This is a genomic window from Paenibacillus pasadenensis DSM 19293 (genome assembly GCF_000422485.1).
In the GTDB taxonomy this organism is placed as follows: Bacteria; Bacillota; Bacilli; order Paenibacillales; family Paenibacillaceae; genus Paenibacillus_O; species Paenibacillus_O pasadenensis.
In genome coordinates, this window is record NZ_KE383847.1 from 283927 (window position 1) to 341597 (window position 57671).

The 57671-nt window shown below is 57.6% G+C and carries 57 protein-coding genes and 2 pseudogenes (2 of these 59 only partly in view); 53 read left to right on the top strand and 6 right to left on the bottom strand.

From position 1 onward, the window contains the following. Positions 1–212: the final stretch of a VirB6/TrbL-like conjugal transfer protein, CD1112 family gene (locus tag H582_RS0112005; protein WP_240479006.1), read on the top strand. It extends 706 nt beyond the left edge of the window; 212 of the gene's 918 nt are visible here — the last part of the coding sequence; the start codon falls outside the window, past its left edge; it ends in the stop codon at positions 210–212. A gap of 21 nt (positions 213–233) precedes the next feature. Here the strand turns inward: H582_RS0112005 and H582_RS0112010 are convergent, their stop codons facing one another. After that, positions 234–569: a helix-turn-helix domain-containing protein gene (locus H582_RS0112010; RefSeq protein ID WP_028598726.1), complete on the bottom strand. Its 336-nt coding sequence runs from the start codon at positions 567–569 to the stop codon at positions 234–236. Positions 570–733: 164 nt separating this feature from the next. Between H582_RS0112010 and H582_RS0112015 the strand changes: the two genes are divergently transcribed. From H582_RS0112015 to H582_RS0112030, 4 genes are read left to right on the top strand one after another with little or no spacing between them, the layout of a single operon-like run. Then, a complete protein-coding gene (locus H582_RS0112015) occupies positions 734–919 on the top strand; it encodes a hypothetical protein (protein ID WP_021877385.1) in 186 nt (61 codons plus the stop codon). A gap of 24 nt (positions 920–943) precedes the next feature. After that, positions 944–1273, top strand: coding sequence for a hypothetical protein (locus H582_RS30905; RefSeq protein ID WP_076119667.1), 330 nt, complete (start codon positions 944–946; stop codon positions 1271–1273). Between the two features lie 25 nt (positions 1274–1298). Next, positions 1299–1664 (top strand): PrgI family protein, encoded by a 366-nt coding sequence (locus H582_RS0112025; protein ID WP_028598727.1) that lies wholly within the window; start codon positions 1299–1301, stop codon positions 1662–1664. Beyond that, positions 1657–3987: a VirB4-like conjugal transfer ATPase, CD1110 family gene (locus tag H582_RS0112030; RefSeq protein WP_028598728.1), complete on the top strand. Its 2331-nt coding sequence runs from the start codon at positions 1657–1659 to the stop codon at positions 3985–3987. Before H582_RS0112025 ends, H582_RS0112030 begins: the two co-directional genes overlap by 8 nt. A 200-nt stretch (positions 3988–4187) precedes the next feature. Here H582_RS0112030 and H582_RS0112035 read toward each other — a convergent pair whose 3' ends face one another. Beyond that, positions 4188–5789: a multicopper oxidase family protein gene (locus H582_RS0112035; RefSeq protein WP_028598729.1), complete on the bottom strand. Its 1602-nt coding sequence runs from the start codon at positions 5787–5789 to the stop codon at positions 4188–4190. Between the two features lie 257 nt (positions 5790–6046). Between H582_RS0112035 and H582_RS0112040 the strand changes: the two genes are divergently transcribed. The 33 genes and pseudogenes from H582_RS0112040 (at position 6047) to cntE (ending at position 35344) form a co-directional block, all read left to right on the top strand. Then, entirely contained in the window at positions 6047–6370 is a 324-nt protein-coding gene (locus tag H582_RS0112040; RefSeq protein WP_036631816.1) for a metal-sensitive transcriptional regulator, read from the top strand. 23 nt (positions 6371–6393) lie between these two features. Then, positions 6394–6594, top strand: a complete 201-nt coding sequence (copZ, locus tag H582_RS0112045; RefSeq protein WP_028598731.1) for a copper chaperone CopZ — start codon at positions 6394–6396, stop codon at positions 6592–6594. A 79-nt stretch (positions 6595–6673) separates the two neighbouring features. Next, complete coding sequence (locus tag H582_RS0112050) at positions 6674–9103, top strand: heavy metal translocating P-type ATPase (RefSeq protein ID WP_028598732.1); 2430 nt, start codon at positions 6674–6676, stop codon at positions 9101–9103. A 17-nt stretch (positions 9104–9120) separates the two neighbouring features. Continuing rightward, positions 9121–9750, top strand: a complete 630-nt coding sequence (locus H582_RS0112055) for an NAD(P)/FAD-dependent oxidoreductase (protein WP_028598733.1) — start codon at positions 9121–9123, stop codon at positions 9748–9750. Next, entirely contained in the window at positions 9747–10379 is a 633-nt protein-coding gene (locus H582_RS0112060) for a TVP38/TMEM64 family protein (RefSeq protein ID WP_052333174.1), read from the top strand. Before H582_RS0112055 ends, H582_RS0112060 begins: the two co-directional genes overlap by 4 nt. 31 nt (positions 10380–10410) lie before the next feature. After that, positions 10411–11103: a response regulator transcription factor gene (locus tag H582_RS0112065; protein ID WP_028598735.1), complete on the top strand. Its 693-nt coding sequence runs from the start codon at positions 10411–10413 to the stop codon at positions 11101–11103. Further along, positions 11100–12182, top strand: a complete 1083-nt coding sequence (locus H582_RS0112070; protein WP_028598736.1) for a sensor histidine kinase — start codon at positions 11100–11102, stop codon at positions 12180–12182. Before H582_RS0112065 ends, H582_RS0112070 begins: the two co-directional genes overlap by 4 nt. Positions 12183–12264: 82 nt before the next feature. After that, the gene (locus H582_RS0112075; RefSeq protein ID WP_028598737.1) at positions 12265–13221 is read left to right on the top strand and encodes a F510_1955 family glycosylhydrolase; all 957 of its coding nucleotides are present in this window, start codon (positions 12265–12267) and stop codon (positions 13219–13221) included. 116 nt (positions 13222–13337) lie between these two features. Continuing rightward, positions 13338–14633: an IS110 family RNA-guided transposase gene (locus H582_RS0112080; RefSeq protein WP_028598738.1), complete on the top strand. Its 1296-nt coding sequence runs from the start codon at positions 13338–13340 to the stop codon at positions 14631–14633. Positions 14634–15029: 396 nt separating this feature from the next. Beyond that, positions 15030–15689: a YdhK family protein gene (locus H582_RS30910; protein WP_084137138.1), complete on the top strand. Its 660-nt coding sequence runs from the start codon at positions 15030–15032 to the stop codon at positions 15687–15689. Positions 15690–15753: 64 nt separating this feature from the next. Next, positions 15754–16083 (top strand): four-helix bundle copper-binding protein, encoded by a 330-nt coding sequence (locus H582_RS30915; RefSeq protein WP_084137141.1) that lies wholly within the window; start codon positions 15754–15756, stop codon positions 16081–16083. 96 nt (positions 16084–16179) lie between these two features. Further along, on the top strand, positions 16180–16401 hold the full coding sequence (locus H582_RS0112085) for an SHOCT domain-containing protein (protein WP_052333175.1): 222 nt from the start codon (positions 16180–16182) through the stop codon (positions 16399–16401). 194 nt (positions 16402–16595) lie between these two features. After that, positions 16596–16961 carry an ArsR/SmtB family transcription factor gene (locus tag H582_RS0112090; protein ID WP_028598740.1) on the top strand — a complete coding sequence of 122 codons (366 nt, stop codon included), beginning with the start codon at positions 16596–16598 and terminating at the stop codon, positions 16959–16961. Beyond that, complete coding sequence (locus H582_RS0112095; protein WP_028598741.1) at positions 16954–19065, top strand: heavy metal translocating P-type ATPase; 2112 nt, start codon at positions 16954–16956, stop codon at positions 19063–19065. Before H582_RS0112090 ends, H582_RS0112095 begins: the two co-directional genes overlap by 8 nt. 110 nt (positions 19066–19175) lie before the next feature. After that, the gene (gene merR / locus H582_RS0112100) at positions 19176–19601 is read left to right on the top strand and encodes an Hg(II)-responsive transcriptional regulator (RefSeq protein ID WP_028598742.1); all 426 of its coding nucleotides are present in this window, start codon (positions 19176–19178) and stop codon (positions 19599–19601) included. Then, the gene (locus tag H582_RS30920; protein WP_084137143.1) at positions 19598–19849 is read left to right on the top strand and encodes a hypothetical protein; all 252 of its coding nucleotides are present in this window, start codon (positions 19598–19600) and stop codon (positions 19847–19849) included. Before merR ends, H582_RS30920 begins: the two co-directional genes overlap by 4 nt. A gap of 11 nt (positions 19850–19860) precedes the next feature. After that, positions 19861–20166 carry a mercuric transport protein MerT gene (gene merT / locus H582_RS31880; protein ID WP_164820105.1) on the top strand — a complete coding sequence of 102 codons (306 nt, stop codon included), beginning with the start codon at positions 19861–19863 and terminating at the stop codon, positions 20164–20166. Positions 20167–20182: 16 nt separating this feature from the next. Next, complete coding sequence (gene merP, locus H582_RS31885) at positions 20183–20506, top strand: mercury resistance system substrate-binding protein MerP (protein WP_127464349.1); 324 nt, start codon at positions 20183–20185, stop codon at positions 20504–20506. A 3-nt stretch (positions 20507–20509) separates the two neighbouring features. Next, positions 20510–22150: a mercury(II) reductase gene (gene merA / locus H582_RS30925; protein ID WP_084137146.1), complete on the top strand. Its 1641-nt coding sequence runs from the start codon at positions 20510–20512 to the stop codon at positions 22148–22150. Between the two features lie 260 nt (positions 22151–22410). Continuing rightward, a complete protein-coding gene (locus H582_RS0112115; RefSeq protein ID WP_028598744.1) occupies positions 22411–22722 on the top strand; it encodes an ArsR/SmtB family transcription factor in 312 nt (103 codons plus the stop codon). A gap of 15 nt (positions 22723–22737) precedes the next feature. Beyond that, entirely contained in the window at positions 22738–24147 is a 1410-nt protein-coding gene (locus H582_RS27205; protein WP_043111223.1) for an arsenic transporter, read from the top strand. A gap of 30 nt (positions 24148–24177) precedes the next feature. Next, on the top strand, positions 24178–24603 hold the full coding sequence (gene arsC, locus H582_RS30930; protein WP_084137149.1) for an arsenate reductase (thioredoxin): 426 nt from the start codon (positions 24178–24180) through the stop codon (positions 24601–24603). A gap of 10 nt (positions 24604–24613) precedes the next feature. Continuing rightward, a complete protein-coding gene (locus tag H582_RS0112130) occupies positions 24614–25084 on the top strand; it encodes an ArsI/CadI family heavy metal resistance metalloenzyme (protein ID WP_028598746.1) in 471 nt (156 codons plus the stop codon). A gap of 3 nt (positions 25085–25087) precedes the next feature. Further along, positions 25088–25531: a protein-tyrosine phosphatase family protein gene (locus H582_RS0112135; protein WP_028598747.1), complete on the top strand. Its 444-nt coding sequence runs from the start codon at positions 25088–25090 to the stop codon at positions 25529–25531. Between the two features lie 443 nt (positions 25532–25974). Next, positions 25975–26856 carry a group II intron reverse transcriptase/maturase gene (ltrA, locus tag H582_RS27210; RefSeq protein ID WP_240479007.1) on the top strand — a complete coding sequence of 294 codons (882 nt, stop codon included), beginning with the start codon at positions 25975–25977 and terminating at the stop codon, positions 26854–26856. A gap of 17 nt (positions 26857–26873) precedes the next feature. Then, positions 26874–27611, top strand: coding sequence for an SAM-dependent methyltransferase (locus H582_RS27215; protein WP_240479008.1), 738 nt, complete (start codon positions 26874–26876; stop codon positions 27609–27611). Then, the gene (locus H582_RS27220; protein WP_052333177.1) at positions 27608–28975 is read left to right on the top strand and encodes an opine metallophore biosynthesis dehydrogenase; all 1368 of its coding nucleotides are present in this window, start codon (positions 27608–27610) and stop codon (positions 28973–28975) included. Before H582_RS27215 ends, H582_RS27220 begins: the two co-directional genes overlap by 4 nt. 174 nt (positions 28976–29149) lie before the next feature. Continuing rightward, positions 29150–30640 (top strand): annotated as a pseudogene (gene cntA, locus H582_RS27225) (staphylopine-dependent metal ABC transporter substrate-binding lipoprotein); the annotation flags it as partial. A gap of 12 nt (positions 30641–30652) precedes the next feature. After that, a complete protein-coding gene (opp1B, locus tag H582_RS0112160) occupies positions 30653–31585 on the top strand; it encodes a nickel/cobalt ABC transporter permease (RefSeq protein ID WP_028598748.1) in 933 nt (310 codons plus the stop codon). Position 31586: 1 nt separating this feature from the next. After that, on the top strand, positions 31587–32486 hold the full coding sequence (gene opp1C / locus H582_RS0112165; protein WP_028598749.1) for a nickel/cobalt ABC transporter permease: 900 nt from the start codon (positions 31587–31589) through the stop codon (positions 32484–32486). Beyond that, positions 32486–33307 carry an ATP-binding cassette domain-containing protein gene (locus H582_RS0112170; RefSeq protein ID WP_043111224.1) on the top strand — a complete coding sequence of 274 codons (822 nt, stop codon included), beginning with the start codon at positions 32486–32488 and terminating at the stop codon, positions 33305–33307. The genes opp1C and H582_RS0112170 overlap by 1 nt, the downstream gene beginning before the upstream one ends. Further along, positions 33294–34076 carry an ABC transporter ATP-binding protein gene (locus H582_RS27230; RefSeq protein WP_052333178.1) on the top strand — a complete coding sequence of 261 codons (783 nt, stop codon included), beginning with the start codon at positions 33294–33296 and terminating at the stop codon, positions 34074–34076. Before H582_RS0112170 ends, H582_RS27230 begins: the two co-directional genes overlap by 14 nt. A gap of 8 nt (positions 34077–34084) precedes the next feature. After that, positions 34085–35344, top strand: a complete 1260-nt coding sequence (gene cntE / locus H582_RS27235) for a staphylopine family metallophore export MFS transporter CntE (RefSeq protein ID WP_101808259.1) — start codon at positions 34085–34087, stop codon at positions 35342–35344. An 89-nt stretch (positions 35345–35433) separates the two neighbouring features. On the opposite strand, the gene H582_RS0112185 is transcribed toward cntE, so the two are convergent. Together H582_RS0112185 and H582_RS0112190 are read right to left on the bottom strand one after the other, a co-directional pair. After that, entirely contained in the window at positions 35434–37071 is a 1638-nt protein-coding gene (locus tag H582_RS0112185) for an esterase/lipase family protein (protein ID WP_028598751.1), read from the bottom strand. Between the two features lie 330 nt (positions 37072–37401). Beyond that, a complete protein-coding gene (locus H582_RS0112190; RefSeq protein WP_028598752.1) occupies positions 37402–38418 on the bottom strand; it encodes a LacI family DNA-binding transcriptional regulator in 1017 nt (338 codons plus the stop codon). Between the two features lie 290 nt (positions 38419–38708). Here H582_RS0112190 and H582_RS0112195 point away from each other — a divergent pair, with 290 nt between their 5' ends. From H582_RS0112195 to H582_RS0112215, 5 genes are read left to right on the top strand one after another with little or no spacing between them, the layout of a single operon-like run. Next, positions 38709–40043: an ABC transporter substrate-binding protein gene (locus H582_RS0112195; RefSeq protein WP_028598753.1), complete on the top strand. Its 1335-nt coding sequence runs from the start codon at positions 38709–38711 to the stop codon at positions 40041–40043. 16 nt (positions 40044–40059) lie between these two features. After that, on the top strand, positions 40060–40935 hold the full coding sequence (locus H582_RS0112200; RefSeq protein WP_028598754.1) for a carbohydrate ABC transporter permease: 876 nt from the start codon (positions 40060–40062) through the stop codon (positions 40933–40935). Then, on the top strand, positions 40922–41761 hold the full coding sequence (locus H582_RS0112205) for a carbohydrate ABC transporter permease (protein ID WP_028598755.1): 840 nt from the start codon (positions 40922–40924) through the stop codon (positions 41759–41761). Before H582_RS0112200 ends, H582_RS0112205 begins: the two co-directional genes overlap by 14 nt. Before the next feature lie 43 nt (positions 41762–41804). After that, a complete protein-coding gene (locus H582_RS0112210; protein WP_043111226.1) occupies positions 41805–42743 on the top strand; it encodes an MTP-1 family protein in 939 nt (312 codons plus the stop codon). Positions 42744–42803: 60 nt separating this feature from the next. Further along, on the top strand, positions 42804–43865 hold the full coding sequence (locus H582_RS0112215; protein WP_028598757.1) for a BtaManbiosPhlase: 1062 nt from the start codon (positions 42804–42806) through the stop codon (positions 43863–43865). A gap of 233 nt (positions 43866–44098) precedes the next feature. Here H582_RS0112215 and H582_RS0112220 read toward each other — a convergent pair whose 3' ends face one another. Further along, a complete protein-coding gene (locus tag H582_RS0112220; protein WP_028598758.1) occupies positions 44099–44977 on the bottom strand; it encodes a radical SAM/SPASM domain-containing protein in 879 nt (292 codons plus the stop codon). Between the two features lie 186 nt (positions 44978–45163). Here H582_RS0112220 and H582_RS30060 point away from each other — a divergent pair, with 186 nt between their 5' ends. Beyond that, a complete protein-coding gene (locus H582_RS30060; RefSeq protein ID WP_052333179.1) occupies positions 45164–48259 on the top strand; it encodes an S-layer homology domain-containing protein in 3096 nt (1031 codons plus the stop codon). Positions 48260–48371: 112 nt separating this feature from the next. On the opposite strand, the gene H582_RS0112230 is transcribed toward H582_RS30060, so the two are convergent. Continuing rightward, positions 48372–48806, bottom strand: coding sequence for a DUF1284 domain-containing protein (locus H582_RS0112230; protein ID WP_028598759.1), 435 nt, complete (start codon positions 48804–48806; stop codon positions 48372–48374). A gap of 371 nt (positions 48807–49177) precedes the next feature. On the opposite strand from H582_RS0112230, the gene H582_RS27245 reads away from it, so the two are divergent. From H582_RS27245 to H582_RS27255, 9 genes and pseudogenes are all read left to right on the top strand, one after another. Next, a complete protein-coding gene (locus tag H582_RS27245; RefSeq protein WP_084137153.1) occupies positions 49178–49819 on the top strand; it encodes a MarR family winged helix-turn-helix transcriptional regulator in 642 nt (213 codons plus the stop codon). A 52-nt stretch (positions 49820–49871) separates the two neighbouring features. Then, the gene (locus H582_RS0112240) at positions 49872–51332 is read left to right on the top strand and encodes an aryl-sulfate sulfotransferase (protein ID WP_028598760.1); all 1461 of its coding nucleotides are present in this window, start codon (positions 49872–49874) and stop codon (positions 51330–51332) included. After that, positions 51329–52339: an ABC transporter substrate-binding protein gene (locus tag H582_RS0112245; protein ID WP_028598761.1), complete on the top strand. Its 1011-nt coding sequence runs from the start codon at positions 51329–51331 to the stop codon at positions 52337–52339. The genes H582_RS0112240 and H582_RS0112245 overlap by 4 nt, the downstream gene beginning before the upstream one ends. Before the next feature lie 94 nt (positions 52340–52433). Continuing rightward, positions 52434–53252, top strand: coding sequence for an ABC transporter ATP-binding protein (locus H582_RS0112250; RefSeq protein ID WP_052333202.1), 819 nt, complete (start codon positions 52434–52436; stop codon positions 53250–53252). Between the two features lie 12 nt (positions 53253–53264). After that, positions 53265–54047, top strand: coding sequence for an ABC transporter permease (locus H582_RS0112255; protein ID WP_084137155.1), 783 nt, complete (start codon positions 53265–53267; stop codon positions 54045–54047). A gap of 293 nt (positions 54048–54340) precedes the next feature. Then, positions 54341–55078 (top strand): annotated as a pseudogene (locus H582_RS30940) (nucleotidyltransferase domain-containing protein); the annotation flags it as partial. A 113-nt stretch (positions 55079–55191) separates the two neighbouring features. Continuing rightward, on the top strand, positions 55192–56418 hold the full coding sequence (locus H582_RS0112265; protein WP_028598764.1) for an RtcB family protein: 1227 nt from the start codon (positions 55192–55194) through the stop codon (positions 56416–56418). Positions 56419–56499: 81 nt separating this feature from the next. Further along, the gene (locus tag H582_RS0112270; protein ID WP_043111227.1) at positions 56500–57141 is read left to right on the top strand and encodes a hypothetical protein; all 642 of its coding nucleotides are present in this window, start codon (positions 56500–56502) and stop codon (positions 57139–57141) included. Positions 57142–57427: 286 nt separating this feature from the next. Further along, positions 57428–57671, top strand: partial view of a metallophosphoesterase family protein gene (locus tag H582_RS27255; RefSeq protein ID WP_043111228.1) — the 5' end (the start) only. 707 nt of this gene lie beyond the right edge of the window; the window shows 244 of its 951 coding nt (coding positions 1–244); the start codon lies at positions 57428–57430; its stop codon lies off the right edge, out of view.

The window sequence follows — 57671 nt, forward strand, 5'->3', positions numbered from 1 at the left end:
GATACGCGGCAGCGTGTCTGGAAGGCGCGATTATTGTACTGGCGTGTATCATTTATTCCGCCTTTGCTACCGCTCCTCCAGCCATCGATTCTAGTGCGGGCGCGGTTACGATGGTGTGGACGTATATCGGGGAACTCATTTTCAACATGCTCGTTCTTGTCGGTACGGTGAAGATGGCAGATCGTATCGTGCGCGAAATGATGGGACTGTAATCACCTTGTGAATGATGGGAGTTATCGGATTGCGGTCAAAAAAAGCTTTAATAGCGCCAGAGCATCCTTGCGCTGCTTCTCAGTGCATTGATTGAGCGCAGCCATAATCAATGCCGTTTCATTGTAAGGTGTGGCGCTCTCCTCTTGACCAAGGAGCAATTCATTAGGAGAAAGCTTGAGCAAATTGCAAATACTGAACATCGTTTCAATGGACATCCCGGCTTTACCTCGTTCAATATCGGCGCAAAATCTTGGGACCCGTCCAACTCGTTCAGCCAGTTGTTCACGAGATATTTCCAAAGCCTCTCGTTGCTTCCGAATGCGTTGCCCCACCTTCTTTTTATCGTAACCAATCATCAAGCGTCACCTCTTTAAAGGGGTTGAGTTTATAACTCCCATTATGGAGGAGTACACAATTGACATAAATGAGATTAAAACTTACCATCGAAGTAGTCTTCTAACATACAACGAGTTTCATTCAAAAATGTCGGCTCTCACAATAAAAACGGGAGGATGGATAAATGAACGAATTGTTAAGAGAGCTGGAAGAGGAGCGGCGAAAGCTGAATTCGCTTGGTGAACAGTTAATAAAGCAATCCATTTCTTTATCCGGCCATCAAGCATTTCAAGAGCAAAGTCAGAAGGTCGATCAGCTAGTAGCCTGCTATCATCACATGAAAGCCAAGCAGAAGCAGCGGGTAAGGTAAAAGAGTTGTGGGGGGAAGCAGGTAATGGAAATTCCACCGTGGTTTCGAACAGCTATTCAAGGTCGATTGGACTACGTTTCTGCACGATTCGAGCATCATCCTGATCTCAAGCGTGTTCGTGCTGAAGAAAAGAAGGCTTTTCAAGTCTTGTTTGTTGGTATGGATATTGGTCGTATGCCTGAATTTGAAGCTTGGGAGGACAGACATCATTTTAAACAATCGATTATCAATGAGTGGTTATATTTGCAAGGAATGAAGGATGGCTTTCAGCTTGCTGTGGAACTATTGAGCAATCCTGTGCCATTTGATGACGACACACTGTTCAAACCTGAACGCAACGAGCCTGAGGCGTAGACTGCTCATCCGGGAGGGATAAAAAGTGGAAGTGAAAATCAACCGGGAAATCCGGGATTATACGGAAAGCTTGTTCTTCGGACTGTCCTTGCGGCAGTTCTTTTTTTCTATTCTGGCGGTCGCTGCGGCGATTGGACTGTATTTCGGGCTGCGCAGTCATTTCGGACTGGAAACGCTCAGTTGGATGTGCATATTGGGGGCAGCTCCCTGCGCCGCGCTCGGGTTTATCCGCTATCACGGTATGACGGCGGAGCAACTATTGTGGGCGTATGTGAAGTCGGAGTTTCTGATGCCAAGACGGCTTGTCTTCCGCTCGACCAACATATACTACGAAGCGCTAAAAGGAAGCCTGCACAAGCGTGAGCAAGAAAGGATGAAGCGCAATGATTAAGACGCTCAGGCGCACCATGAAGCAGGACAAGGAACGGTCAGTCATTCCCAAAAGCGTACAACAAGCGATCCCGATCCGCGCCATCTGGCCGGACGGGATTTTTGCTGTAGGTAACAAATTCTCAAAGTCGTTCCGTTTCGCGGACATAAACTACGCTGTCGCATCGAGAGAGGACAAGGAGACGATGTTCCTTTCCTACTCCGAATTGCTTAATTCGTTTGACAGCGGCGCGACGACGAAGATTACGATTCACAATCGGCGGCTTAATCAGGCAGATGTAGAACGTTCCATTCTTATTCCGCTCCAGCACGACGGGCTGGATGTGTATCGGCAGGAGTACAACGACATGTTGCTTGGTAAAGCGACCGATGGCAACACAAATGGGACGATTCAAGAGAAATACATCACCATTTCCGTAGTTAAAAAGAACGTGGATGAAGCTCGCCATTACTTCGCGCGGGTCGGCACGGAGTTGACGGCGCATTTCTCTCGTCTCGGCTCGAAATGTACTGAACTTGATGCGACTGACCGCCTGCGCATTCTGCATGACTTCTTCCGGATTGGCGAGGAAGCCGATTTTCGCTTCGACATGCAGGAGATGATGCGCAAGGGTCACGATTTCAAGGATTACATTTGCCCGGACACCTTCGAGTTTGCCAAAGATCATTTTCGGATGGGAGAATACTACGGTCGGGTCATCTTTCTGCGTGATTACGCCAGCTACATCAAGGACAGCATGGTAGCCGAACTGTGCGACTTGAACCGCAACTTGCTGCTGTCGCTCGATGTGATCCCGATTCCGACCGACGAAGCTGTCCGCGAAGTGGAGAATCGACTGCTCGGCGTGGAAACGAACATTACGAATTGGCAGCGGCGGCAAAATCGCAATAACAACTTTTCTGCTGTCATCCCTTACGACATGGAGCAGCAGCGCAAAGAAAGCAAGGAGTTTCTTAGCGACCTGACCACACGCGACCAGCGGATGATGTTCGGATTACTTACGATGGTGCATGTCGCGGACAGCAAAGAACAACTCGATAGCGATACGGAGACATTGCTCACTACGGCTCGCAAGCATTTGTGCCAGTTTTCTACGCTCTCCTATCAGCAAATGGACGGTTTGAATACGGTGCTACCGTATGGGCTGCGAAAGGTACATGCTTTGCGGACGCTCACGACTGAAAGTACGGCTGTTTTTATTCCGTTTCGAGCGCAGGAGATCGTGCATCCAGACGGCATTTATTACGGGCAAAACATCATCAGCAAAAATATGGTCGTCGCCAATCGAAAGCAACTGCTGAATGGAAACAGTTTTATCCTTGGCGTATCCGGTTCCGGTAAAAGCTTTGCCGCGAAACGGGAAATCGTCAACCAGATATTGGCGAGCGATGACGACATTATCCTGATTGACCCGGAGCGGGAGTATTCCGCTCTGGTAAATGCGCTGGGTGGCGAGACGATTCACATTTCTGCTACTTCGTCGAACCATATCAATGCGATGGATATGAACCGGGATTATGGCGACGGAGCCAATCCGATCATTCTTAAATCGGAATTCGTCCTGTCGTTGTGCGAGCAGTTGACTGGTGGACATCAGCTTGGAGCCAAGGAGAAGTCGCTCATCGATCGCTGTACCGCCGCTGTGTACCGCAAGTATTTGCGGAGCAACTATAAGGGACAGCCGCCGACATTGCAGGATTTTCGCGCAGAGCTGCTCAAGCAAGCAGAAACGGAGGCGCAGGATATCGCGCTGGCCATTGAATTATTTACTTCCGGCAGTCTGAATACGTTCGCCCAATCGACCAACGTCAACGTCCACAATCGGCTGATTTGCTACGATATTCTCGACTTGGGCAAGCAGCTTCTTCCCATCGGCATGCTGGTCGTACTCGACAATATCTTGAATCGGATTACGCAAAATCGCGCCAGAGGCAAGAATACGTTTATCTTTATTGATGAAATCTACCTATTGTTCCAGCACGAATACAGCTCCAACTTTCTGTTCACGCTCTGGAAGCGTGTCCGTAAGTATGGCGCTTTTTGCACAGGGATTACGCAAAATGTGGACGATCTGCTGCAAAGTCATACAGCCCGCACCATGCTTGCAAACAGTGAATTCATCGTCATGCTGAATCAGGCCAGCACCGACCGGATGGAGCTTGCCGAGTTGCTCAACATTTCGGACCTGCAACTGTCCTACATTACGAATGTTGACGCCGGGAATGGTCTGATGAAGGTAGGTAGTTCCCTCGTACCGTTTACCGACAAGTTCCCGCGGCACACGAAACTGTATGGCCTAATGACAACGAAGCCCGGAGAGTAATGGATAAACAGCAGTAGGCGGCTGGTCGCAAACAGGATCAGCCGCTTAAGCACTAATATACATCTCTCATGGACTCTTCACCAGTAAATCTTGGCTGTTAGGAAACTTACAATTTGATAAATGGGGAGTGGGGGCTTATCCGCTACTCCTCGATCTCAACAGCATAAAGGGGATGGTTTAGACCATCCCCATGTTTACTATTATTCCGGTTTATTCCCTGCGTTCGGATCAGCCACAAAATCACTCTTATAATCTGTATATTTCAACTCCGTTACCATGCCGGCAGAAGCGTGATGCAGGTCATGGCAGTGGAACATCCAGTCGCCGGGATTATTCGCTTCAAAGGCGACCTCGTATTCCTCTCCCGGCTTCACGTTTAATGTATCCTTGATAATGGCAGAACCCTTGAAGGGAACTCCGTTTTTACTCAATATCTGGAAAAAGTGACCGTGCAAATGCATCGGATGATCATCGGTCTTGGAGTTGTTCACGAGACGTACTTTAACGGTATCGCCCTTTTTGACCGTCAGCGCATCGGTGTCTGGAAATGTCTTGTTGTTAATGGTATAAGCCATTTTGCCGTCTTTCATTTCAGTGTTCAGGTTCATCGTATATTCTAATGAATATTTTTGATTAAGCGAAAAGGCTTTTTTACCGGCTTCGCCGTATTGGGCCAAGTCAACTGCTGAAAGTTTCTCTGAAGCGTTGGATTTGTCGGAAGACGCTGGAGCCCCGTTATAAACAATCATGGCTCTCATGCCCGATGCAGCTTTATTATTGCTATGATCTTCAATCAACCATTGGCCGGGGTTGTCGGCAATAAATTCCATATCGTAACGTTCTCCCGGAGCAATACTGAGCACACTATCTTTCAAGATACCTGGATTGGTTACCGGCTGGCCATCCGTTGCGATGACTTTAAACTCATGCCCATGCAAATGTATTTGATGAGACAAGTACCCAGCATTGATCAAACGAATACGTACTTTATCTCCTTGTTTGACCGGAAGCTGATCAAGCGATCCAGATTTCCCATTAATCGTGAAAAGATCGTACATGCTCATATCATGCGCCATAGGCATGGAATTCGTATTACTTTCCTTGGATGAGGAATCGCCGCTGTGCATATTCATGCCGCTGTGATCCATGCCAGACATATCCATCCCCGACATGGCCATGCCGGACATACCCTTTCCAGAGCTCATCCACTCATCCAGCATCAGTGTGAAGTCCCGATCTACTTTTTCATCGTTTTTTCCTTCCACCACAAAAGATCCGTATAATCCGCGATCCAACTGATTCACGCTATCCTGATGAGAGTGGTACCAATAGGTGCCCGGGACATCTGCCTTAAACTCATACGTATACGACTGGCCCGACTGCACGGCATTTTGTGTTACGCCCGGAATGCCGTCCATGGCGTTTGGTACAGGAACGCCGTGCCAGTGAATCGTGACTGGCTCCGACAGTTGGTTTCTCAGATTGATTTTTATCGTATCTCCTTGCTTTACCCGAATTTCTGGGCCTGGAACGGAATTGTTGAACGTCCATACTGGTAGAGTCTTACCGGGGGCGATTTCCTGATTGCTTTCCATCGCGGTCAAATTAATTACTTTTCCCGTCAATACCTGAGACTTTACTGCTTGAACATCTGTTGTTTTCTGAGGTTCGTTTGTTCCCTTCATATTCATTTTCGAATGATCCATTCCGCTCATTCCGCTGGGCGAACCGGCACAACCAGCCAATACAATAGAAAAAGCGCCAATGATCATGACGCTCTTGAGTTTCCAGCCAGTTTTCATTGTTTATCATCCCTTTCTGTATTTGCATCCCGATAAATCCATGATAGACGATGTATATGTAGAACTTATGTAAGAGAAAGAAGATCCACCTAAAACGACAGGGATAAGGAGAAGGCATCTGTAAGAACGTCATTGTTTAACGTGTAGCATCATTTGTTTTTGGGGAGCATCTAAATAAAACATTTGCCTTGACATACCCAATGGGGGTATTGTATATTTGGAGTGTGAGGTGATAAGTCGTGGCGAACCAAGAGGAAGTGGTAATAAACGAAACCGACGATTCCTGTTGCTCTGCGGACAGCGAAAGAAAGAGCCATCATTCGGACAAAACGAAGGGTAATTTGATCTCCCGTCTGAATCGGATCGAAGGCCAAATTCGCGGAGTAAAAGGCATGATCGAGCGGGATACTTATTGTGATGATGTACTGAACCAGATCGCTGCGATTCAGTCGGCCTTGAACAGCGTAGGCAAACTGCTGCTCGAAGGACACATGAAGAGCTGCGTGGTGGAACGTATCCAGGCCGGGGAAAGTGAAGTCATTGACGAACTCTTGATTACGGTTAATAAATTAATGAAATAATACAACTATCGGAGGAATTTTATATGCAACAAGCAACGCTAAAAGTAAACGGCATGTCCTGCCAACACTGTGTAAATTCGATTGAGAAAGCTGTCAAAGAAATCGGCGGTTCGGCTCATGTGGACCTGAAAAACAACGAAGTGACGGTCGAATACGACGAAAATAAATTGTCCTTGGATGCGGTAAAAGAAGCTATCGAAGAACAAGGGTACGACGTCGCCTAACAAGTAAACAGGCCGCCACCGGTGGCCTTTCTTTTTACAAATTTATATACCCTGTAGGGGTATGAGAAAGGTGGAAATCATGCAAAACACGACAGAACAGCAAAACAAGCAAACGACGCTGCAAATAGCGGGTATGACGTGTGCCGCTTGCGCAAACCGGATTGAGAAAGGCTTAAGCAAACTGGAAGGTGTGTCGGAAGCCAATGTGAACTTTGCTCTTGAACAGGCGTCCGTTACATACAATCCGGATAAAGTGAATATTCCCCTAATCGAAAAAAAAATTCAAGACATTGGCTATGATACCGTGAAAGAAGCGGTGGATTTTGACATTAGCGGCATGACCTGTGCTGCTTGTGCCGCTCGGATCGAGAAGGGGCTCAACAAATTGCCTGGCATATCAAAAGCGACCGTTAATCTGGCGCTGGAAACGGCTCACGTTGAATACTCGCCTACCGAAGTGTCCACTTCGGATATCGTGAAGAAAGTGGAACAGATCGGATACAAGGCAGCGCTCAAACAGGATCAGCAAGAGGCGGTAGACCATCGGAAGAAAGAAATCAAGGCGCAGCAAAAGCGGTTCCTGCTGTCCGCCATTTTGTCGCTGCCGCTGTTATGGGCCATGGTCGGTCACTTTTCGTTTACGGCTTGGATTTGGGTGCCGGATCTTTTTATGAGCCCTTGGTTTCAATTGATCTTGGCCACGCCCGTTCAATTTATCGTCGGACGCCCCTTTTATGTCGGCGCATATAAAGCGCTTCGGGGTGGCAGCGCCAATATGGATGTATTGGTGGCGCTCGGCACATCGGCCGCCTATTTCTACAGTTTGTATTTAACGGTTCAGTGGGCGAATGACGTGCATGCCCATCAGCCAGCCATGTACTACGAAACCAGCGCGGTCCTCATTACACTGATCGTGCTCGGTAAACTGTTTGAAGCGTTAGCGAAGGGGCGTTCATCGGAAGCCATTAAAACATTGATGGGCCTGCAGGCCAAAACGGCGCTGGTCGTGCGAGAAGGTCAGGAAGTGGCCATTGCAATTGAGGACGTGGCTGCAGGTGATGTTGTGATCGTGAAACCCGGTGAAAAAGTGCCGGTTGACGGCATGGTGCTGGAAGGTTCATCTTCGGTCGATGAATCGATGCTGACGGGCGAAAGCATCCCAGTCAGCAAACGGCAGGGCGACTCGGTGATCGGGGCAACGATCAATAAAAACGGTATGCTGCGCATTCAGGCCACCAAGGTTGGCAAAGAAACGGCCCTTGCGCAAATCATCAAAGTTGTGGAAGAAGCGCAAGGCTCGAAAGCCCCGATTCAACGCATAGCCGACGTGATCTCCGGCATCTTTGTTCCGATTGTCGTCGGGATTGCGGTAGTCACTTTCCTTGTCTGGTATTTCGGTGTCGCGCCCGGTGATTTCGCCGGTGCTCTCGAAAAAGCCATTGCGGTGCTTGTGATTGCCTGCCCTTGTGCACTTGGCCTGGCTACTCCTACGTCGATTATGGCCGGGTCCGGCCGGGCGGCGGAGCTCGGCATCTTGTTTAAAGGTGGCGAACACCTGGAATCGACGCACAAAATTACGACCGTTGTACTGGATAAAACCGGTACGGTGACCAAAGGAAAACCCGAACTCACCGATGTGATCGTGTCGGAATCCATGGATGAAAACCGGTTCCTTGCTATCGTGGCGGCAGCCGAGAAAAACTCCGAGCATCCGCTTGCGGAAGCCATTGTCGCTGGCGTTCGGGAGCGAAACATTGCTTTTCCGGAAGCCGAGGCGTTTGAAGCGGTACCGGGGTTTGGTCTTCGCTCGGTCGTCGATGGTAAACATGTGCTGATCGGCACACGCAAATGGATGGCGAGCAATCAGATCGATGCGCAGCCGGCTTTCCAGCAGATGAATGAACTTGAAGAATCGGGGAAAACAGCCATGCTGGTGGCCGTCGATGGTCAGTATGCGGGTATCGTCGCGGTGGCCGATACGATCAAGGAGAGTTCCAAGCAAGCCGTTGCCCGGCTCAAAGAACTGGGGCTTGATGTGGTGATGATCACAGGAGACAACGAACGGACCGCCCAGGCGATTGCCCGTCAGGTCGGGATCGACCGGGTACTCGCGGAAGTCCTGCCCGAAGGCAAAGCGGATGAAGTGAAAAAATTGCAACAATCGGGCGAGAAAGTGGCCATGGTTGGCGACGGCATTAATGATGCCCCGGCACTGGCTACCGCCGATATTGGCATGGCCATTGGCACCGGCACCGATGTGGCCATGGAAGCTGCTGATGTAACGCTGATGCGCGGCGATCTGAACAGCATTCCGGATGCCATCTTGATGAGCCGCAAAACGATGACCAATATCAAGCAAAACCTTTTTTGGGCGCTAGCCTATAATGTGATCGGCATCCCGATTGCCGCGGCAGGATTTTTAGCTCCTTGGCTGGCAGGGGCAGCGATGGCGTTCAGCTCGGTTTCGGTTGTACTCAATGCCCTCCGGCTGCAGCGGGCGAAATTGTAAGAAGGAGCGTGGGGAAATTGGCTTACAAGAAATTTGCGGTGTCGCCGGGGTTCCAGGAAGGCGGTTCTCTCTTTAAGCCGGAGCAACTGGCTATACTGGGTTCCATTGTGGGAGACGATGCCAAGATCGAACTGACCACTTTTAAACAGCTCTATGTGGAGATGCAGGACGACCGGATCGATACTGTACAAGTCCAATTGAAAGAAGCCGGTTTAGACATCCAACCTGCAGGATTTTATACGAAAAATTTGATCACCTGCAATTTTTGCAGGGGAGCCGACGATGCCGGTCTTAACGTGGCGGTACAGCTTGATCAGGCCATTGTCGGCCAAGAAGTCCCAAGTCCTTTAAAAATCGGGTATGCCGGATGTGCACTCGGCACCAGCGAGCCTTTGCTCAAAGACATCGCGGTCGTGAAGATGAATGACGTGTACGATATCTATGTCGGCGGCGAAGCCAAGGGCATCAAAGCCCGTCTCGGCCAGTTATACGCTTCAGGCATTCCGGAGGATCGGATTATCCCCCTCGTTACACGTCTAATTGCGATTTTTCAAGAGTTAGGGAAAAAGAAAGAAAAATTCTCGAGATTCGTTGAACGCCTGACGATAGCGGAACTTCAACATATGACGGCGTGCGGCAACGGATGATGAAGAAACGGCTTTTATTTCTCGGCTACGTGATCGGGGTCATCGTCATCATCCTAAACAAAGATCCGATCCTTCGGTGGTTGGATGATGATAGCGCCAATCATCTCATGCTGCTGTTTGGCGCAGCCGTGTTACTCGCCCTTATTCCTGTTGTTCCATATGGCGTGGTTGCCGGAATCATAGGGGCCAAATATGGCCCCTTTTTAGGTGGGGTATTCAATATCCTCAGCTCTACCCTTGCTGCTGGTCTGCTATTTTTGTTGGTGAGGGTCGTTTTTCAGGAGCAGGGAATGAGGCTCTTGGCCAAATTCAAACGAGTGGACCAATTTACAGCCTTAATGGAGCGCAATGCGTTTTTTGCAGTGTTACTCGCCCGACTGATTCCGTTTGTGCCTGCTGCTTTCGTCAATATCTATACAGCCATCAGTCGAATGCGGTTTGGCACCTTTATAGCCGCTACGTTGATCGGGAAAATACCGGTGATGTTTGTATTTGCCGTTATTGGCGATCAACTGCTTTCCGATCTCGGCAATGTATTGTGGACATTATTGATCTACGCTGTCTTTCTGCTGGTGGTGTTTGTTGTGTATTGGTGGCTGAGAAAGCGGGAAAGCAGCAACGCGGGGTGAGCCGTAAATCATTTTTGTTTAGGAGGACCTGATGAAGACGATTTTGGTGGTGGATGATGAAGGAAAAATTCGGGATGTCGTGGTTTCCTATCTGAAAAAAGAAGGTTTTCAGGCGGTGGAAGCCGCGACAGGGAGTGAAGCTTTGCAGGCGCTGCAAAGGGAGTCCGTCGATCTCGTGATACTCGATCTGATGCTTCCGGATATGGATGGGGAGCAGGTATGCCAAACGATACGGAAGATGAATTCGGTACCCATTCTGATGCTTACTGCAAAGGTATCTGAAAACAATCGAATCAAAGGGTTGTCCATGGGGGCGGACGATTATTTGACCAAACCGTTTGATCCGCGTGAGGTCGTGGCCCGGGTCCGGGCGATCTTGCGCCGAACGGATGACGGTCATTTGCTTGCCGACCGGTTATCCTTTAACGATGGCCATCTCGACATTGATTCGCTGAAACATACGGTGTTCTGCCATGGAGAACCGGTCAATTTAACACCGAATGAATATAAGCTGCTGCTTGCCTTGGCCAAATATCCACAGCGGCATTTTACGCGTGAGGAATTGGTCGATAAGGTACTCGGCTACGCCTTTGATGGCGATATGCGGACCATCGATCAGCACGTAAAAAACTTACGCCACAAAATTGAACCGGACCCGAAGAATCCGCAGTATATTGTGACTGTATACGGCCTAGGTTACCGGTTTGCAGGGGGCACGACATGAACAAGCGACTGCACACACGCCTGGCTTTCATCATTATCGGTACCGCGACGTGCATCCTGCTCATTTCGACCTTAAGCGTGATACTGGCCACGCATTACCATATTTCCATGTTCCATGACCAAGCGGCAGGCATGAACCATGATGTGTCGCAACTCGATTATCACTTGGAGCAGGCGCTTTTCCAATCGATTATGTTGACGTTCGCCGGTTCGATCATTCTTGCGGTTCTGATCGGTTTTTATATCGCAAAACGGATTTCCCGGCCGCTTGTGGACATGAAACAGGCTGCCGAACGGATGTCGGACGGGCAGCTCGATACGCGGGTTATGATCGGCGGCAATGACGAACTTGCAGAGCTTGGCACTTCGCTGAACGAACTGGCCGCGCAGTTGCATAAACAAGAGCAGCTTCGGATCACCATGACCGAAGACATTGCGCACGAACTTCGCACGCCGCTGGCCACGCTGAAAAGCCATATGCGAGCATTTGAAGATGGGGTTTGGGAACCAACCCCGGAGCGTATCCATGCGTGTTTCGAAGAAATTGAACGGCTCACGCAAATGGTAGCTGAACTGGAAGACTTAACGCATATGGATTCACCGGCTTTTCAATTGGAACGAAAGCGAGAACCTCTCGATGCGATACTTGCCCAAGGGGTGGATCTCGTGGCTGCGGCTTATCTGGAAAAAAACGTGGGGCTTTCGTTTCGCTGTAGCCCGAATATTCAAATTTTTGCGGACCGGAATCGTATGATCCAAATTTTCGTGAATCTGCTTAGCAATGCTCTAAAATTCACGCCGGAACATGGACAGGTGCAGATTGAGGCTGCCGAGGAAGAACAAGACGTACTGATTCGCGTGCAGGATTCGGGCAGCGGTATTGGGCAAGAGGATCTACCGTATATCTTTGAGCGATTTTACCGGGGGGACAAATCACGTAATCGGAAAACCGGCGGCAGCGGTTTGGGGTTAACCATCGTCAAAAAGCTCGTCACCGCTCATGGCGGGCAGGTGTGGGCAGAAAGTACGCATGGCACCACGTTTATGATCCGACTTCCGAAAGAAAACCGTTTATTTTAAACCAACATCTGCTCATCTACACAGGATCTTCACAAGTGATGGGTAAACTTATACTATCCTGCAAATCGTCTGATTTGCGACGATGAATATAGAGAAAATCAGTTTTAGGGGGGACGTTTTCCTGAAAAAGATCATCACACTCGTGATGGCAGTTGCCATTACCGCAGTATTCACAGCATGTTCCAAGAAAACGGGCGACGATCCGCACGGCTCCCATGATACGGGAAGCGCTGCTTTCACGCACATTCATGGTCTTGGCTACTCCAGCGACGGCAAACGTCTTTTCATCCCTGCACATAACGGGATAAAAGTCTACGCTGATGGCAAGTGGAGTGACGCCCCAGGGGAGAAGCATGATTATATGGGCTTCTCCATGACCGATAACGGCTTTTACAGCAGCGGTCATCCCGCAGTCGGTTCTAGTTACAAAAATCCCATGGGTCTGATTAAAAGTACCGATGAAGGAAAAGCGATTACTGTTTTGGCTTTGGAGGGCGAAGTTGACCTTCATGGCATGAGCGTGAGTTATCGGACACATACCCTGTATGTGATCAATCCCGAACCGAATTCGAAAATGAAGGCTGCGGGTTTGTTTTACAGCCGAGATGAGGGCAATACCTGGATAAGCAGCTCTATGTCCGGTATTTCCGGACAGATTACGGCGCTCGCGGTGCATCCGACACAGGATGCGATTGTGGCGATCGGCACCACTTCGGGGGCGTATCTTTCCAACGATAACGGGCAAACGTTTGCTGCTCTTTATACGGACCAGCCGGTTTCCGCGTTAGCTTTTACGGATCAAGGGGAACTGCTGATCGGTACCGGAAAATCTGAACTGGTCAGCATTAATCTGCAAACGAAACAACCGACCGCCATTAAAACGCCGGTGCAAAACGGTGACGGGATATCGTACCTAACGGGAAGTCCGGCGAATCCGAAAGAGCTCGCCTTGGCCACCGAAAAAAAAGATGTTTATGTGTCCACTGATTATGGGACTGATTGGAATAAAATTGCCAACCAAGGACAAGCTATCAATTGATAACAGGAGCCATTCCTGTAATGAATGAATTCGAGGTTTGAATGAAAAAAGCACCTTCTGTATACTGGGGAACGTTCCGACCAAAGAACAAATCCCAGCACAGGAGGCACTCTACAATGAAGTATAAACACGCCAGGAAGCAGAATCAACGCATTCTACAAATTACCGATACAACTCTTGTTGTCGGAGCCGACATTGCCAAGCAAAGGCACGTTGCAAGAGCCGTCGATTTCCGCGGAATCGAACTCGGCAAAGACTGTGTATTTGGCAATGACCACCAAGGGTTATCGAAGCTCGTACGGTGGATGAAAGAGCTCCAGCAGCGTCATCACAAGGCAGAAATCGTCTTGGGGATTGAGCCAACCGGACACTATTGGTTTCCATTGGCTGAATTTCTGCAACGGGAGAATGTAAAGGTCGTCGTTGTTAATCCGCATCACGTGAGCAAAAGTAAAGAACTAGAAGACAACTCTCCAACGAAGAACGATTACAAAGATGCTAAAGTCATCGCCGATCTTGTGAGAAGCGGAAAGTACAGCGAACCGAAATTGCCGGTGGGCGTCTACGCAGACCTTCGGATCCTGATGAATCTTCGGGAGAAGGTCATGGTGAACTTTGGCCAGGTCCAGCGCCGGGTACAGAACTGGTTAGACCGCTTCTTTCCGGAGTACGGTCAGGTGTTTAAGGACTGGGAAGGCAAGGCTTCGCTGATTACGCTGAGTGAATTCCCCACACCGAGCGAAATTGTGGCACTAGGTGCCAGCGCAATCGTGCGTCGCTGGAAGGAAGACGTGAAGCGCGCTGTCGGTCCTAAGCGAGCAACTCAATTAATTGAAACTGCGAGGACCTCCATCGGGCTGACGCAAGGCCTGTCAGCGGCGAAAATCGAGCTGCGAACGCTATTGGAGCAGTACGAGATGTTCGCCAAACAGCTTGAAGATATCATGACGGAAGTCGAGCGACTGCTCGCTCAAATTCCAGGAACAAAAGAAATGCTGACTATCCCTGGCGTTGCCGTCGTGACGCTCGCCGGCTTCCTAGCAGAAGTCGGAGATCTCAGCGGCTACGACCACGGTCAACAGATTATCCGACTCGCAGGGTTTAACCTGAAAGAAAACAGCTCAGGAAAGAAAAAAGGAAAATCAACGATTACAAAGCGCGGCAGATCCAGGCTCCGGGCGTTACTGTTCCGGGCGGTGATGCCGATGGTCGCCAAGAACACCGAGTTTAAGGCGATGCACCACTATTTCACGACACGAAGTCAGAACCCGCTGAAGAAGAAACAATCCCTTGTAGCACTCTGCGGTAAGCTGATTCGAGTCTTGTACACGCTAGGCACCAAACGTATTACGTACCAAGCAAGCGACGTTCTAGGGCCGGTACGTCAGGCTCAGTTACAGGTAGCAGCTTAATTCAAACCATCCTCACCCGAACTTGAAATCAACCAACGACAACTGAAGCACGGAGCAGCCGTAGGATCTAATTCCGTAAGGGCAACGACCCAGTAAAGGAGCAAGAAACGGCATCCACACCTCGAGAGATAGAACGAAGGAATGTAAGGGCATAGACCCAGCGTGACATGGGAGGGTAAGTCGTCGAGGAGCAAGAGTGGACATCCAAGGTGCGGTCATATGAATCGCCCATAGATTGGGAAATGTGTTCCAATCTCTATTCCCGTCACCGACTACTTCAGAAAATTATTCCACGTCTACATGACTTCTCCATCTCTTGAGAGAGTCGATGGTTGAAAATCTAAGAATGCGTGAGAAAAAGCGAGAAAACATTAAATTATAGTGGGAGGTTTTGACATGAAAAGAAAACTAGTTATGATCATTGCCGCTGTTATGATTGCCGTATTAACTGCATGTGGCAATAATACAGCGAATCCGAGTACACCGCCGAATACAACGCCCCCGGCTCCTACGAACAGCAATAACGGGCAGCAAAGCGATCATTCCGGTATGAATCATTCCAGCTCAGGCGAAGTGCCTGCTGGATTAAAAGAAGCCCAGAATCCAAAATTTAAAGTCGGAAGTCAAGTCATCATGCAAACGGACCACATGCCAGGGATGAAAGGTGCTACAGCAACGATTGTCGGAGCTTATGATACGACAGCCTATGCGGTATCCTACACTCCAACAAACGGTGGGGAGCCGGTGAAGAATCATAAATGGGTAATTCATGAAGAATTGAAAAATCCCGGTGCGGAAGCGTTGAAACCGGGGGCACAGGTTACCTTGGAGGCTGATCACATGCCAGGGATGAAAGGTGCGACAGCTACCATTGATTCAGCGGAGCATACGACGGTTTATATGGTCGATTACACGCCGACCACAGGTGGAGAACCGGTGAAAAATCATAAATGGGTAACCGACAGTGAACTTTCACCGGCGGGATCGGGGTCACAGCCAAATACCGGTAACAGTGGTGGCCATGATATGAGCAACATGCCGGGCATGAAACATTAATTGACGGTTTTTCTCCCGTAAGGGGTAAAAAACAATAGAAGAAACAAAAGGAGGCTAACCACCCATGTCACACGAACAATTTCAATCCTGCATTGAGGAATGTATCCGTTGTATGCAAGCGTGCAATCACTGTTATGATGCTTGTTTAAAAGAAGATCATGTCGCAGTGATGAAAGAATGTATTCGTTTGGACCGGGAATGTGCCGACATTTGTGCCTTCGCCGCGCAAGCGATGTCGATGAACAGCTCCTACGCGAAAGAGATCTGCCGGATCTGTGCCGAGGTTTGTGAAGCTTGTGGGAATGAGTGCAAAAAGCATGAACACGAGCACTGTCAGCGTTGTGCCGAAGCGTGCTTTTCCTGTGCGAAAGCTTGCCGGGCGATGGCCGCTTAATGATTGGCGCAGTCAATTATTTCGTCAACCCCCTAGAGCATTAGGGGGTTTTTAAATGAGTTGAGAATAAAGTAGCAGGGGAGGTCAATTATAGTGATGGACGGATCGATGATGGATGGTTCCATGATGTTTATGATGTGTGTCATGATGGGGATCGGTTTTCTGCTTTTGATCGTGGTGATTTACGCGGTTATCCGATCCCTAATGAGAAAAAGCAGAGTTGAAGATCGTCCTCTGATGACCTTAAAAGAGCGTTATGTAAACGGGGAAATAAATGATGAAGAGTTCGAACATAAAAAAACATTTTTAAGGAAATAATCGAGCCGCCCAGCCATTGGGCGGCTTATCTGCTTAAATAGGACATTTATCCTTGGCGCGGTTATTGATCGGAAATTCAACTGACTTGGATAAACTACTGGTACCTACGTAACCTGTATTTAAATATTTGTTTGATTGTTTTAATAGTTTATATTAAAATAATCAAACAAACATTTGAATGAGTGGTGATGATAATGGCACAAGACGTGTGTGAAATTTTTTGTTACGACGAATACAAGGTGAATCGGGTAAAGCAAAGTTTGGAGACTAGCGACACACAGCGTATGGCAAAAATCTTCAAGGCACTGGCCGATGAAACGCGAGTCAAGATTGCCCTGGCATTATGCCAAGAAGAGGAATTGTGCGTTTGTGACGTGGCTAATATCATTGGAACGACTATTGCTAATGTATCCCATCACCTGCGCTTGCTCCGCAACATGGGCTTGGCCAAGTACCGGAAAGAGGGAAAATTGGTCTTTTATTCGCTGGATGATGAACATGTGAAGCAATTTGTTTTGTTGGCCTTTGAGCATGGGAAGGAGGATAAAGTCCATGTCTGATGTTGCAAGCAAAAAAAGTGTATATCGAGTCCAAGGCTTTACTTGTACGAACTGCGCCGCGAAATTTGAGCAAAATGTTAAGGCACTCCCCGAGGTCGAGGATGCGCAGGTGAATTTTGGCGCCTCTAAAATTTCGGTCTACGGTGAGGCCAGCGTTCAGGAGCTGGAGAAGGCCGGTGCATTTGAAGGTTTAAAGGTGTATCCGGAAAAAGAGCAGCGATCCATTGAAAAAGAGCCGTTCTGGAAACGGAGATCGACGATCACAACGGCGTTATCGGCTATTTTCCTCATTTCGGGTTGGTTCGTTGGTGAAGAACATCCGGCATCATTCATGTTATTTGCTTTGGCGATCCTGATTGGTGGTTATGAGCTGTTTATCAAGGGCATTCGAAGCTTGGTACGTTTTAACTTCAACATGAATACGCTTATGACCATCGCGATTATTGGAGCTGCTGCCATCGGGCAGTGGATGGAAGGGGCGACCGTCGTCTTTCTGTTTGCGATTAGTGAAGCCCTCGAAAGTTTCTCCATGGAAAAAGCGCGGCATTCCATTCGTTCGCTCATGAATGTGGCCCCCAAGGAAGCGACGATTCGGCGTGGCGGACAGGAGCTCCAGATCAACGTCGATGATATTGCCATTGGTGACATCATGATCGTGAAACCCGGACAAAAAATTGCCATGGACGGCAAAGTGATTAAAGGACGTTCGGCCGTCAATCAAGCGGCCATTACCGGCGAATCCGTTCCAGTGGAAAAAACAGAGGGTGACGATGTATTTGCCGGAACGTTAAACGAAGAAGGCTTATTGGAAGTTGAAATCACCAAACGGGTAGAGGATACGACGATTGCCAAAATCATTCATCTTGTGGAAGAAGCGCAAGCGGAAAAGGCACCTTCCCAAGCGTTTGTAGACCGGTTTGCGCAATATTACACACCGGCGATCCTTGTCCTGGCTTTAGGTATTGCGGTGGTTCCTCCCTTATTGTTTGGCGCAGCCTGGGGAGATTGGATTTACCGGGGACTCGCCCTGCTGGTCGTGGGCTGTCCTTGCGCGCTGGTCATTTCCACGCCAGTGTCCATTGTAACGGCCATCGGTAACGCTGCGAGAAATGGCGTACTCATTAAAGGCGGGATTCACTTAGAGGAAACCGGCCATCTATCGGTCATTGCTTTTGATAAAACCGGGACGTTAACAAAGGGTGTTCCGGTGGTCACCGATATGGTTACTTTCGAAGGCGAGGACGAAAAATCATCACTTGGTATCGCGGCGGCGATTGAAAAATGGTCCCAACATCCATTAGCTTCGGCTATCGTGCGGAAAGCTGATGATGAAGGCTTAGACTTAACCGAGTGGGAGACTCAAGACTTTACTTCCATCACAGGAAAGGGTGCTAAAGCTGTCATTCAGGGCACGACCTACTATATTGGAAGTCCGCGGCTGTTTGATGAGTTGTCTAAAATGAACGAGCGGATGGTTAAGGAAACCCAGCGCTTACAAAAACAAGGGAAAACGGTTATGGTGCTTGGCACAGAAACCAAACCCCTAGCTTTAATCGCCGTTGCCGATGAAGTTCGCGACAGCAGTCGTGATGTGATCCAAAAGCTCCATGCGTTAGGCATTCGAAAAACGATCATGCTCACCGGCGATAACCGGGCGACGGCCGAAGCGATTGGCAAGCAAGTGGGCATAGGTGAAGTCAAGGCCGAACTGCTTCCGCAGCAGAAACTTGAAGCGATCAAGCAATTAAAAGAAACCGGTAAAGTTGCGATGATTGGCGATGGTGTTAATGACGCCCCGGCTTTGGCCAGTGCAACGGTAGGGATTGCCATGGGGGGAGCCGGTACCGATACGGCATTAGAGACGGCAGATATTGCGCTTATGGCTGATGATTTAACGAAGCTGCCCTTTACGATACGATTAAGCCGTGACACGCTGAAAATCATTAAGCAAAACATTGCTTTTGCGCTGATCATTAAGCTGATCGCTTTGGTGCTCATTGTGCCGGGATGGCTCACGTTATGGCTTGCTATCTTTGCGGATATGGGAGCAACACTGATCGTCACGCTAAATAGCTTACGTTTGTTACGAACCAAGAAAGAGTGATGGCTCTTCCTCCACCGTATGTCTACGCAATACGACTTAACATAAAGACAAATAATCATTGACCCTGTACTATGGTACAGGGTTTATATTTAATTACGGGGTGAGAAAAGATGAAATACCGTTCTGGAGACATTGCCAAACTATGTAACGTTAACAAAGAAACACTGCGATATTATGAACGAAAAGGTTTGATTAGCGAACCTGTAAGGTCGGAGGCAGGTTACAGGCTTTATCCGGAAGATACGATAAACCGAATCACGTTCATTAAACGCATACAGGAGCTTGGTTTCACACTCTCCGAAGTTGATAAATTGCTTGGCGTCGTGGACAAAGACGATGTGCGATGTGCGGATATGAATGATTTCGTTGTTCAAAAGCTTGAAGATGTCCGGTTAAAAATAAGAGATCTTCAACGAATCGAAACGATGCTAAAAGATCTAAAAGGCCGCTGTCCCGATGAAAAAGCGATACATGAATGCCCAATCATCGAAGCGTTGATTGACGATGATCCAAAGGAAAAGGAGGAAATCAAATGAAAGAACATACAAAAAAATGGGGATGGGGCTTTTTAGCTCTGCTTTCGTGTCCTTGTCATCTCGTTTTGATTCTTCCTCTGCTTGCCGGTACTACGTTTGGTGCTTATTTTGCTGTCCATCAGACCGCCGCTAGTGTTATTTTTGCCGTTATATTTGTGATTTCTCTTTGGATGATGTTCAAACGAGCTGACAAAAAAGAAAAAGCTAATGCAACACACGACTGCTGCGCGGTTCCAGAGCGAAAATGAGGTGAATGATATTGAGAGAAAAACTAACAAGCTGGGGAGCGATATTATCGGCTTTTCTGATGTCCAGCTGTTGTCTCGGACCCATAATCCTCATTCCCCTTGGATTATCAGGTTTGGCGGGAACGCTTGCGATTTTTTCAATCCAGTACCAATTGTTTTTAATGATCATGACGTTAGTATTTCTTGGTGTTTCGTTTTATTTGGTTTATGGACGCAAACGCAAAAATAAAAGTACGGTCATCACCTTATGGATGACGACCATTTTAGTTTTAGGTGCATTTCTTTATTTAGGGTTGGCTGAAACAGGAATGCTATAAGAAAGAGGTGTTTTGTGTGAGAGCAACAATGGGAATTATGGTGTTATTATCACTGTTAGTATTGGGTACGGCATGTGGGAACAATGAAAAATCAGCGATAGCTGCGCAAAGTACAGCTGTTGCTAATCAATCGGTGGTGTTCACGGTGACGGGACTGGAATGTTGCCCGCCTTCTGTCATTCAAGATTTAATTCAAAAGGTAGACGGGGTCAGCAAAGTAGACATTGAACCCATGGGAAGCAAAGGGAAAGTAACGGTTGCCTTTGATGATAAGAAAACCGATTTGAAGCAGATTCAAGCATCGGTTACTCAATATGGATTTGGTGTAACGGGAGGATAAAAAATGAAAAAATACCGGATCAAAGTTCAAGGTATGACATGCAACGGCTGTGAAGAACACGTTGCAACAGCACTTGAACACATTGGAGCTGCGAATATTGAAGCGAGTTTTCGCCGCGAAGAAGCGACGTTTGAATTACCGGATGAAGTGGAGATTGATACAGCAAAAAAAGCCATCAACGAGGCAAAATATCAATCCGGTGATGCGGAAGTTCTCGAATCTCATAATGTTCCCAATCTTGGCGATGAGGGGGACTATGATTTTCTGATCATTGGTTCGGGTGGGGCCGCTTTTTCTGCTGCAATTCAAGCGGTCGAACATGGTGCAAAAGTGGCGATTATCGAGCGCGGAACAGTAGGCGGAACCTGCGTAAACATTGGCTGCGTGCCATCGAAAACCTTGCTTCGTGCTGGTGAAATCAATCACTTAGCGAAAAATAACCCTTTCTTGGGGCTACATACTTCCGCTAGTGCCGTTGATTTGGCTCAATTGGTTGAACAAAAAAATGAACTTGTAGCCGAAATGCGTGAACAAAAGTATGAACATTTAATTGGTGAATACGGATTTGAACTCATTCGCGGAGAAGCAAAATTCGTTGATGAAAAAACTATCGAGGTGAGTGGGCGAAAGCTTACCGCCAAACGGTTTTTAATCGCGACAGGAGCTTCACCGTCGATTCCTGATATTCCAGGACTAACAGACATTGATTATCTGACAAGCACGTCACTACTTGACCTTAAACAATTACCTAAAACGCTTGCTGTTATTGGTTCGGGGTATATCGCCATGGAATTAGGTCAACTGTTTCACAATTTAGGTACCGAAGTTACATTAATCCAAAGAAGTCCGCGAGTCTTTAAAGAGTACGATCCTGAAATCTCCGAGGCGGTGACTAAAGCAGTCATTGAGCAAGGGATTCAGGTTATTACCGGTGTAACCTATGAACGCGTTGAAGCGACTGGCAACTTTAAACAAGTCCATCTTTCAGTAAACGGTGAAACGAAAGTCATCGAAGCCGAGCAACTGCTTATTGCGACCGGCAGAAAACCAAATACGGAAGCCCTCAACCTTCGCGCTGCGAACGTCATTATAGGTTCAAAAGGCGAGATTGTTGTCGATGATTTTTTGAAAACCTCAAACCCAGGGATTTATGCCGCAGGTGATGTCACGATGGGGCCGCAGTTTGTGTACGTGGCCGCTTATGAAGGACGCATCGCGGCAGATAATGCAATTGGCGGGTTAGAGCGGAAAGTGAACCTTGAAGCTGTTCCTGGCGTTACGTTCACTTCTCCTTCCGTTGCTACGGTAGGACTTACGGAAGAACAAGCTAAGGCAAAGGGATATGAAGTTAAAACTTCCGTTCTCCCTTTGGATGCAGTGCCTAGAGCACTTGTAAATCGCGAAACGACAGGCGTTTTTAAGTTAGTTGCTGATTCCAAGTCGTTAAAACTATTAGGCGCCCATATTGTCGCTGAAAATGCTGGGGAAGTCATTTACGCCGCGACATTAGCGGTGAAATTCGGTTTAACAATTGAGGATTTACGTGATAGCCTTGCGCCGTATTTAACCATGGCGGAAGGATTAAAACTGGCAGCATTGACGTTCGATAAAGACGTTTCCAAATTGTCTTGTTGTGCTGGATAAATATTCGCATTGTCCTTTTCATTGACCGCAGCCCTTGTCTAAACCAAAGAAGCCTTCGCATCTGCAAGGGCTTTTTTTGGCATACGTAGCCTTTTTTCTAGCGGTTTACAAACTGTTCACAAATAATCGATTGATTATATAAGTAAATCCGTATATATTTATTGATGGGTTAAAATAGGCTGATGAGCCGTTATGTATTGTTTTCGGGACTACTCAAAGCGGCTTAAGGAGATCGTATAACAATTGAGGGGAGGTAAGGAATGGAACAAATCAATGAAATGGCAGAAAATCTTAAACTGCTTGGGGATAAAACCCGTCTTACGATGATGGCCTTATTAAAGGATCGCGCCCTTTGTGTTTGTGACATTGTGGAACTGCTGGAAACATCACAACCTAACGCCAGCCAGCATTTGCGTAAATTAAAGGCGGCGGGGCTAGTGAATGAAACACGTAAAGGACAATGGATTTATTATTCGTTAAATGTTGAAGATAAGCCCTATATTCAGGCGATCATGGGCTACCTTCCATCATTAAAAGAAAAAATCGATCAAATCAAAAATGATTGCGATTGAGTAGCGGAGGATTACATGGCTATTACTGCATTTCTTATTTTTTTATTTACCTTAACCTTTGTGATTTGGCAGCCAAAGGGACTAAATATCGGCTGGTCCGCAAGTGCTGGTGCGATCCTTGCTTTACTTTTCGGGGTGGTTAGCTTCGGAGACGTTGGTACCGTTACCGGCATCGTGTGGAACGCCACCTTGGCGTTCGTGGCCATTATTTTAATCTCATTGGTGCTTGATGAAATTGGATTTTTTGAGTGGGCGGCGTTACACATGGCTTGGCTGGCACGTGGAAATGGCATTCTCATGTTTGTGTTTATCATCCTGCTTGGATCGGCGGTCGCAGCCCTGTTTGCGAACGATGGCGCGGCCTTGATCATTACGCCCATTGTACTGGCTATGGTTCGGGCGCTTAAGTTTGATGACAAGATGATCCTGCCGTTTATTATAGCGAGTGGATTCATTGCCGATACGGCTTCCTTGCCACTTGTCGTCAGCAACTTGGTGAATATTGTATCTGCGGATTATTTTAACATCGGTTTTGCCGAATACGCGAGCCGCATGATTGTTCCAAATTTCTTTTCCGTCATTGCGAGCCTCATAGTGCTATATCTGTGTTTCCGGAAAAGCATCCCGAATCGATACAATCTCACGCAACTGAAAAGGCCGAAGGAAGCCATTAAGGATATGTGGCTGTTTAAGTTATCTTGGGTCATTTTAGCCGCGCTGCTCGTTGCGTATTTTATCAGCGAATTTTTCTCGATCCCTGTATCCATTATTGCTGGGGTTGCAGCGATTGCCTTTTTGTTCGCGGCAAGAAAAAGTCCTGCGATTCATACTTGGAAACTGGTAAAAGGCGCTCCCTGGGCTGTCGTGATCTTCTCTATCGGCATGTATGTGGTCGTTTATGGCTTGCGCAATGCCGGACTTACGGATGCACTAGGCAACGTCATTCAAGCGGTCGCAGACCAAGGTTTATTTGTGGCTACCGTAGGTATGGGCTTTATTGCAGCCATCCTGTCGTCCATTATGAACAACATGCCCACGGTCATGATCGATGCACTGGCCATCCAAGGCACGCAAACCGATGGGTTCATTCGTGAGGCGTTGATCTATGCGAATGTGATCGGTTCGGACTTAGGACCGAAAATTACGCCAATCGGCTCCCTGGCCACGCTGCTTTGGCTGCATGTCCTATCCACGAAAAATGTGAAAATCAGATGGGGCTATTATTTTAAAGTCGGTATCCTGCTAACCATTCCCACGTTGTTCATTACGCTCACCGGTCTTTATGTATGGCTTTATGTTCTCCAGACGCTACAGGTGAATGTATGGCTATGTATTGCGGTGACTGTGGTCGTCTTGGCGGTAGTTGTAATGATCATGAAGTTTTTTATGGGAAGTAGAGCGAAAAGAGTTCATCAAGGCGATTAACGAATTGAAATCAAAAGGAGATTGTTCACCATGGAGAAAAAACCGTTAGTTTATTTTTTGTGCACCGGAAATTCTTGCAGAAGCCAAATCGCGGACGGGTTTTTAAACGCGCTAGGCAGCGATAAATATGAAGTTAAAAGCGCAGGTCTTGAAGCACACGGACTGAATCCGCATGCGGTGCAGGTCATGCAAGAAGCTGGCGTAGATATTAGCAAAAACACCTCCGATGTGATCGATCCGGATATTTTGAATCGCGCCGATTATGTTATTACCCTGTGCGGCCACGCCGACGAGCATTGCCCTGTGATCTCCAACAAGAACGTAACGAAATGGCATTGGGGTTTTGATGATCCGGCAAAAGCAACCGGAACGGAAGACGAAATCATGAACCAGTTCCGCACCGTTCGCGATTCGATTAAGAGCCGGATTGAACAATTCGTCAAAGAAGGGAAATGAGGTGGCGACGATGATCAAACGAATGCATGTTGCTTTAAACTGTACGGAGCTGAACAAGTCTCTGGAGTTCTATCGCGCTTTTTTTGGGGCCGAACCGAGTAAGATTAAAGATAATTACGCCAAATTCGAGTTAGAAGAACCGGCGCTGCATTTTTCGCTCAATGTGCGCCCCTTCGAACAAAAGGGTGTACTGAACCACTTGGGATTCCAAGTCAATAATACGGAAGAAGTGCTGGCCATAGGGGAGAGGCTTCGTCAAAGCGGACTGCTGCTGATTGACGAGATGAATACCACATGCTGCTATGCGGTGCAGGATAAAGTTTGGGTGTATGATCCGGACGGCAACGCTTGGGAGATTTTCTACACAAAAGAAGATTCCGAATTCGAATCGGCCGGAGAAGCCAGGGATTTGTCCCTTTGCTGCGCGCCGCCAGCGGCCCCGGTTCCGATTGAGTTTGGATCGTTTAAAAAAGGAGTATAGTCTATGGCGTCTGAAAAAACCTACCATGCTTTGATTCCGGATAAAATTTTCATGGGCGCGGCAACTGATGTGGAATCGATGGTAAAAAATGAAGGTATCGACGTGATCGTGGATCTACGCGGCGAAGCGACGGAATGCGCCTATCCAGCGGCGAGTGCGAAATGGATTCAAATTCCGTTAGCAGATCATGCCGCTATGCCACAAGAAAAAGCCTTCGGTCAAGCGATCCAGGCCGTCACCGAAGCTTATCACCAAAACAAGAAAGTTGCTTTTCATTGTGGCGGAGGAAAGGGACGGACCGGTACGGTAGCCGCTGGCACCTTGCTTGCCTTGGGATTAAGCGATACGCTTGACGAAGCCGAGGCCAAGGCAAAGAGCATTCGCAATATCATTGATATTAAGCCATCACAGAGAGAATGTTTGCACCAACTATATCCCGGTAAATAAGCAAGCAAGAGACCACTCAGCCGAGTGGTTTTCTTTTTGGTGCGCCACGCATGGCGATTAACTAGGCGGTGAAAGTCCGCTGTGGGGGCTTGTAGTTGCCAACCACTAGCCAAGAGCAAGGGTGTCCATCGTGAGGTGGAATCTGAAGGAAGCTGGAGGCAAAATTCCGACCCGAGGAACACGAACATCATCAGGCATACGGTATGGGATGAGCTTGCTAAACAAAGCGAAGTCCAATTAACTACACGGACGTACCAATGTAAATGATGCGGGTGCATGGAAGGAAAGTGAATCGTCTTACCGTGGGAGGTCTCATGGACGTGAGGAGATGCACTTCAAATCACGGTTGAAACAAGAATTGCCATGAGAAGTCAGCAGACGCCATAGTACCGCATGCCATCGACAACATGCGGGAAGGGCTGAACCTAAGGAGGTGCAGGTCAATGAAAGTTACCAAGTCAGGGGTAAAGGGCAGCCAACTTCATAGAGAAGGCTCCACGCAAAAAGATAGTACGGAATACGAAGGATATGCGGGAGTGCACATCCCTGCAAGGATAACTGAAACGGACAACACCAATGCAGACTTGCCGAAGGAAGGACTGCTTGAGCGAATTGTGCGCAGAGACAATCTAAACGAAGCTTTCAAGAGGGTCAAAGCGAATAAAGGCTCTCACGGAATCGATGGGATGGAGGTAGATGAACTTCTACCCTATCTCAAAGAGAACGGAGAGGCACTCAGACAATCCATCCTGGACGGGAAGTACCGTCCGAAATCCGTTCGGAGGGTAGAAATCCCGAAAGAGAACGGAAAGAAAAGAAATCTAGGGATACCGACGGTAGTCGATCGAGTGATTCAGCAAGCCATCGCCCAGACGCTTACACCGATCTACGAGAAACAATTCTCGGAGAACAGTTTCGGTTTTCGCCCCAAACGAAGTGCACATCACGCTATTAGAAGAAGTCAAAGGAACATTCAAGAAGGATACAAGTACGTGGTGGACATGGACTTGGAGAAATACTTCGACACCGTGAACCAAAGTAAGCTCATCGAGGTATTGTCGAGAACGATCAAGGATGGACGGGTCATCTCACTCATACACAAATACCTAAAAGCCGGCGTCATTGTGAATCACAAGTTTGAGGAAACGGAAGTTGGGGTCCCTCAAGGGGGAAACTTAAGTCCAATACTCAGCAACATCATGCTGAATGAGTTGGACAAGGAGTTGGAAAGCAGAGGACACCGATTTGTCCGCTATGCGGACGACCTGCTTATCTTCTGTAAGAGCAGAAAGAGTGCCGAACGCACACTGACGAACTCCGGCTGACGACCGCTTACGACGGCTTGGGGGCTCATGCCGCCGACCTGCAGGAGCAGATCGACCGCTATTCGGAGCTTATTTTGGAGCCGGGCAGCGAACCGCTCTGGGAGGCGCTCGAGCAGCGCTCGCCGGTAGAAGCCGAGCGGCTTGCCGACGAGCTGCGGAGCCGCTCGGCTCTGGCTGTCGCGCAGATGGAGAAGCATCGCGCGCTGCGGCTGCTGGAGGGCGCGGAGAGTCCAGCCGCCTATTTCCGCAACATCGAGTCCTGCATCGAGGAGGAGTTCGGGCATTTCGCGGTGACGCCCGAGTCCAAGGTGCTGATGGTCGGCTCCGGCTCGTTCCCGATGACTCCGCTGCTGATCGCGCGCCGCACCGGCGCCGAGGTGCTGGGCGTGGACATCGACGCCGAGGCGGTCGAGCTGGGCCGCCAGGTGGCGCGCAAGCTCGGCCCGGAGCTGCCGATCCGGATCGAGCATGGGCATGCGCATGAGCAGCGCGGCCTGGAGGAGGTGACGCATCTGATCTTCAGCTCGACGATTCCGGTGAAGTACGAGCTGTTGGAGCGGCTGCATCCGCTCACCTCTCCGCGCGCGACAGCGGCGATGCGGTACGGCGACGGCTTCAAGTCGCTGTTCAACTACCCGATGCGCCAGGCCTTGGACAGCCGCTGGCTGCTGGCGGGCCGCACGCTGCGGCCCGACCGGATCTTCGACATCGCCCTCTATGTCAAGGATAGCGGCATGCCGGGAGGCGAACGATGAGCGCGCTCGGCCGGGTGCTCGTGCTCGGAACGGGGCCGGCCGCCGTGCAGCTGGCCGTGCTGTTCCGCCAGCGGCTGCAGGCGCCGGTCGGAATGGCCGGCAGGCGCTCGCTGCGGTCGGAGCCGTTTTTCGCCGCGGCGCAGCGGCAGGACCGACGGCTGCGCGCCGAGGTCCAGAACCGGCTGCATGAGCGGCTGGCTGGCGAATGCGCGCTGGAGTCGCTTCATGCCGGCATCGGCTCGGTCGAAGGGAGCTGGGACACGGCCGTGCTGGCCGTGACGGCCGATGCGTACGCCTCCGTGCTGGAGCAGCTGCCGGCAGAGGTGCGGAGCGGGCTGCGCCGGGTCGTGCTCGTCTCCCCGACGTTCGGCTCGGCGGGGCTCGTGCGCCAGCTGCTGAAGCGGCTGCGTGCGGCGCAGACGCGCGATGGCGGCTCGGCAGCGGCCGATCCGGAGATCATCAGCTTCTCGACCTACTTGGGAGATACGCGATGGTCGGCGGGCGGGCCGTCGGCCGCCGTGCTTACGACCGGCGTGAAGCGAAAGGTGTATGCCGGCTCCACGCAGGGGCGGACGGAGGCGCTGGACGCGCTCTGCGCCGCCTGGGCCGAGGCGGGAGTGAGGATCGAGACGCTCTCTTCGCCGCTCGAGGCGGAGACGCGCAACATCTCGCTGTACGTCCATCCGCCGCTGTTTTTCAACGCCTTTTCGCTGGATGCCGTGTTCGGCCGCGCGCAGTCGCCCGTCTACGTCTACAAGCTGTTTCCGGAAGGTCCGATTACGCCCGCGCTGATCCGCGACCTGCATGCGGCCTGGCTGGAGATCGGCGCGATTTGCGAGGCGTTGTCCGTGCCCCGCGTCAATCTGTTGAAATTCATGACCGACGACTGCTATCCGGTGCGGCCGGAAAGCTTGTCGCGGCTCGAGCTGGACCGCTTCCCGGAGCTGGACGCGGTGCATCAGCAGTATCTGCTCTACGTGCGCTACGCGTCGCTGCTCATTGATCCCTATTCGTCGCCCGACGACCAGGGACGCTATTTCGACTTCTCGGCCGTTCCGATCCGGCGCCTCTTCGTCGACGCCGACGGTCGCTGGGAGCTGCCGCGGATGCCCAAGGAGGACGTCTACCGCACGCGCATCCTGCAGGGCATCGCCCGCCGGCTCGGCGTCCGGACGCCGACGGTCGACCGCTTCCTTTCCCTGTTCGACGAGCGGCTGGCCGAGGCCCGGCAGGAGCTGGAGGGGCAGCCGCTGTCCGAGGCGCTCCTCGGCTGCGACGGCCGCGATCAGCTCGAGCTGATCGTCCAGGATCTGCCCGCGGCAGCCGCCTCGGGAACGGGCGCGCCATCCGCTCCACAAGCCTGATTTCATTCACCCATCCAGGAGGAACCATGAATCTTATCACGAGCAAGAGAACAACCAGCACGTCGAATTCCGGATTCCGCATCGCCCGTTGGCTGGCCGTCCCGGCCGCCGCGTTGATGCTGCTCGCAGCGGGCTGCGGAGTCTCAGAGGACAAAGCCGATCCGGGCGCGCGGGATCGTGTACGCGACGGCCAAGGACATCAACGACATGAACCCGCATCTCTACCCGGGCTCCATGGCGGCGCAAGGCATGATCTACGAATCTCTGATCGAAAAGACGGAGAGCGGCTTCGCGCCGCTGCTCGCGGAATCGTGGGAGGTGTCGGACGACGGCCTCGCCTACACGTTCCATCTGCGTCAAGGCGTGACATTCCATGACGGCGCTCCTTTCAACGCGGAGGCGGTGAAGAAGAACATCGACGCGGTGCAGGCGAACGCCGAGCGCCACGCCTGGATCAAGCTGTCGGCCAAGCTCAAGCAGGTCACGGTCCTGGACGAGCATACGGTGCGGCTGGAGCTGTCCGAGCCGTACGCGCCGACGCTGCTGGAGCTGTCGATGACGCGGCCGTACGTGTTCCTTTCCCCGAACGACTTCAAGGATGGCGGGACGAAGGACGGCGTGCAGGGACATGACGGCACGGGGCCGTACCGCCTGGCCGAGCAGAAGCAGGACCAGTACGCGGTGTTCGAGGCCAACGAGGACTATTGGGCCGGGGCGCCTGCGGTGAAGCGGATTACGGCCAAGGTGCTGCCGACCGGCGAGACGACGCTGCTCGCGCTGCAGAAGGGGGAAGTGAACTTCCTCTTCACCGACGACCGCGGCGCGGACAGCCTGGACGTCGAGGCGATGCAGAGCCTCGTGGACACCGGCAAGTACCAGCTGCTGCGCAGCAAGCCGATGAACACGAAGCTGATCGCGGCCAACAGCAGCCGCGCCGACAGCCCGGTCGGCGAGCGGGCGGTGCGCGAGGCGCTCTGGCATGCCGTCGACCGCGACACGATCGCCGGGACGCTGCTGCACGGCACGGAGACGCCCGCAGAGGCGCTGTTCTCTCCGAATACCCCTTATGCGGACCTTGATCTACCCAAGCGGGCGTATGACCTGAAGCGCGCCGCCGAGCTGCTTGAGGAGGCCGGCTGGAAGCAGGGCGACGGCGGCATCCGGACCAAGGCGGGCAAGCCGCTCGCGCTCCAGCTCGTGTACGATGCGGCGTCGCTGTCGCAAAAGACGGAGGCCGAGCTGATCCAAAGCGCCGGCGCCTCCATCGGGATGAAGCTGGAGCTGGTCGGAGAGCCTTCGCCGTCGCTGGCGGCCCGCCGCGCGTCAGGCGATTACGACCTGCTGTTCAACCAGACCTGGGGACTGGCCTACGATCCTCAGAGCACGATCGCCTCGTTCACGGCAGAGTCCTCCTATCGCCATACGACGAGCGGCATCGAGCGCGCCGAGGAGCTGTATGCCGAGATCGAGGAGGCGGCGCGCACGACGGACGAAGCGGCGCGCAAGCAGCTGTACCGGGACATCCTGAAGACGGTCCATGACGAGGCGGTCTTCATCCCGATCAGTCACGGCGGCGTGACCGTCGTCGCGCCGAGCGACCTCGACGGCGTGGCCTTCAAGCAGACGCAGTTCGAGCTGCCGTTCGAGCAGATGAAATTCCGCTAGGAGGAGGCGACGATGCTTCGATATGCGGCACGCCGGGCGCTGGCCGCGGTTCCGCTGCTGGCGGCGATCTCGTTTCTTGCTTTCCTGTTGAACCAGCTTGCCCCGATCGAGCCGGCCGTGGCGGTGCTGCACGCGCAGGGCGTGCCCCAGGCGACGGAGGAGCTGATCGCGGCCAAGCGGACCGAGCTGGGGCTCGACCGTCCGCTGCCGATCCGCTACGCGGAGTGGCTGCTGTCCGCGCTGAAGCTCGATTTCGGCCAATCCTACGTCACGGGCCAGCCGGTGCTGGCGCTGCTCTGTCCCGCCCTTCTCCACACGCTTCAGCTGGCGGCCGTTTCCTTCGCCGTGATCGTGCTGCTGTCGATCGGCCTCGGCGTCTTTTGCGCCTTGCGCGAGGGCACGCGGCTCGACCAAGGAACGCGGGCGGCCGCCTTTTTCCTGACGGCGCTGCCGCCCTACCTGCTGGCGGCGGGGCTTGTCTGGCTGCTGTCGGTCAAGCTGGACCTGCTGCCGACGAGCGGCCTCGGCGGGCCGGCCAGCTTCGTGCTGCCGGCCGCCGTGCTGGCGGCCGGTTATGCCGGCGTTTATTTCCGCGTCATCCGCAGCTCCATGATCGCCGGCCGCCATGACGACTCGATCCTTTACGGCCGGGCATGCGGACTGCCGGAGCGGACGCTGACGCTGCGGATGCTCGTCCAGTCGCTGCGGCTGACCGTCCCGATCTTCGCGATGGCGGTGCCGATCCTGCTCGGCAGCACGGTCGTCGTGGAGAACGTATTCGCCTGGCCGGGCCTCGGCACGATGAGCGTCAAGGCGATCCTCAGCCGCGACTACCCGGTCATCCAGGCGTTCGTGCTGCTGCTGGCGTCTGCGTTTGTCCTCTTCAACGCCGCCGCGGACATCGTCGGCGCGATGCTCGATCCCCGGCTCAGAAAGGAGCTGTGACATGAAGCGACTGCAACGCCTTTTATCGGACCGTCTGGCTGCCGCTTCGCTGGCCGTGCTGGCGGCGATCCTGGCCGCAGGCGCGCTGGCGCCGTGGATCGCGCCGCATCCGCCGGACGAGGTGGACATGGCGCTGCGCTATGCGCCCTGGTCGCTGGACTATCCGCTCGGCAACGATCAGCTCGGACGCTGCGTGCTGTCGCGGGTGCTGCACGGCATCCGGCCGAGCGTGCTGTACGTGCTCGCGGCGGTGCTCGCCTCCGCCGGCTTCGGCACGGCGGTCGGCATGGCCGCGGGCCTGCTGCGGGGCCGGACGGACGCGCTGCTTATGCGGCTTTGCGACGTCATGCTGTCCTTTCCCGGCTATGTCATGACGCTGGCGGTGATCGGCGTGCTCGGCACGGGTCTGGCGAACATCCTGCTGGCGTTCATCCTGATGAAATGGGCGTGGTTCGCCCGCGTCGCCCGGACCGCCGTCCAGCGGCATGCGGACGCCGGCTACGTGCTGTTCGCCCGCACGCTCGGTGCCGGACGGCTGACGCTGCTGCGCCGGCATCTGCTGCCGGCCTGCCTGCCGGAGCTGGCCGTGCTCGCGAGCGGATCGTTCGGCACGACGCTGCTGCAGGTGTCCGGGCTCTCGTTCCTCGGCCTGGGCATCCAGGCGCCGCATGCGGAGTGGGGCATGATGCTCAGCGAGGCGAGGCAGGCGATGTTCTCCCGTCCGGAGCAGCTGCTCGCCCCCGGCTTCATGATCGTGCTGACCGTCTCGGCCGTGAATTTCCTGTCCGACGCGCTCCAGACGGCGCTTGATCCGCAGGCCGGCGGACCACGGCAGGCGGCAGCCGTGCCCGGCGAGCCGGAGGCGGCTGCGGCGGCCATGCTGCGCAAGGAGGCGGTCTGATGAACGTGCTGGAAGTAGACGGACTGGCGATCGCAAGCCGCTCGAGCGGGCGTTTGCTCGTGCCGGGCCTTTCCTTTCGGGTGCGGGAGGGCAGCTGTCTGGCCATCGTCGGGGAGAGCGGCAGCGGCAAGTCGATCTCCTGCAAGGCGATCGCCAGGCTCAATCCGCCCGACCTGAGGCAGACCGGCAGCATCCGCTTTCGCGGGACGGAGCTGTCGGCTCTGCCGGAGCGGGAGCTGCGGCGGCTGCGCGGACGGCGGATCGGCCTGATCCTGCAGCACGGCATGCGGGCGTTCGACCCCGCGCGGCGGGTCGGCCGGCAGACGGAGGCGGTGCTGCGCACGCATCACGGCTGGAGCGCCGAGGAGGCAGGCGAAAGGATGGCCGCCGCGATGGAGACGATGCTGCTGAAGGAGCCGCGGTCGCTGCTGGAGCGGTTCCCGCATGAGCTGTCGGGAGGCATGCTGCAGCGGCTCATGATCGCGCTGTCGATCGTGCTGCAGCCGGATCTCGTCATCGCCGACGAGCCGACGACGGCGCTTGACGCCGCCTCCCGGTACGAGGCGGTGCGGCAGCTGATGCTGCTGCGGGAGCAGGCGGGCTGCTCGCTCATCCTGATCTCGCACGATCTGGCGGCGGTCGAGCGCATCGCCGACGACGTGCTCGTGCTGCGGCAGGGCATCGCGGTGGAGAGCGGGCGGGCGCAGGATGTGCTGTCCGCGCCGCAGCATGCGTACACGCGCATGCTGACGGAGGCGAGGCGCTCGCTGACCGCTCGCTTCGAGCAGGCTTGGGGAGGCGATGTCCATGCTGGCTGCTGAAGGCATCGCCAAATCGTATTCGTCCCGTCCGGGCAGGCGGGCCCAGCGGCAGGCCGTGCTGGAGGAGGTGACGCTCCGCTGCGCCGAGGGCGAATGCCTCGGCATCATCGGCGCGAGCGGCAGCGGCAAATCGACGCTCGGACGGATTCTCCTCGGGCTGGAGCGCCCCGATCAGGGAAAGGTGACGATCGACGGACGGGAGCGGGCGCATCGCGACGCGGTGAGCGCCGTCTTTCAAGACTACCGCTCCTCGATCCATCCGTTCTTCACGGTGCGGCAGGCGCTGCTCGAGCCGCTGCGGGGAAAAAGGCTCGGCCGCGCAGAGACGGACCGCAGGCTGGAGGAGATGCTGGAGCAGGTCGGGCTGGACGGCTCGTACCTCGAGCGCTATCCGCATGAGCTGTCCGGCGGGCAAGCCCAGCGGGTCTGCATCGCCCGGGCGCTGCTGACGGGCGCGCGCTGGATCGTGCTCGACGAGGCGGTCAGCTCGCTGGACGCCTCGGTGCAGGCGCAGGTGCTGGAGCTGCTGGAGCGGATCCGCGGCATGCACGGCATCGGCTATCTGTTCATTACGCATGATCTGGAAGCGGCGGCCTTTTTATGCGACCGCATCGCGATCCTGCACGAGGGGCGGATCGTCGAGACGCTCGCCCGCGGACGGCTCGGCGAGGCTCGGCATCCGTACGCGCGGGAGCTTCTGGCTCTGTTCCGGAGCGGCCTTGGGACAGGGACGGGCGCCTTGAACGCGGATAAGGAGGGAAAAGGATGAAAAAGCCTCTGGCGGCCGCGCTGTCGGGGCCGTTCCTGCGGCTGTACAGCCTGACGCTGCTGTACTTCAGCGCCAATGCGATTTTGAACGTGCTCATCCCGCTGAAGGGCGAGTCGCTCGGCGCGAGCAACGCGGCGATCGGCGTCGTGATGGGGGCCTATCTGTTCACGACGATGCTGCTGCGCCCATGGGCGGGCCATCTGATCGGACGCCACGGCCCGATCCGGGTGCTGCGCGCGATCCTCGTCCTGAACGCGGCCGCGCTCGCGCTGTATGCGTTCACGGGACTGGAAGGCTACTTTGCCGCGCGCGTCCTGCAGGGCGTCTGCACGGCCTTCTTCTCGATGGCGCTGCAGCTGGGCCTGATCGATGCGCTTCCGGAGAAAGAACGCTCGCAGGGCATCTCGATGTACTCGCTTTGCGCGACGATGCCGGGCATCATCGGGCCGCTGCTCGCGATCGGCCTGTGGCAGGCGCAAAATCCGGCGCTGCTGGCCGCCGTGCTGCTCGGTCTCGGCGCCGCGACGGGCTTGGTCGGCTGCACGGCGAGGCTCGGCAAGCCGGCCGCGCAAGGGGGCGGCCCGGACGGCGCGGTTCCGGGCCCGCAGGCGGGCCGCGCGTCGGCCTCGCCGCAGCTCGGCGCAGGGGGCGGCGCGCTGCGGCGCTCGTTCCGCGAGCTGGCCGCGCAGCCGCAGCTGCGGCGATGCAGCGTGCTCATGCTGGCCGGCTCGGTCGTGTTCGGCGCCGCGACGACGTTCATCCCGCTGTATGCCGCGCAGGTGAGCGGCGGCAGCGCGGCCGCCTACCTCATGCTGCAGGCGGGCGTCGTGGTGGCGGCGCGGTTTTGGCTGCGCAAGCGGATTCCGTCCGACGGACGCTGGCATCCTTCGTTCATGGCGGCGGTGCTGGTCAGCCTGGCGGCTGCGGCGCTATGCGTCGGCCTCGCCGCCTACGGCGGCGCTGCGGCGTTTTATCTGGGCGCGCTGCTGATGGGGCTCGCCCAGGCGATGCTTTATCCGGCGCTGACGACGTATCTGTCGTTCACGCTCCGTCCCGAGAGCCGCAACGTGCAGATGGGGCTGTTCATCGCGATGGCCGATCTCGGCGTCTCGCTGGGCAGCATCGTCATGGGGCCGGTCGCCGATCTGTTCTCCTATTCGGCCATGTACCTGCTGTGCGCGGCTCTGGCGGCCTCGCTGCTGCTCGTCTCCGCTCGCGAGACGCGCAGCAGCGCCCGCGAGGCGGAGCTCCCGCAAGGCTTGGCCTAGGCCTAGACGAATCAGGACGCTTCGAAAAGCCGGAAGCCGCCTTCGCTCTCATGCGAAGGCGGCTTCCGGCTTTTATGGCGTCAGTCCGATTACGGCCCGACCTTGCCCTGCGGATCGAGCACGGCGAAGTTGTAGTTGACCGAGCGCACGACCCGCTCGCCGCGAGCGTTCACGCCCTCCGCGTCGAACGACAGATTGTAGACGCCGGGCTCGTAAGGAGCGGTCAGCGAGACAGAGGCGGCCGAGCCGGCGATGGCGGCGTCGGGAAGCGTGCGCAGCGAGGCGGAGGAGCGCCCCGGGATCGACTTCGTCAGCGACGGCTTTTTGAACAGCCCTTGCACCGGCTTGCCGAGATCGACGGAGAGGGCGACAGGCTCGCCCGGGCGGTAGAGCTTTTTCGGCGCGGCAATCCGCATCGTGCTGGGGCTGTCCAGGCGGGCGAGGGCGAAGTAGGCGTCGCCGCTGCCGCCCAGCTGCAGCTTCCACTCGCCCGCCTCCGGCTGGTTGATGTGGAAGACGCGCCGGACGGCGCCGGCGAATACGTCGGCGGACGCCGAGTCCGGCGGAGCGGCCTCCGCGGCGTGCGCTTGGCCCGACGGCGACAGCAGGATGGCCGTGCTGCCCGCCTGCGCGGTCATCACCTCGAGCGACAGCGACGTCAGCCCGCTCTCGAGCGGGAACGAAGCGGATGCGGAGCCGTCCAGCGCTCCGCCGCGCAGGATGAGCCCGGCCGGCTCGTCTGCGCCCGCTTGGCGGGACCCGGATGCCGCCTCCGGCACTGCTTCGCCGGCGACCGGTCCGCCGCCGGACGCCTGCAGCCCTCCGGCCAGCGAGGCGGCCGGGAGAGCGAGCTTCGGCCGCACGAGGCTCCACGTCTGCGAAGCTCGCGCCATCGCGCTATGGGAAATATTTTTCGTGAAGCTTTGGATGCCGTACGGCAGGCCGAGCGCCGAGTAGAGCGAGACGGCGCCGTCATCCTCTCCGGGCAGCACCGCGTGGGCGAACCAGTAGCTCGTGAAGATGCCGTCGTCGCCCATGCCGCCCGACATGTAGGTGCGGGTCGCCTGGACCTCCGGCCGCGCGTCGGTCTGCGAGCGGAAGCCCGCCATGTACGACGTCTGCAGCGAGTATACGGCGTCGTCCTGCTGGCCGATGATGGAGCCGAGCCAGGACGTCCAGCTGCCGTAGGCCATGTCGGCGAGCTCGGAGCCGAGATTGGGCGTGGACAGCTGATGCACGACGTTCACATACGGGGAGGCGCCGTAGTGGACAAGCGCCGTCTGCGTGTCGATGCCGCCTTTGGAGTGGGCGATGATGTTCAGCTTGGGCACGTTGTAGTAGGCCGCAACCTTGCGGATGACGGAGGCGAGCAGCGCGCCGTTGGTCCACATGCTGCCGCCGTCGCCGTCCGCGTCCTTCAGCTGCACGAAGGCGGTGCGGTAGCCGGCGTTGTAGGCGGCTTCATAGTAGCTGTCCTCGAGCGTCCAGCGGTCCATCGTGGAGTGCAGTCCTTGGACGAACAGCAGCACCGGCTTGGACGAGGATTGCGGCGGCACCGCTCCGGTGTACCAGTTGCCGGCTTGGCCGGCGGCGTTTTCTTGATGGAGCTGGGGGGCGGGAGGGGCGGCGTGGACCGGAACGGCTGCCAGCAGGCTGAGAGCGAGCAGGGCGGCGGAGGCGAGCGGCGCTTTGGAGCGGACGGAGGCGGAGAGGCGGCGGATGGACATCAATCGGATTCCCCTTTCGAAGGAAGGATGCTTGCCTTTCCATATTAAGGAATCATTGTCAGCACGGTATGTGCGTCGAGTGAATAAAGGGTAAACGCTCCGTGCCGGCCGTCTGCGGCTCGGCCGCGATGGAAAGGCGGCTCCTTGATAGGTATCCATTTTCATGCCGCAGCATGCCGAACAAGCCTGCTTCGAGTCCAGACGCTCGAGGCAGGCTTGTTCGGCATGCTCGGAGAGCAGAAGCCGCCTGTGCTCAGGCAGAGGCGGCTGGCCGCATCCGAGCGACAGCGCGCTGGCCGGCAGCCGGCGGAGATCAGGCCGCCCGCTTCTTCACCGGGCCGGAGGCGCGGTCGACTCGCGCACGACGAGCCGGGTCGGCAGCAGCGTCTCGGTGCGGGGGCGCGATGGATCGTCGAGCCGCCGGAGCAGCTGCTCGACCGCGCAGCTCGCATAGAGCGGCAGGTCGACATCGACCGTCGTGATCGGCGGCGTGGCGAGGCGCGACAGATAGCCGTTGTCGAAGCTGACGACCGACGCGTCGCCGGGCACGGACAGGCCGAGCTGCTGCAGGGCGGAGCTCGTCATGAAGCCATAGCCGTCGTTGACGCAGAACCAGGCGGTGGCGAGGCGGGCCGCCGGCTCCAGCCGCCGCCGCACCTCGTCGCTGTCCTCGGCGACATCGGTCAGCAGGCACGGCTCGGGCAGCTCGAGGCCGAGCTCCCAAGCGGCCAGCCGCACCCCCTCGAGCCGCTCGTAGTAGCTCGGGGAAAATTCGATGCTGCCGACGAAGCCGATGCGGCGATGTCCGAGTCCGTGCAGATGGCGCACCGCCTCGTAGGCGCTGAAGCGGTTGTTCGTCAGGATCGAGTCGGCGGCGAGCTCCGGATGATGATGGTCGATCAGCACGGCGGGAATGCCGGTGCCCAGGACGGCCTTCAGATAATCATTGGTGATGTGGGAGAGGATGAGCACGCCGTCGACCGTCTTGTTCTCGAGGAATGGCGGCAGCTCCAGCGCCTCGGCTTCCTTCGGGCTGACGGACTGGATGACGAGCTCGCAGCCGCTTCGCTTCAGCTCCCGGTCGATGCTCAGATAGATGTCGCCGAAGAAGCCTTTTTGGGAAAAGGCGAAATCGGAGGCGAGCAGCGCGATCGTGCGCGACGCCGCCCCGGGCTCCGGCGACTGGCCTCGGCGGCTGTACGTGTAGCCCATCTCCTCGGCCGTCTTCTGGATGAGCTGCCGCGTCTCGTCGCTGACGCCGGCCTTGCCGGTCAGCGCTTGCGAGACGGAATTTTTGGAAAGATTAAGCCTGTCGGCAATCGCTTGCATCGTTACTTTCGTCTTCACGTTCGTCAACCCCTGTTACGGACTAGCTTCATTGTTCCGGTTGCGCGCCGGCCTGTCAAGGCAAGCGGGAGCTCGGAGCCGGAACGGGCTGTCCTTCCTCCATTGTAACGTTACAAACTGAAAATGTAAATCAGATCATTCCGTTTACATAAAGCTGATCCATAAGTTTGTCACTTGACATGAACCGTTTTCAAGCCCATAATGGACCCCGTAACCCCTTACAATCAGCATTACTTTTATCATGACAACTTTACAGAAATCATGACAACTTAAAGGGAGGCACAACAAAGATGAAAAAGAGAGTCCCTATGGTCCTGTCCGTCGCGCTGATGGCCGGCTTGCTGTCGGCCTGCTCCACCGGCCAAGGCGGCCAGACCGGAAGCGAAGGCGGAGGAGAGTCGTCGGACGGCGTGACGACGATCGAATTCTGGGCTGCGCCGAACCCGACGCAGCAGGCGTTCTGGCAGGAGATGGCCGATGCGTACGAGGCGCAGAACGGCAAGGTGAAGATCAACGTCAGCGCGATCAAGGAATCGCCGACCTCGGAGGCGAGCATCCAGGCCGCGCTGGCGGCCAAGAGCGCGCCGACGATGTCCGAGAACATTAACCGCGGTTTCGCGGCCCAGCTGGCAAGCAGCCAGGCGCTCGTGCCGCTCGATACGCTGGAGGGCTTCGACGAGATCGTGCAGGGCCGCAGCATGACCCAGACGATCGAGCCGTGGACGTTCGCGGACGGCCACCAGTACGTGCTGCCGATCTACTCCAATCCGATGCTGTTCGGCTGGCGCCTCGACATCATCCGGGACCTCGGCTACAGCGAGCCGCCGCAGACGTACGGCGAGATCCTTGAGCTGACCAAGAAGCTCAAGGCCAAGCACGGCGACAAGAAATACCTGTGGGCCAAGCCGGATCTGGCCGACCCGACGGCGTGGAAGCGCTGGTTCGACTTCTACATGCTGTATGACGCGGCCTCCGGCGGCAACAAGTTCATCGAAGGCGACGCCTTCACCGGCGACGAGAAGGCGGGCGTCGAGGTGCTGTCGTTCGTGGACGACCTGCGCAAGGAGAAGGGGCTGCTCGCCCGCCAGGTGACCGACCCGTTCGAGAACGGCACGGGCGTCTTCACCGACGTCGGTCCGTGGACGTTCACGACCTGGGCGGAGAAGTATCCGAACCTGAAGTACAATGAGACGTACGCGCTGACGATGCCGCCGGTGCCGGACGGCATGGACCCGGCCGACAGCAAGACGTTCGCCGATACGAAAGGGCTCGTCGTGTACGCCTCGGCGACGAAGGAGCAGCAGGCGGCGGCGATCGACTTCATCCAGTGGGTGTACGGCGACGCCAACAACGACGCGGCCTGGTTCGAGAAGACGAACCTGCCTCCGGCGCGCGACGACCTGTCGACGAACGAGTCGTTCCAGGCGGTGCTGGACAAGAGCCCGCAGCTGAAGCCGTACGCGGAAAACGTGCCGAACGCCGTGCCGCCGATGGACAATGCGAAGTACAACGACCTCCAGACGATCATCGGCACGGAGGCGTTCAATAAAGTCGTCAAGGGCGAAATCGCCCCTGCGGAGGGCTGGGCGGCTATGAAGGCCGCGCTGGAGAAAGCCCTGGACTAAGGGAGGTCTTCTCGTCATGGACCAACGCAACAACAAGCTGGGCTGGCTGTTCGCCAGCCCTTACCTCATCTATTCGCTGCTGTTCTTCTTCATCCCGCTGATCTGGTCGATCTTCCTGTCCGTCACCGACTGGGATCTGATCGCGCCGACGTTCAACGTGGTCGGCTTCGAGAACTTCCTCGAGGCGCTGCGCTCGCCGAGCGTGCATGCGGCGTTCTGGAACACGTACAAGTTCATGATGATCTTCGTGCCGCTGGTGACGGCGCTGGCGATCGGAGTGGCCGTGCTCGTGCATGGACTGCCCCGGTTCAAGGGACTGTTCCTGATCGGCTTCTTCCTGCCCTACCTGAGCTCGGGCGTCGTCTCGGCGCTGATCGTCAAAGGACTGCTGTCCTACACGAGCCCGGTCAACGAGTTCCTGCGCGGCATCGGGCTGGACATCAACTGGCTCGGCTCGCCGCTGTCCGCGCTGTTCGTCGTCGGCCTCATCCTCGCCTGGAAGTTCACCGGCTATTATGCCCTCATCCTCACCTCGGGCCTGGAGAGCATCGACAAGGAAGTGTACGAGGCGGCCGCGATCGACGGCGTCAAGGACGGCCAGCGGTTCTGGCGGATCACGCTGCCGCTGCTGTATCCGTCGCTGTACACGACGCTCATCCTGGGCTTCGGCGTCACGTTCGGCATCTTCACCGAGGTGTACCAGCTGACGGGCGGCGGCCCGGGCAACGCGACGAACACCTGGCAGATGGAGATCTTCAAGCAGGCGTTCTCCAACATGCAGGTCGGCTACGCGTCGGCGGTCGCGCTGCTGGCATCGGTGGCGACGTTCATCTCGATCTTCGCCATCCGCAAAATTCTGGAGATATGGGGGAAGCGAAATGGTTGGGTCTAAACGCCGCAGCGGCTCGAGGCGAGCCATCCGCTATCTCCTCGCCCTCGCGCTCCTGCTCGTCATGGTGTATCCGTATCTGTACATGGTGCTGAGCTCGTTCGCGGACTGGACGCAGATCGACAAGCAGCTGCTGCCGACGAAGTTCACGACGAAGTCGTACGAATGGCTGTTCAGCGGCGGCGAGGCGGGCGTCACCCGGCCGTGGCTGAACGCGTTCCTGAACAGCGTCGTCGTCTCGGCGGCCTCGACCGCGCTGATGATGCTGTTCGGCATCATGGTCGCCTATGCGCTGTCCAAGCTGAACTTTTTCGGCCGCCATGCGATCAACAACTTCGTCCTGTTCCATATGTTCTTCCCGGCCATCATCCTGCTGGTGCCGACGTTCCTCATCATCCAGCGGGCCGGCCTGTACGACACCTATCTCGGCCTGATCGTGCCGAAGGCGGTCAGCCTGTGGGCGATCTTCATGTACACGAACTTCTTCAAGGCCGTGCCGTCGACGTTCATCGAAGCGGCCAAGCTCGACGGAGCGTCGGATCTGAAGATCATGTTCCGCATCATGCTGCCGATGTCGAAGTCGATCACGACGGTCATCTTCCTGTTCCTGCTCATGGAGCGGTGGACGGAGCTGCTGTGGGACATGATCGCGGTCAAGAGCGATTCGATGCTGACGCTGAACGTGCTGCTGTCGCAGATGTTCGGGCCGTACGGGTCGTATCCGGGTCCGCTCTACGCGGCCTCGACGATCCTCACGCTGCCGATCATCGTGCTGTTCCTGATCTTCAGCAAGAAGTTCCAGGAGGGCATGCAGTTCAGCCTGAAATAATCGTCCCGGCTCCGGCCGGGCTTCGCGGGAGGAGAATGGATTCATGAGCCAGCTGCAACCGGCTCCGGCGCCATGCGCCGAGCTGCTGAGAGAATATCGGGCCGCCGGCCCCGCCGCGCGCGAGCCGCGCCGCATCCCGTTCGCAGGCGTCGGCGGCAAGGACGTCTACAACATCGCCGCCCCGTTCGAGGACGAGGGCCGGACGGTTCTTCCCGGACGCGTCGAGTCGCGCGACAGCGAGCATTCCGACATCGTCTTTTTCGCCGAAACGGACGGCGCCTGGCTGCCGATCGAGGGAGCGCCGGTCCTGCGGCTGCAGGACCCGTTCCACAGCCGCATCGGCGGCGAGCTCGTCGTCGGCGGCGTGGAGATCTTCCCGCATCCCGAGCGGGCCGACGCGCTGATGTGGCGGACCGTGCTCTACCGGGGCCAGGGCCTCCGCGACCTGCGCCGCTTTTTCGAAGGACCGGACGGCATGAAGGACATCCGCCTCGCGGAGCTTGCGGACGGGGGCGTCGGCGTGTTCACGCGGCCTCAGGGCGAGAAGGGCGGCCGCGGCAAGATCGGCTACGTCCGCGTCGGCTCGCTGGACGGCCTGACGGTCCGGGCCATCGACGAAGCTCCGCTGCTCGAGGGACAGTTCGCCGAGGGCGAATGGGGCGGAGCCAACGAGACCCATCTCCTGCCGGGCGGCCGCATCGGCGTGCTCGGCCATATCGCCTGCTTCGATGAAGCGGGCGATCGCCACTACTATCCGATGGCGTTCGAGTTCGATCCGGCGTCGGAGGCTTGGAGCGGCCTGCGCCTGATCGGCGAGCGCCGCGACTTCCTGCCTGGCCCGGCCAAGCGGCCTGATCTGGAGGATGTCGTGTTCAGCGGCGGCCTGATCCGCGGCGGCGACGGCAGAGCCGTGCTATACGCGGGCACCAGCGACGCCGACGCGCAGACGCTGGACATTCCGGACCCGTTCGCCGGCCGGTAAGAGCCCGGGCGGCATGCAGCGAGAGCCTGCACAGCTTAGACCACGAAGGAGCTGCTACGCATGAATGTTTACCGATATGAGCAAAATCCGCTGGTGACGCCGGCCGACGTGAAGCCGCATCGCGACGATTTCGAGGTGATCGGCGCCTTCAACGCCGGGGTGGCGGAGTACGGCGGGGAGGTCATCCTGCTGCTGCGCGTGGCGGAGCGGCCGATCAGCCCGGATCCGTCCGTTGTGCTGGCCCCTGTCTATAACGTGGAGAAAGGCGAGCTCGACCTCGTTCCGATCCGCAAGGACGACGAGAGCTACGACTTCTCCGATCCGCGCGTCATCGTGCGGCGCGACCAGGCGCCGGCTTTCGAATACTTGACGTCGCTGTCGTACCTGCGCATCGCCCGCAGCCGCGACGGACGGAATTTCACGATCGACGACGAGCCGTTCATCTATCCGTCGCAGCCGCTGGAGAGCTTCGGCATCGAGGATCCGCGCATCACGCAGATCGGCGATACGTACTATATCTATTTCTCGGCGGTGTCGCCGGTCGGCATCGGCGAGTCGCTCGTCTCGACCAAGGACTTCAAGACCATGGAGCATCACGGCATGATCTTCGGGCCGGACAACAAGGACGTGCTCATCTTCCCGGAGCGCATCGGCGGCAAGCATTACGCCCTGCACCGGCCGACGACCAAAAGCTGCGGCCGCCCGGAAATGTGGATCGCCGAGTCGGACAACCTGCTCTATTGGGGCAACCACCGGCATCTGATCGGGCTGCGCGACGGCATGTGGGACAGCGGCCGCATCGGCGGCGGCGCGGTGCCGATCCGCACGGACCGCGGCTGGCTGGAGCTGTACCATGGCGCGACCAAGGACCACCGCTACTGCATGGGCGCGGTGCTGCTCGACCTGGACGATCCGTCCCGGGTCGTCGCCCGCTCGGGCCGGCCGATTCTGGAGCCGGATGCCGCCTACGAGGCGGACGGCTTCTTCGGCGGCGTCGTGTTCTCGTGCGGCGCGCTGGTCGACGGCGATGTCGTCCGCATGTACTACGGCGCGGCCGATACGTCGATGGCCTGCGCCGAGCTCAGCCTCGCGGAGATTTTGGACAGCCTGGAGCCGGTCTGAGGCGATGGGGCGTCCGTCGCCGTCCTGCCGGGACGGCGGCGAGTCCCCGATCGGGCTGGAAAGGGCGCAAGCCCAAAAAAGCATGGTTCCCTTTCAAGGGAGCCATGCTTTTTTGCTGTTTGCTCGCCGCGCCTCGGAGCATCCTCCAGACCAAGTCCGCCCGCCGATCCGCCGGCGGCCAAGCGGGACGGCCAAGCGGGTGCGGGCGCGCCTCGCTGAAGCGGCAGCCCGGCCTACGTGCCGAAGCGCTTGCGGTAGCCGCATTTGCGGCACAGCTCCTCGACCGCTTCGCGGCGGGAGAAGCCGTCATACAGCTTTTGCGCGCGATCGCCCTGGATGATGTCGGAGAAGCTCGCCTGATTGATGTTGCCAAGGTTGATGATGCCTTCGCCGTCGAGGCAGCAGGGCACGACGGTGCCGTTCGCCAGGATGGCGGCCTGGTTGCGCAGGCCGTGGCAGAAGCCTTTGCCGTCATCCTCCTCGGCGTTCAGGTCGGGCCACTCGAACTCGTGGTCCTGGTTCAGGTAGAAGCGGTCGGCCAGCTTGAGCCCCGAGCCGCGCTTGAACTGCTCCTCGATCGGCTCCGTCAGGCCGAGCTCGCGCTCGATGATCGCCAGCACCTCGCGGTTGCGCTTCAGCTCCAGATTGGTCGCATTGTCCTTGCGCAGGTTCCAGAGGCGGAGCGAGAACAGGACGTCCGTCGACGCCAGCGCTTCCTGGATGAACGTCAGGATCGTCGTGACGTACGCTTCCTTGTCGGTGGAGCCGGCATGGCCGTCGAAGCTGTGCAGCGAGAAGTTCATCTGCCGCAGCGCCGGCTTGCCGAGCAGCTTGGCCTTGTTTTTTTCGATCAGCGTGCCGTTCGTCGTGATGTTCACCTTGAAGCCTTTGTCGTGGCTGATGTCGAGCAGCTGGTCGAGCTTCGGATGCAGCAGCGGCTCGCCTTTTACATGAAGGTAGACGGAATCCGTATAGGGCTTGATCTCGTCCAGCCGCTTGGCGAAGTCCTCGGGCTTCAGGAAGCTTTTTTCCCGCAGCGTCGGCGGACAGAAGTGGCAGGCCAAGTTGCAGACGCTCGTGATTTCGATATAGAATTTCTGGAATTTCTTCATCGGTGCTGGCCTCGATTCGGTTATGCGGGATGATGGCGGCGGCGTCTGCGAATGGATGAAAGGATGCAGAGCCCTCGAATATCATACCATTTCGCGCGTGATTCGGCTCCTTCTCTTTTCTAATGCTTTTGTCGATCAATGCCGATATATGTCGGTGGTCAACAGCATGCTTTAGGGGGAAACAACTTGGACATCAAACATCAACAACGTAAGCCTTGGCTGCAGCTGCTGCTCGCATCCGCCTTGCTCTGTACCGGCTGGAACTTCGGCGCGGCATCTGCCTTGGCGGTGCCGCCGCAGCCCCAGGTCGTGCTCTCGGACAAAGTCGTGACGGAGAACGCGGTCGAGAACGGCACGTCGGCGGTCCTGAACGGGACGGTCTCGGACCAAGTCTATATGGGCCCGGATTACGAGCGGTTTTTCCTTGTCGACGAATATGTCGTTTCCGGAATTCCGCAGAACGGACAGAAGGTGCCGGCCGATCCGGCCGCCGCGGGCCTCGCGTTCCAAGGACAGATCAGCGGGCTGACGCCGGGCAAGTCGTATCAGTATTCCGCTTGCCTGCAAAAGGACGGCGAATCGGTTGCTCTTTGCGCGAATGCAGCTGCATTCCAAGCCTATCGGACGCTGTCGTGGTTCGAGCCGTTTGAACTCGATCTGCCGCGCAGCACGCCGCTGGACGAGGTGAAGAAGCTGATGCCGGAAACGGTGCGGGCTCATTTCACCGACGGCACTTCGGAGCTCTATCCGGTGTCTTGGAATCTCAATGCGTACGAGTGGGACAGCCGGCTGAGCGGATACAAGCAGTACGAGACCGGCGGCCAGATCATCATCCGCGGAGCGGCCGAGCTGCCGGACGGCAATACCGTCCGCTATGAAGAAATGGCGACGGATGACCCGCGCTTCATCATCAACATGCCGCTCATCGAGATGACCGGGGCGGCGCCGGTCGAGGATCGGACGGTCGTCGTCGGCACGACGCTGGAGCAGGCGAAGAGCAAGCTGCCGAAGCGGGTCGAGTTCAGCTTCGAGGATGGCGTCGAAGCGTTGCTGGACGTCAAGTGGGATTCGGGAACGCCGGCTTTCGACGGCGCCCGGAAAGGGACCTATCTGTTCAAGGGAACGCCGCTTTGTCCGAGGCTTGATCGCCGGGCAATGCCGGCGAGCGTCGAGCCGGGGGGCGATTCCTGCGAAGCGTTCGCCAATGCCGCCGAAGTCCAGGCGAGCGCCTACGTCCATGTCGTCGACTACAAGTGGCAGCTCGTCGGTCCGGCCGGCTTCACGCCGGAGCCCGGCAGCGAGCATCGCTTCTTCTACGATGCGGTCAACGTTCCTTACGTCGCCTTCTCTGATGCTTCTGCGGACGGAGCGCTGTCGGTCATGAAGATGGAGGGAGGCGTCTGGACCTATGTCGGCGCCCCAGGCTTCATCGGAAGCCATGTATCCAACGTCCAGGCGGCATTCAACAGCGTGAATCCCGATGATAAAAAGCTGTACGTTTCCTTCATCGACGGCGATGGCACCGTGAAGGCGGCGTCATACGAGGCAGGCAGCTGGACTTCCATGCCATCGGCCGGCTCGGCGCTGGCCGGGGAGCGTGGCGCGCTGGCAATGGGCATGGACTGGGACGGCCCGGCGCTCGTGTACGCGGATGCGGCGGCAGACGGAAAAGCGACGATGAAAATATGGAGCGGCGCAGCGTGGAGCAGCTTCGGCACGCCGGGCTTCAGCGACGGCCGCGTCAGCGGCTTGTCGATCATCGATACGTTCGCCGCGTATTTTACCGTCAGCGCTTTTGAAAACGGCGTTCTGAACGTGTATGGCTATGTGTATTACCCGTCGATGAACTGGGAAAAGCTCAGCGGCGCGGCGGCGGCTTCTCCGGCCGGCAGCGCGCTTATTCCGTTCAAGTACAATTATGACTCGATGGCTCTGTCGATGGATGACAAAGGCGTCTCCGTCCTGATCTGGGACTGGAACAATCGCAAATGGTCCGCCTCCAATCTGCCGCCTGTGCTGGCGCAGCCGGCGAAGCTGGCGGACGTCGCGGTAGATATGCAGGCGAAGGTTCTTTATGTCGCTTTTGAAGATCAAGGGAAAATTACGGTGCGCAAGCTGAACGGCTCCGAGTGGGTGACGGCTGGCGCCGCGCAGTTCACAGCCGGCGGCGCGTCCGAGCTGCGCCTGCAGATCATCGACGGCATCCCGCATGTGTCGATCGTCGACGACATGCACGGCGGCAAGCTGACCGTGCTGAACTACCGCGCCTGGTACGATCCGGCTGCAGTGACCGGCGCCGCCAGCGAAGTGGCGGAAACGTCGGCCCGCATCGAAGGCTCGGCGCAGGGAACGCTGTCGCGCCGCGGCATGGAATACCGCGAGCAGGCGGACGGAGCGGCATGGATCGTCATTGACGGCGGCCAAGGCCCAGGCAGCATCTCCGTCAAGCTGGACTTGCTCAAGCCGGGCACCGGGTATGAATTCCGCGCGTATGGGGACAGCCAGGAAGGCCGGACCTATGGCGACATCGCCGCCTTCCGCACGAAGTCGCAGCCAGAAACGGAATTGCCGGAAACGGAATCGCCGGAAACGGAATCGCCGGAAACGAGCGGGCCGGGCGCGAGCTTGCCGGCATGGACGCCGTCTCCGAGCGCGTCTCCGACGCCGACTGCAGCGCCGACGTCCACGCCGACGCCTGCTCCGACAGCAGGCGAATACAAAGCCTATATGAAGGGCTATCCGGACGGAAGCTTCTTGCCTCAAGGCAGCGTCACCCGCGCGGAAGTCGCGGCGATCCTGAGCCGCACGATGGATAAAAAGGCATCGGCAGCGACGGACGCCAAAAGCTTCAAGGATGTGCCCTCCGGCTTCTGGGCCGGCAAGGACATCGCCATTGTTGCCGAACAAGGATGGATGAACGGCTCCGGCGACGGCGGCTTCCGTCCGGGCCGCGCCGTGACGCGCGCGGAGATGGCGCAGATTCTGCTCAACGTCTACGGCAAGCAAGAGCAGGCCGCCGCCATGCCGAGCTACCCGGATGCCGCCGGCCACTGGGCGGCAGCGGCAATCGCTTCCGCAGAAGCCCGCGGCTGGCTGCCGGGCTATGCCGACGGCAAGTTCCATCCGAACCAGCCGCTGACGCGGGTGGAGACGGTTCGCCTGTTCAACTCCCTGCTTGGCCGCAGCGGCAACACGCAGGCGAAGCAGGTGTGGACCGACGTCAAGCCGGGAGATGCCGACTTTGCCGACATCATGGCCGCATCGGTCGATTACCGCTTCTAGCCGAAACGCATCGGACGGGCGCGCGCGGATACGGCGCCGCCTCTCCCTGTTCGGTCAGTTACGGTTCAAGAGCCAGGAGCCTGCGGGCTCCCGGCTCTTTTTCGATTCGGGCTCATCCCTCCGGCAGCTCCCGCAGCCGCCGATCCGGATCGGCGTGGATATGCGCGACGCCTTCGCGGCACAGGCCGTACGGTTCCCAGCGGCAGTCGCGGCAGATCGTCGCGATGTCGTCCGGCCGCACGCGCGCGGCGACGGCCTCGCAAATCGCGCTCCAGCTCCAGATGTCGCCGGGCTGCATGCCGACCAGCCCGGCGATCTCGGCGTCCTTGCGGTAGACGCTGGCATTTTCGCAATGCGAGGGCTGGTCGGCGGGAAACGCCGCGCAGACGGCATCCGGGCCGACGGTCAGCCGGATTGTCGTCTCCGGGTCCCGGCGCAGCCGTTCGTAGATGCCGGTCATGTTGGCGCAGAAGCCGTCGGAGTAGCCTTTGCCGCGATAGCCGAGCAGGCAGAGCAGATGATGGCCTCGGAGCTCGATGGGGGTCATGGGCAGTCCGCCTTTCCTGGATTAGTCAACTAAAACTATATCACAAGAGGTTGACTATGTGGCGGACGAAAGCCCGATGACAGCCAAGATAAAGCCTCCTGCCTGAGCCTTTAAGGCCGCTGGGAGGCTTTTTGCTTGTCGTCTTGAAAAACCAAGTTGACAACTTGGTTAACTTGTTTTATTCTTGCTTCAGGCTTCATTCAACCGTCGTTCATTCAATGGACGATCGTTCAACGAGCATTCATTATCTTACGGCCAAACTAATTTCGGCTGCCGACTGGACCGCCAGAGGCTCCCGCTCCTTAACCCGACCTCGGGGAAGGCGCGGGAGCCTTTTTGCATCCATCCGTCGGTCCGAGGAAAGGAGCGGCATGAGCGACTCTAATGACAATCGCCAAGTTCCATCGCCAGCACCCGACCGCGAGGAGCTCAAGCTCGAAGCCGACTGGCTGTTCCGCAAGCTCGTCCGACGCTTCGTCAAGGAGCGCGACAAGATTGCGCTGGAGGGCGTCTCGCTGCCGGGGCTGCTCGTGCTCGGCACGATTTTGCAGGAGGGCGAGCAGCGGCTCGGCGAGCTGGCGGAGCGGCTGGACTTCACCTCCGGCGCGGTGACCGCCCTCTGCGACAAGCTGGAGAGCGCCGGCTACGCCGAGCGCAGGCGCAGCGCCTCCGACCGCCGCTCAATCGCGCTCGCGATCACGCCGGCCGGCCGCAAGCTGCTGGAGCGCACCCGCGAGGCGGGCGCCCATACGGTCGAGCTGCTGTTCGGCGGCCTCGGGCCAGCCGAGCTGGAGCTGCGCATCGAGCTGTTCCGCGAGCTGCTGCAGCGGCTGGACGGCTTCGCCGAGCGGGTGACAGAGCGGCACGAGCAGGCCTCCGCACGGGCTGCCGCACCGGATGCATCACCGTCCGCATCGCCGGCTCCCGTACCGGATGCATCACCGTCCGCCTTGCCGGAGCCGCCGGCCAAGCCGGCCGCGCCGCAGCGCCGCAGTCCTTTCATCGGCTACTGATCGCCTGCACCGCCACTATCCCCACCATCCCCACACGACAAGGAGAATGAACATGGGACATCCGACGATCTATCCGACCGGCACGACGGTCTATCTGCCCGAAAAAGCCTGGAGCGGCTACACGATCTTCCAGGCGGCCGACACCGGCGCGCTGCTGATCGACATGAACGGCCGCGAGGTGCGGCTGTGGAAAGGGCTGCGGGGATTCCCGAACAAGCTGTTCCCCGGCGGCTATGTGCTCGGCAGCACGGCCGAGCGCGATCCGCGCTACGGCTTTCAGGACGAGAAGAATCTCGTGCAGGTCGACTGGGACGGCAACGTCGTCTGGAAATTCGACCGCTACGAATACATCGAGGATCCCGAGAACGCGCCGCAGTGGATGGCCCGCCAGCACCATGACTACCAGCGCGAGGGCAATCCGGTCGGCTACTACGCGCCGGGGCTGGAGCCGAAGACCGACTCCGGCCATACGCTCATCCTGGCGCATAAAAACGTGACCAAGCCGGAAATTTCCGACAAGGAGCTGCTCGACGACACGATCATCGAGGTCGACTGGGAAGGCAACGTCGTCTGGGAATGGGCGGTCAGCGACCATTTCGAGGAGCTCGGCTTCGACGAGGCGGCGCGCGAAGCGCTGCGCCGGGACCCGAACACCCGCGGCTTCGGCACGTTCGCCGGCGACTGGATGCACATCAACTCGGCGTCGGTCCTCGGCCCGAACAAGCACTATGACGCGGGCGACGAGCGGTTCCATCCGGACAACATCATCTGGGACGCGCGGGAGACGAACATCACGGCCATCATCGACAAGAAGACCGGCGGCATCGTCTGGAAGCTCGGCCCGGACTACTCCGGCGAGCTGGCGCATATCGGCTGGATCATCGGCCAGCATCACGCCCATCTCATCCCGCAGGGGCTGCCGGGCGAAGGCAACATCCTTATCTTCGACAACGGCGGCTGGGGCGGCTACGGCGCGCCGAACGCCGAGGCGCCGGACGGCGTGAAGGTCGCCCGCCGCGACCACTCGCGCATCCTGGAGATCAACCCGGTCACGCTGCAGATCGAGTGGCAGTACACGCCGACCGAGGCCGGCTTCCAGGCTCCGCTCGACTCGTACCGGTTCTACAGCCCGTACATCAGCAGCGCGCAGCGGCTGCCGAACGGAAACACGCTCATCACCGAGGGCGCGGACGGCCGCATCTTCGAGGTGACGCGCGAGCATGAGCTCGTCTGGGAGTACATCTCCCCTTATAAAAACAAGCGCAACTCCAACATGGTGTACCGCGCCTACCGCGCGCCGTACGAGTGGGCGCCGCAGGCGGAGCGTCCGGTCGAGACGGCGATCGAGCCGCTCGACGTCGCGGACTTCCGGCTGCCGGGGGCGGCGGGACGCGGACCGGCGGCCGTCGTCGAGGTCGAGGGCACGGCCGAGTACGGCGAAGGCGCGCTATGCGTCGCCCGCATCGACGAGACGATCGCCAAGGAAGAGGCAAAGGAGCAGGATCCGACATGAGAATCCGACTGAACCGGCTGGCGGGGACGCTCGCCGCAGCCGCGCTCTTCGTGCTGCTGCTGTCCGGCTGCGGCAGCGAGGCCGAGGGCAGCGGCGTCGACAAGGTGAAGCTGAAGATCGCCGACATCTCCACGAACATCACGTTCCGCGTCGCGCTGGAGAAGGGCTTTTTCGAGAAGCATGGCGTGGACGCCGAGCTCGTGACGTTCGCGACGCCGGCCGAGGGCGTGAACTCGCTGTTCATCAAGCAGGTCGACGTCGCCTTCGGCGCGGACTTCCCGCTGCTGAACGCGGTGAGCAAGGGCGATTATGCGATCTTCGCCTCCTCCGGCACGGCGACGGATCTGAGCGCGAGCGACTGGAAGCTGTTCGTGCGGCCGGACGTGAAGAGCGGCGCCGATCTGAAGGGCCGGAGCTTGAGCTTCCTGCGGGGCACGTTCCTGCCTTACCTGTGGGACGTCTATCTGGGGGAGCAGGGGCTGAAGCTGGATGACGTCAAGCTGATCGGCCAGGGCGGCCTCGACGAGGCGTACGTGGCGCTGCGCAAGGGCGAGATCGACGCGGTCTGGGTATTCGGCGCGATCAACCACGAGAAATTCTCCGCGATTGAAGGCGTCCATGAGCTGAGCGACATGTCCAAGACGCCGGTCCGGCTCGGCACCGGCCTGATCGCTACGAACGAGCTGCTGCAAAAGGAGCCCGAGGCGGTGACCGGATTCCTGAAAGCTCTCGACGAAGCGTCGTCCTACGCCCAGGCGAATCCGGACGAGACGGCGGACATCCTTTACAAGACGGTCAAGCAGCCGCGGGAAGCGACGCTCAAGGACTTGCCGAAAAACCCGTGGAGCATCGGCTTCACCGAAAAAGCCTACGAAGGGCTGAAAAGCCAGAAGAAGTACATGGTCGACAATGGCATCATCCAGCAGGACTTCGACCTGGACGGCAAGCTGAAGCTGGATCTCGTGCGGGCGGCATTCCCGGACCGCGTGATCGAATTGAAGGAATAGAGGAGGCGATGGGCGGATGGGTACGGCGATGAGGAAGGCGCAGGGGCAGGCAGCGGAGGAAGCGGCCGAGAGAAGGGCGGCGAAGGCGGCAGCGATGAGGACGGCGCACACGTCGGAGCCGGCAGCGGCGCAGCAGCGGCAAGCGGCGGAGGCGGGCCATGAGATCGACATCCATCAGCTGAGCAAGAGCTACCCGCATGCGGGGGGAGGCGAGCCGCAGCACATCCTCCGCGAAGTCGATCTGACGGTGCGGAGCGGGGAGTTCTTCATCCTGCTCGGCCCGAGCGGCTGCGGCAAGTCGACGCTGCTCGGCCTCATCGCCGGCTTCGTTGCCAAGACGAGCGGACGGCTGCGCGTCGGCGAGCGCGAGGTGGAGCGGCCGGGACCGGACCGGGCGGTCGTGTTCCAGCAGGCGGATTCGTCGCTGTTTCCGTGGCTGACGGTGCGCGAGAACGTCGAGTTCGGGCTGCGCATGAAAAAGACGAAGGCGCCGGAGCGCCGCGCCATCTCGGACCGGTACATCGGGCTCGTCGGCCTGACGGGCCACGAGGACAAGTTTCCGCGCGAGCTGTCCGGCGGCATGAAGCAGCGCGTGCAGCTGGCGCGCGTGCTGGCCAACGATCCGGCGATCCTGCTCATGGACGAGCCGTTCGGAGCGCTCGACGCGATGACGCGCCGCACGATGCAGCGGGAGCTCGTGCGCATCTGGCGCGATACGGGCAAGACGGTCATCTTCGTCACCCATGACATCCAGGAGGCGCTGCTGCTCGGCGGGCGCATCGGCATCATGTCGCCCGGCCCGTCCTCGCGCATCAGCGACATCTACGACGTGGCGCTCGCCTATCCGCGCGACATCGCGGACCCGGCGTTCCATGAGCTGCATGCGCGCATCCAGGGGCATTTCGACGAATAGGGGGAGACGGCCATGACCATCACGGACAAGACGAAACGGGTCCTGCTGCAGCTCGCCTTCTGGGCGGGGCTGCTGGCGCTGTGGCAGGGACTCGCCTCGGCCTACGGGCCGGAAATCCTGCCGGGGCCGGCGCAGACGGCGCGCGGCGGCTGGGAGCTGCTGGCGGACGGCACGCTGCCGTCGTACATCGGCATCAGCTTCTCCCGGGTGCTGCTCGGCTGGAGCCTCGGCAGCCTGATCGCGATTCCGCTCGGCCTGCTCATCGGGCGGGTCGGAGCGATCCGCGCCTTCGCCGAGCCGTTCCTGAACTTCATCCGCTTCATCCCGCCGATCGCGTTCATCACGCTGTTTCTGATCTGGTTCGGCATCGGCGAGACGTCCAAGGTGATGCTCATCCTGTACGCGACGCTGTTCATCGTGCTGCTCAATACGCTTACCGGCGTGCTGTCCGTGGAGGAGGACCGGATCCGCTCCGCGCGCAGCATGGGCGCATCCGACTGGCAGATCGTGCGGCATGTCGTCGTTCCGGCGACGGTGCCGTACATGTTCACCGGCATCCGGCTGGCGATGGGCACGTCGTTCATGGCGATCATCGGCGCGGAGATGATCGCCTCCAACGAAGGCGTCGGCTATCTCATCTGGAACTCGCGGCTGTTCTTCCGCACGGATTGGATCTTCGTCGGCCTCATCAGCCTCGGGCTGATGGGCTTCGTCACCGACCGCGCGGTGGCGCTGCTCGGACGCAAGCTGCTCGGCCGGTACGGCGTCGTGAGCACGGGCAGCCTGCGGCGGTAAAGGGGATGGAGCGGGCTTGCAGCAAAAAGCGCATGGAGTTTCCATGCGCTTTTTTGGCTTTCCTCTATTTTCGTTGCGGCAAAATCAAGTCGAGGTCAAGGGGGAGAGGCTCTTGCGGCGCATTAGGAATATAGAATCAACCTATTTGTATGATTAATCGCACCAGATGGCTTTCTGGCCGACGGCCTCGCCATACTTCCGCCCTGGTGCCCGCCGCTGGAATGAGGCATGATGGTGGCACGGAATCCGCGGAAAGCGGAGAGAGGACGAGGAAGATGCAGGAAGCGACGACCATGATCCCCGAAGAACGCATCCACACCGAGCTGAAGCGCATCGAGTCGGAAGAAAAGGTCCGCATTCTATACGCCTGCGAGTCAGGCAGCCGCGCCTGGGGCTTTCCTTCGCAGGACAGCGATTACGACGTGCGCTTCCTGTACGCGCATCCGACGGAGTGGTACTTGAGCGTGCATCCGGGACGCGACGTCATCGAGCGGCCGATCTCGGCGCAGCTGGACCTCAGCGGGTGGGACATCCGCAAAGCGCTTCAGCTGCTCGCGAAGTCCAACCCGCCGCTGCTGGAGTGGCTGCATTCGCCGATCCGCTATCTCGAATGGGGCACGGTTGTCGGCAGCATGCGCGAGATGACGCCGGACCTGTATTCGCCAAGAAGCTCGATCCATCACTACCTCCATCTTGGGGAAGGCAACTTCCGCGATTACTTGCAGGGCGAGCGGGTACGGCTGAAGAAGTACTTCTACGTGTTGCGTTCGGTGCTCGCCTGCCAGTGGCTGGCAGAGCGCGGAGGCATTCCGCCGGTGGCGTTCCGCGAGCTGATCGAAGCGCTGCTGCCGGCTGGAGAGCTGAAGGACACGGTCGAAGAGCTGCTGCGGCGCAAGCGAAGCGGAGAAGAAATGGACAGCGAGCCGCCGATTCCGCTGCTGCACCGTTACCTGGAGCAGCGGCTCGTGGAGCTGAGAGAGCAGGCGGGACGGATGCCGCAGGCGGAAATGCCGCCGGAAAGCCTGCTGGACGCATGGTTCCGAGCGGCGCTTCGCGAGAGCGATGCCGCGCCTTGGACAGAACGGAGCGATCCTGCGCCACGCAGATTTTTCATAGGATTCAATTTCAAGGAGGCTGAACATTCATGGCGTATCAAGTCATCGACGGCGTATCCGTCTGGGGCGATCCCGACGAGAGCGCGCTGCAGCAGGCGAGAACCTGCGCCGCCCACGGCCGCGTCGTCAAGACGCTGCTCATGGCGGACCATCATAAGGGCTACAGCCAGCCGATCGGCGGCGTCGTCGCGTACGACGGACAGATCTCGCCGTCGGGCGTCGGCTACGACATCGCCTGCGGCAACAAGGCCGTGCGCACGACGCTGCTCGCGAGCGACATCAAGCCGCGCCTCGGGCGCATCATGGACGGCATCGCGGCGAACGTCTCGTTCGGCGTGGGCCGAGTGAACGGCGAGCGCGTCGACCACGAGCTGTTCGACGATCCCGACTGGGACGTCTACCGGACCGTCGGCAAGCAGGAGCATGACAAGCTGAAGGCGCTGGCGCGGGACCAGCTCGGCACGGTCGGCAGCGGCAACCATTTCGTCGACTTGTTCGAGGAGGAAGGAACGGGCCGGCTGTGGGTCGCCAACCACTTCGGCAGCCGAGGCTTCGGCCATCGGACGGCGAGCGGGTTCCTGAACCTTGCGGCGGGACGCCGGTTCATGGACCGGGCGCCGGGCGAGAGCATGGACCAGCCGCCGGTGCTGCTGGAGCTGGCGGACGAGCTCGGCGACATGTACGAGCGGGCGATGCGGCTCGCCGGGCGCTACGCGTATGCGGGACGCGACTATGTGATGGACAAGGTGCTCGGCCTGCTCGGCGCGGAGGCGGACTTCGCCGTGCACAACCACCATAACTTCGCTTGGCGCGAGATGCATGAGGGCCGGGAGAGCGTCGTGGTCCGCAAAGGCGCGACGCCGTCGGCGCCGGGCCAGCTCGGCTTCATCGGGGGCAGCATGGGCGACATCTCCGTCATCGTGCGCGGACGGGATACGGAAGAGAACCGCGACGCCTGCTGGAGCACCGTGCACGGCGCGGGCCGCGTCATGAGCCGCACGCAGGCGGCGGGCAAGATGAACGGGAAGACCCGACGGCGCCTGGGCGGCGAGATCAGCGAGGAGCGGATGCGCGAGGCGGTGCGGGCTTATGGCGTCGAGCTGCGCGGCGCGGGCACGGACGAGAGTCCGTTCGTCTACCGGCGGCTGCAGCAAGTGCTCGATGCCCATGCCGGCACGATCGAGGTGCTGCACCGGCTGCGGCCGATCGGTGTCTGCATGGCCGGCGCGGATGAGCACGATCCGTACAAAGATTGAATTTTCCTCCAGATCTGCCGATGGATAGAAAGGCGCTTCGCAAGAAGCGGAATCTATCACCAGCCTGGAGGGTCTACGGAAATGAAACGAAGGATCGGAGCCGCGGCAGCGGCTGCGCTGCTGACGATGGCGGCGGCATGCGGCGGGAATTCCGGAAATGGCGGGAACGAAGGCGCGGCATCGAATCCGGCGCCGAGCTCGGCGGCATCCGCGGCGCCTGCCGCATCCCCGGCCAAAGGCGTCGAAGTCGACAAAGGGCTGCTGAACCACGAGATCACGCTGCCGGCTTCCTTTTTTGAAGGCCAGGAGCTCGACGCGGCCATCGAGGCCGCCAAGAAAAACGGCGTGACGGACGTGAAGCGCAACGAGGACGGCTCCGTCACCTACAAGATGCCGCGCAGCGTGCACGGCAAGATGATGGACGAGATGAAAGCCAGCCTGCTGACGTCGATCGACGAGCTGAAGGCCGGAGAGACGTTCCAGTCGGTCAAGGACGTCGAATACAGCAAGGACTTCTCGGAGTTCACGCTGATCGTCGACCAGGCGAAGTTCGAGGGCTCGTTCGACGCGTTCGCGGCGATAGGCGTGGCGCTGCCGGCGATGTACTACCGGCTGTTCGACGGCGTGCCGCAGGACGAGAACAAGGTGACCGTCAAGATGCAGGATCAGGCGTCGGGCGAAGTGTTCGACACGGTCGTTTATCCCGATGCGATGGGCCAATAAGGCGACGGCTCAATAGGAACCGCATCGGAGCGCAAGCGCGTTTCGGGGACGGATAGGACGGATAGCAAAGCCGGGGCTTGGCAGACAAGCCCCGGCTTTTTGCCGTCTCCAGATCGGCCGCTCGGCCGCGCCGGCCGGATCGTCCGGAGCAGGAGCGCATGAGCCCGCGAGTGCCGCTTGCGGGCGTGCGGCGGGTTTGTCCTGACAGCGGCGCCGCGAACGGATACAATGATCCCAGAGCATCCAAACTTTTCCTCGGACGAGGAAGCCGGGAGGCGGAGCGGTCATGGAGAACAGGGAGAAGCAGCGGCTGGCGTTCCGGGAGGACGGCACGTTCACGATCGTGCAGTTCACCGACTTGCATTGGCAGAACGGAGAAGAGCGGGACCTGCGGACGAGGGCGCTCATGGAAAAGGTGCTGGAGGCGGAAAAGCCGGATCTGATCGTCTTCACCGGCGATCTCATCTACAGCGAGTCCTGCGCGGAGCCGCTCGAATCGGCCCGCCAGGCGACGGCTGCCGCTGGCGCGA

What these genes read in the sequence shown, in the direction of transcription:
- H582_RS0112010 (WP_028598726.1), bottom strand. Translation starts at nt 569, where the DNA reads ATGATTGGTTACGATAAAAAGAAGGTGGGGCAACGCATTCGGAAGCAA.
- H582_RS0112245 (WP_028598761.1), top strand. Translation starts at nt 51,329, where the DNA reads ATGAGAATCCGACTGAACCGGCTGGCGGGGACGCTCGCCGCAGCCGCG.
- H582_RS0112215 (WP_028598757.1), top strand. Translation starts at nt 42,804, where the DNA reads ATGAATGTTTACCGATATGAGCAAAATCCGCTGGTGACGCCGGCCGAC.
- H582_RS0112185 (WP_028598751.1), bottom strand. Translation starts at nt 37,071, where the DNA reads ATGTCCATCCGCCGCCTCTCCGCCTCCGTCCGCTCCAAAGCGCCGCTC.
- H582_RS0112200 (WP_028598754.1), top strand. Translation starts at nt 40,060, where the DNA reads ATGGACCAACGCAACAACAAGCTGGGCTGGCTGTTCGCCAGCCCTTAC.
- H582_RS0112265 (WP_028598764.1), top strand. Translation starts at nt 55,192, where the DNA reads ATGGCGTATCAAGTCATCGACGGCGTATCCGTCTGGGGCGATCCCGAC.
- H582_RS30915 (WP_084137141.1), top strand. Translation starts at nt 15,754, where the DNA reads ATGTCACACGAACAATTTCAATCCTGCATTGAGGAATGTATCCGTTGT.
- H582_RS0112270 (WP_043111227.1), top strand. Translation starts at nt 56,500, where the DNA reads ATGAAACGAAGGATCGGAGCCGCGGCAGCGGCTGCGCTGCTGACGATG.
- H582_RS0112075 (WP_028598737.1), top strand. Translation starts at nt 12,265, where the DNA reads ATGAATATAGAGAAAATCAGTTTTAGGGGGGACGTTTTCCTGAAAAAG.
- H582_RS0112015 (WP_021877385.1), top strand. Translation starts at nt 734, where the DNA reads ATGAACGAATTGTTAAGAGAGCTGGAAGAGGAGCGGCGAAAGCTGAAT.
- H582_RS0112240 (WP_028598760.1), top strand. Translation starts at nt 49,872, where the DNA reads ATGGGACATCCGACGATCTATCCGACCGGCACGACGGTCTATCTGCCC.
- H582_RS0112035 (WP_028598729.1), bottom strand. Translation starts at nt 5,789, where the DNA reads ATGAAAACTGGCTGGAAACTCAAGAGCGTCATGATCATTGGCGCTTTT.
- H582_RS0112170 (WP_043111224.1), top strand. Translation starts at nt 32,486, where the DNA reads ATGAACGTGCTGGAAGTAGACGGACTGGCGATCGCAAGCCGCTCGAGC.
- H582_RS0112070 (WP_028598736.1), top strand. Translation starts at nt 11,100, where the DNA reads ATGAACAAGCGACTGCACACACGCCTGGCTTTCATCATTATCGGTACC.
- copZ (WP_028598731.1), top strand. Translation starts at nt 6,394, where the DNA reads ATGCAACAAGCAACGCTAAAAGTAAACGGCATGTCCTGCCAACACTGT.
- opp1C (WP_028598749.1), top strand. Translation starts at nt 31,587, where the DNA reads ATGAAGCGACTGCAACGCCTTTTATCGGACCGTCTGGCTGCCGCTTCG.
- H582_RS0112210 (WP_043111226.1), top strand. Translation starts at nt 41,805, where the DNA reads ATGAGCCAGCTGCAACCGGCTCCGGCGCCATGCGCCGAGCTGCTGAGA.
- H582_RS30920 (WP_084137143.1), top strand. Translation starts at nt 19,598, where the DNA reads ATGAAAGAACATACAAAAAAATGGGGATGGGGCTTTTTAGCTCTGCTT.
- H582_RS0112065 (WP_028598735.1), top strand. Translation starts at nt 10,411, where the DNA reads ATGAAGACGATTTTGGTGGTGGATGATGAAGGAAAAATTCGGGATGTC.
- merA (WP_084137146.1), top strand. Translation starts at nt 20,510, where the DNA reads ATGAAAAAATACCGGATCAAAGTTCAAGGTATGACATGCAACGGCTGT.
- merR (WP_028598742.1), top strand. Translation starts at nt 19,176, where the DNA reads ATGAAATACCGTTCTGGAGACATTGCCAAACTATGTAACGTTAACAAA.
- H582_RS0112220 (WP_028598758.1), bottom strand. Translation starts at nt 44,977, where the DNA reads ATGAAGAAATTCCAGAAATTCTATATCGAAATCACGAGCGTCTGCAAC.
- H582_RS27230 (WP_052333178.1), top strand. Translation starts at nt 33,294, where the DNA reads ATGCTGGCTGCTGAAGGCATCGCCAAATCGTATTCGTCCCGTCCGGGC.
- H582_RS0112080 (WP_028598738.1), top strand. Translation starts at nt 13,338, where the DNA reads ATGAAGTATAAACACGCCAGGAAGCAGAATCAACGCATTCTACAAATT.
- H582_RS30910 (WP_084137138.1), top strand. Translation starts at nt 15,030, where the DNA reads ATGAAAAGAAAACTAGTTATGATCATTGCCGCTGTTATGATTGCCGTA.
- arsC (WP_084137149.1), top strand. Translation starts at nt 24,178, where the DNA reads ATGGAGAAAAAACCGTTAGTTTATTTTTTGTGCACCGGAAATTCTTGC.
- H582_RS0112130 (WP_028598746.1), top strand. Translation starts at nt 24,614, where the DNA reads ATGATCAAACGAATGCATGTTGCTTTAAACTGTACGGAGCTGAACAAG.
- H582_RS0112250 (WP_052333202.1), top strand. Translation starts at nt 52,434, where the DNA reads ATGAGGACGGCGCACACGTCGGAGCCGGCAGCGGCGCAGCAGCGGCAA.
- ltrA (WP_240479007.1), top strand. Translation starts at nt 25,975, where the DNA reads ATGAAAGTTACCAAGTCAGGGGTAAAGGGCAGCCAACTTCATAGAGAA.
- H582_RS0112030 (WP_028598728.1), top strand. Translation starts at nt 1,657, where the DNA reads ATGATTAAGACGCTCAGGCGCACCATGAAGCAGGACAAGGAACGGTCA.
- H582_RS0112255 (WP_084137155.1), top strand. Translation starts at nt 53,265, where the DNA reads ATGACCATCACGGACAAGACGAAACGGGTCCTGCTGCAGCTCGCCTTC.
- H582_RS0112230 (WP_028598759.1), bottom strand. Translation starts at nt 48,806, where the DNA reads ATGACCCCCATCGAGCTCCGAGGCCATCATCTGCTCTGCCTGCTCGGC.
- H582_RS0112115 (WP_028598744.1), top strand. Translation starts at nt 22,411, where the DNA reads ATGGAACAAATCAATGAAATGGCAGAAAATCTTAAACTGCTTGGGGAT.
- H582_RS0112090 (WP_028598740.1), top strand. Translation starts at nt 16,596, where the DNA reads ATGGCACAAGACGTGTGTGAAATTTTTTGTTACGACGAATACAAGGTG.
- H582_RS0112135 (WP_028598747.1), top strand. Translation starts at nt 25,088, where the DNA reads ATGGCGTCTGAAAAAACCTACCATGCTTTGATTCCGGATAAAATTTTC.
- opp1B (WP_028598748.1), top strand. Translation starts at nt 30,653, where the DNA reads ATGCTTCGATATGCGGCACGCCGGGCGCTGGCCGCGGTTCCGCTGCTG.
- H582_RS0112095 (WP_028598741.1), top strand. Translation starts at nt 16,954, where the DNA reads ATGTCTGATGTTGCAAGCAAAAAAAGTGTATATCGAGTCCAAGGCTTT.
- H582_RS27220 (WP_052333177.1), top strand. Translation starts at nt 27,608, where the DNA reads ATGAGCGCGCTCGGCCGGGTGCTCGTGCTCGGAACGGGGCCGGCCGCC.
- H582_RS0112205 (WP_028598755.1), top strand. Translation starts at nt 40,922, where the DNA reads ATGGTTGGGTCTAAACGCCGCAGCGGCTCGAGGCGAGCCATCCGCTAT.
- H582_RS0112060 (WP_052333174.1), top strand. Translation starts at nt 9,747, where the DNA reads ATGATGAAGAAACGGCTTTTATTTCTCGGCTACGTGATCGGGGTCATC.
- H582_RS27205 (WP_043111223.1), top strand. Translation starts at nt 22,738, where the DNA reads ATGGCTATTACTGCATTTCTTATTTTTTTATTTACCTTAACCTTTGTG.
- H582_RS0112195 (WP_028598753.1), top strand. Translation starts at nt 38,709, where the DNA reads ATGAAAAAGAGAGTCCCTATGGTCCTGTCCGTCGCGCTGATGGCCGGC.
- H582_RS30905 (WP_076119667.1), top strand. Translation starts at nt 944, where the DNA reads ATGGAAATTCCACCGTGGTTTCGAACAGCTATTCAAGGTCGATTGGAC.
- H582_RS0112050 (WP_028598732.1), top strand. Translation starts at nt 6,674, where the DNA reads ATGCAAAACACGACAGAACAGCAAAACAAGCAAACGACGCTGCAAATA.
- H582_RS27245 (WP_084137153.1), top strand. Translation starts at nt 49,178, where the DNA reads ATGAGCGACTCTAATGACAATCGCCAAGTTCCATCGCCAGCACCCGAC.
- H582_RS0112085 (WP_052333175.1), top strand. Translation starts at nt 16,180, where the DNA reads ATGGACGGATCGATGATGGATGGTTCCATGATGTTTATGATGTGTGTC.